Origin of the sequence: Streptomyces sp. CC228A (assembly GCF_021390935.1) — a bacterium.
GTDB lineage: Bacteria > Actinomycetota > Actinomycetes > Streptomycetales > Streptomycetaceae > Streptomyces.
Window position 1 is genome coordinate 56,717 of sequence record NZ_JAJPUI010000008.1, and the last position, 56,802, is coordinate 113,518.

A 56,802-nucleotide genomic window follows, 5' to 3' on the forward strand; every position below is an offset into this window, starting at 1 on the left:
CCGAGCGCTTGCAGGAGCCGGCCGGCCCCGTCGAGGGCACCGTGGACCTGCCGCTTCACATCGTCTGGTCCGGGCGGACGAGCTACAGCCTCGACCGTCCGAAGTCCCGCATGACGCTCTACCGGACCGTCCTCGCCGAAGGACTGAGTGAGGACCTGCTGACCCTCCTGCACCACCGGCTGCTCACCGAGCAGTGGCCCGTACTGCGGCGCTTGATCCGTCCCTCCTCGCCGGTGGCCGGATCAGCAGGATCCCGGACGACTGGGCGGCGGACCCCGGGGCCGAGGTGCGCCCTCTGGTCGACGGCGTGGACGTTCTGAAGGAAGTCCACCCTGAAGGGGTGGCACTCAGTTGCCGGCACTGGAACAGGTCCTGCCGAGAGCTGGCCGCTGGCGGTCACGGAGGAGCCGCGCAGAGTCGCGATCACCGAGCCGACCTGCACCGCCGGCTGCTGCGGCGCTCTGTACGTCACCATGCGCCGCGAGGGCGACCGGGTGATCTGGGAGGCCTGGGAGAACACCGGCAACATCACCGCCGTGCCCGTGGACATCTGCTTCGATGCCGCCCAGTACGAAGCCGAACTCGCACGGGCCGCAGCGGACCGCAGCTGGGAAGAGCCAGTGGACACCGTCGCCCGGCTGCTTCAGCAGACCCTTGCGGCCAGCGGCTGGTTCGAGCGGTGGGGCTGCGCCCTCACGAATGTCTGGCCACGACGCGAGGAGCCCGACGTACCCGAGGAGCTCACCAGCTCCGAGGGGGTCGATGTCGAGTTCCACCAGGTCCAGGCGTCGGGGGCGCGTACATGTTCCTACTGGTACGAGTTGTTCATCACCCGCGACCAGCCCGTGGAGGAGCAAGTACGGCAGCTCGCGGCCCGCATTCTGGAGGACGATCCGCGGAAGACTGCTGAGCTTCGAGAACGCTGAGGACCGGGTGCGGGAACGCGCAAGCTGAGGGAAGCCACGTCCTTGAGCCGGCGTTTCGCAGCAATGGTCCTGGCGCGTTCCGTGGAGGGTGTTCGGGTGGGGGCGTGTTCGACGCGCCACAACAGCCCGGTTCGCACGGAAGCCCACCGCGGGGAGCCGCCGGACCACCGAAGTGAAGCGATGTTCCTCACAGTCTTCGAGTCAGGCGCGTGTCAGTTGTAGAGTAATACCGCCCTTGACCTGCAGAAAGCTGGCAGGGAGCCGTCTTCCAGGAGTCCAAAGTGCTGCGAACTCTGTTCAAGTCCAAGATCCATCGGGCGACCGTGACCCAGGCCGACCTGCACTACGTCGGGTCCGTGACGATCGACGCCGATCTCATGGACGCGGCCGACCTGCTGCCGGGCGAGCTGGTGCACATCGTGGACATCACCAACGGGGCGCGCCTGGAGACCTATGTCATCGAGGGCGAGCGGGGGTCCGGGGTCATCGGGATCAACGGCGCCGCCGCCCACCTCGTGCACCCGGGCGACCTCGTGATCCTGATCAGCTACGCCCAGGTGGACGACGCCGAGGCGCGGGCGTTCGTGCCGCGGGTGGTGCACGTGGACGCGGCGAACCGGATCGTGGAGCTCGGCTCTGACGCGTCGGCCCCCGTCCCCGGCACCGACACCGCGCGCAGCCCGCACGCGGTGCCCGCGGCCCGCGGCTGACGCGCGGCTGCCTGGTCTCCCCTGGAACTGCCTCCCCGGGTCTTCGCCGTCGGCGATCGCGGAATCGGAGGCACCCCGGCCGCCTGCCGCCTGCCATGTCGGCACCTGCCTGTGGGCGCCGTGGGCGAGGCTGCGACCCGGCGACACCGGGCCCTGGTCGCCGGTCGGCCGCACGCCCGAGAACCGATCGGTGCTGCTGCGCGGCGGCCGCGAGCCGGCGCCCGGGCCGCCCGGGGAGGTGCCCGCTCCCGGGCGGGCCGGTGACGCTGTCCGGTGCGCCGGGTGCGCGTGCCGTGCCTGCGGCCGTGACTACGGAGCCGGACCCTCGCTGGTCGCTGGTCGCTGGCCGCCGTCGCCGTACCCGGAGGCGTGCCGGGCCCGGGAGGGGTTGCCGGTGGCCCGCCGTGCTGGGTAGCCGGAGGCGTCGCGGTGGCGGGCCGCCCCCGGAGGATGCGCCGAGGGTGGGTGCTGTGCCTGGAGGCGGCGTCGCCGGAAAGCGTGCCCGGCGCGCACCGCGCCGGTGCCTGCGGCCGGGGCCGGGGGCGTGCCCGGTGCCGGGCCCGGAGGGCACGCCCCCGGGAAGCGAGCGGGCCTCGGCACGCCGCCGCCCCACGGCGTCGCGGGCATGGCTTCGGCGTGCGGGGGAACACGCGGCACAGGACGCGCGACGCGTCCCCGTGGCCGCATCCCGAGGGGGACGTCATGACCGAGCCCCATCCCGACCCCGTGCCGCCCATGCCCGATCCGGCCCCCGTGCCGCCGCCCCCACCGGGGCCCGGCCCGGGACCCGGGCCGGTGCCGGAGCCGCCGCGCCCCGGCCCCGAACCGGTGCCGCCGCCGGATCCGGTGCCCAAGCCGCCCGGACCCGACCCCGTGCCGGAGCCCGAGCCCGCTCCCGGTCCCCTCAGCCGCGGCTGAGCCGACGACCGCGGTGCGCCCCGGGGCGCACGGTGACGGGCCCTGCCCCCGGGGCGGGGGTATCCGGCCCGCCGCCGCTGCGGACACGCGCCGGGTGGGCGGGCCGTGAGGGCCCCCGCGTCCCGCTGGGCGCCGCGCCGTACGGTCCGTCACGTTCACGTGCAGAAGGGCCACTTGAGGGAGGCCCGCGCCCCCTGCGCCCAGTGCGCCCCCTTGTCACGAGCAGTCGGCCGCCCATAGCTTGGCGGCCGCTGACGTGCATAGGGGGGACCACCCATGGCAGTACGGGGACGACACCGCCGCCACCAGCCGAGCCGCCTGCTCGGCCGCCTCAACCGGGCATCGCTGACGGTCACCGTCGGCGGGGCGGGCATCGCGCTGCCCCTCATCGGAGCCGGAACCGCCCAGGCGGCGTCCGTCGACGTCTGGGAGAAGGTGGCGGCCTGCGAGTCCACCAGCCGGTGGAAGATCAACTCCGGGAACGGGTACTACGGCGGACTGCAGTTCAGCCAGTCCACGTGGGAGGCGTACGGAGGGACCCGTTACGCGCCCCGCGCCGACCTCGCGACCAAGGACCAGCAGATCGCGATCGCCGAGAAGGTGCTCAAGGGCCAGGGCCCCCGTGCGTGGCCCACCTGCTCGACGCGGGCCGGACTCACCCGCGGCGGCGAGGCACCCGACATCGCGCCGGGCCGGAAGGGCGACTCCGCACGCACGAAGGGCACCTCGCCCACCCACGTGCCCAACCAGCGACGCGAGAGCTACACGGTGGCCCGCGGGGACTCCCTCTCGGGGATAGCGCAGGCCCGGCGCGTCCCCGGCGGCTGGCAGCGGCTCTACGAGCAGAACCGCGACGTCATCGGCGACGACCCCGACCTCATCCTCCCCGGGCAGAAGCTGACGCTCACCGGCAAGGGCCGGGCGGCCGCCCCGAAGGCGCCGTCCGCGCCCCGGGCCGGGAGCGACGGCGCCAAGGCGAAGGGCAACCCCCAAGGGAAGGCCCGGCCGAAGGCCAAGCCCGACGAGAAGCCCGCGAGTGCGGCCAAGGCCCGCCCGGCGACCCCGCGCACCGCGCCCGTCGCCGCGTCCCGCAAGAGCCCGGTGGCCGCCCCCGTCGAGGCCCCGCCCGGAGCCGCCTACGGCACCCGGGGCTCGGCCTGGTCCGCCGGCTACCACACCGGCGTCGACTTCCCCGTGCCCACGGGCACCTCGGTGAAGGCCGTCGCCTCCGGGCGCGTGGTCTCCGCCGGCTGGGCGGGAGCGTACGGCTACCAGATCGTCATCCGGCACGACGACGGCAAGTACAGCCAGTACGCGCACCTGTCCGCGCTCACGGTCCGCGAGGGCCAGACGGTCGCCGCGGGACAGCGCATCGCCCGCTCCGGTTCCACCGGGAACAGCACCGGTCCGCACCTGCACTTCGAGATCCGCACGGGCCCCGGCTACGGCTCCGACATCGACCCCGTCGCCTACCTGCGGGCCCGCGGCGTCTCCCTCTAGCGGCCGCTCCCTCCACGGGCCCGAGGCCCCTCCCGCTGCCTCCCTCCGGAGACGCCGCCTCCCCGCCCCGCTACCGTGGTCCCGTCGGACGGACGCGGGGCGGGACGGGGAGGAACGCGTGGCGGCAGGGGATGTGACGGAGCGGGAGAGCGGGGGGCTCGGCCGCGCCGAGCTGGAGACCCTGGGTGGTGTCGGCGGCTTCTTCGCGCTGCGCCTCGCCCCGGCGCCCTCCGCCCCGCCCGAGGTGGCCTCCGCGCCCGCGCGGTCCGCCGCCGGCACGTCCCCTGCGGAGGCCGCGCACGCGACGGCGGGCACCCCGGCCGCCCGGTCGGCCACGGCCGATCGGCGCACGGCGACCGCTGAGCGCTACCCCCGCCCCACGTCCGGGCGGGCCTCGGCGGCCCCCTCCGCGCCTGCCCCGCGCCCCGCGTCCGCCGCACCCGGAAGCCCGGTGCCGCCCGGCGCTCCGGGCGCGGTGGCTGCCGTCGGCGCCGCCGATGCGTACGTGCCCCTCGCCCGCGTGTACGCCGGCGACCACGCGCCCCTGGAGGACAGGGTGAGGCGGGTCGCCGAGCGGCTGCGGGCCCCCGAGTACCGCGTCGCCGCCTCCGTCGCCCAGCTGGGGCTCGCCGCCCGCCTCTGGTCGGTCGCGCTCGGCTCGGCGGCGCTGTACGGCGTCGTCCCGGACATCCGCCCGGACACGCTGCACTGGGACCCCGCCCGCACCACGCCCGACGACCTGTGGTGGTCAGGCGACCGCGTCCGGCCCGGAACGCCCGAGCACCTGCGCGACCTCGTCCAGCACGGGCACCTCGCCCCGCTGGCCGCCGCCCTGCGCACGGGCGGCGCGGTCTCCCCGCGGCTGCTGTGGGGCAACGCGGGCTCCGCCCTCGGCGGCGCCGTCCGCGAGCTGACCCGCTGGGCGCACCGCCACGACCGCCCGGAGGCCGCCCGGCGGGCCGCCGCGCTCGCGGCCGCGCTGCTCGACGACCCCGACCTCGCCGGCACCCTGCAGGGCCCGGCGCTCCGCCGCCGCAGCTGCTGCCTGTACTACCGCTGCCCCGGCGGCGGCCTGTGCGGCGACTGCGTCTTCGACCGCCCGCCGCGCCCGCCCGCCGCGTCTCCGCGGTGAGCGGCGGCCCGGGTTTGGCGGGTGGGCCGTCCGCTCCGTAAAGTTCCCCTTTTGAGAACAGGCGGACGAGTGATCGAGGAACGGCAGCGGCGATGACGGTGACAGAAGAGAACCAGGCGTACGGGCCGGGCATCGACCCCGAGCGCCTGGCCGTCTGCCTGGACGTGCTGAAGGAGCTGGACGACCTCGACGTCGACCACCCCGACGCGATCAAGGTGAGGCGCGCCACCTCGCACGTCTACCGCACGGTCAAGCAGCGCCGCCGCCAGGAGCGCCGGGCCGCCAAGACCGCGCACGACCGGGCCGTGACCGAGGCCACCGCCACCGGCTCCGCCGAGCGGATCGACGACGAGACGCAGGGCCTGCTGCCCAGCTCGTCCGCGGCCGGGGAGATCGCGGGCATACTCCAGCGGCCCCGCTCCTGCTACATCTGCAAGAGCCGGTACGTCGAGGTCGACGCCTTCTACCACCAGCTGTGCCCGACATGCGCGAGGGAGAACCGGGCGCGGCGCGACGCGCGCACCGACCTCACCGGCCGCCGGGCGCTGCTCACCGGCGGCCGCGCGAAGATCGGCATGTACATCGCGCTGCGGTTGCTCCGCGACGGCGCGCACACCACGGTCACCACCCGCTTCCCCAACGACGCGATCCGCCGCTTCAAGGCCCAGCCGGACAGCGACCAGTGGATCCACCGGCTCAAGATCGTCGGCATCGACCTGCGCGACCCGGCGCAGGTGGTGGCCCTCGCCGACTCGGTGGCGGCCGCCGGCCCCCTGGACATCCTGATCAACAACGCCGCGCAGACCGTGCGCCGCTCCCCGCAGGCGTACAGCGAGCTGGTGGCCGCCGAGGCCGCGCCGCTGCCCGCGGGCGAGCTGCCGTCCGCCGAGGTCATCGGCACGTTCGGCAGCGGTGCGGTGGAGACCGTGGCCGCGCTGCCGTCGGCCCGCTCCGGGGACGCGCTCACCGCGCAGGACGTCACCGACCTGGCGCTGGTCGGCGGTTCCGCCGCGCCGGCCCGTATCGCGGCGGGCACCGCCATCGACGCGGGCGGCCTGGTGCCGGACCTGGCCCCCGTCAACAGCTGGATCCAGACGGTCGACGAGGTCGACCCGGTGGAGCTGCTGGAGGTCCAGCTGTGCAACTCCACCGCGCCGTTCATCCTGATCAGCCGGCTCCGGCCGGCGATGGCGGCGTCCCCGGCGCGGCGCAAGTACATCGTCAACGTGTCCGCGATGGAAGGCGTCTTCAACCGCGGCTACAAGGGTGCCGGGCACCCGCACACGAACATGGCGAAGGCCGCGCTGAACATGCTGACCCGCACCAGCGCGGAGGAGATGTACGAGAAGGACGGCATCCTGATGACGGCCGTCGACACCGGCTGGATCACCGACGAGCGGCCGCACCCGGACAAGATGCGGCTGGCTGAGGCCGGCTTCCACGCCCCGCTGGACCTCGTGGACGGCGCGGCCCGCGTGTACGACCCGGTCGTCCGCGGCGAGGCGGGCGAGGACCTGTACGGCTGCTTCCTGAAGGACTACGCGCCCGGCAAGTGGTGAACCGCCGCAGGCCGTGATGCCTCTGGTGAGGCCGGGGCGCCGCAGGCCGTGATGCCTCTGGCGAGGGCCGCGGCGCGGAGGCTGCGATGCCCTTGGCGCAGGGCGGGTCGCCGCAGGCTGTGACGTCTGCGGCGAGGGCCGCTGCGCGGCAGGCCGTGATGCCTCTGGGGCAGGCCGTGACGCCGCCGGCGAGGGGCGGGTCGCCGCATGCCGCGGTGCCCTCGGTGAGGGGTGATGGCGACAGGCCGCGAGGCCCGGGGCGGCAGACGCACCGCCGCAGGCCGTGGCGCCTCCTGGCTTCCGAACAGGGCCCGCCGCGGCCTGCCCGGGTTCTCCGGGCGGGGGCGCGGGCCCCCGGGCGGCCGCCGCGGTCGCCGCAGCGGCAGACCGGCCCGGCCGGCCCCTGCCCGCCGAACAGGCCCGCTGTCCTCCCACCGGGCGCCCTGTCCTCCCGCAACGGCGGCACGTGGTGCCGCTGACAGGGCACTCCGGGCCACCTTGGCCGGAACTCGACGATGTGATGCGTTACATCGAGCGGGGGCGCGCTCATTTGGTTACTCTGATGCGAACGGTCGGCCGACAGGGAGCCACGAAACACCCTCGGGCCGACCGCGGGACCGGCCTGCCACCAAGGCCGCGGTCCTGCCCGGTGACCGGCGCCACCGCGACCGACGGCAGACACGTATCCCACAGGTTCGCGACACGACAGGAGTGCGCGGTGACAACAGAATCGACCACGCGGGAACCGGGCGTCCGCCCGGCACAGCCCGCAGAGCGGTCCTTCCGGTCCGCCCGATCGGACGAGCTCGGCAGCCTGGAGGTCTGGGCGCGCTCGGCTCCGATCCGACTGGCCGGCTACGAGGACGACCTCGCCGAGCCGCACATCCTGCCCGGCGTCGACTGAGCCGTACGCGGACGGCCGCGGCCGCGGGGAAGCCGCCGGGTACGCACAGGATGAGAGCAGTGGTCCCGTACCCCCGCCGTGACGGCGGGGGTACGGGCTTTTCCACCCGGTGACGACACGGGAGCAGCACCCCGGGCGGGCCGCGGAAGCGGGAAGGCGGGCAGGCCGAACGTCATCGGCATCCGCTCGGCCCGCCTCACTGCCGCCGCAACCTAGCGGAGTCCCACCGATCACCACCAGCTCTGCCCAGAGCTTCACTCGGCGCGCGGGCCGGCGGAGCCGAGCCGGGTCGGGGGGAGGAACTCCCGTACGAGGGTGCGGTGCCACCAGGCGCCGGTCTCGCGCAGCTCCCGCCACGTCGTGAAGCGGTAGCGGTACACGCGGGCCCGGACCAGCCGCGGCGGACTGTCCGGGAACGGATTGCGGCGCAGCAGCCGCAGCGTGTCCCGGTCGTTCTCCAGCAGCCGCTCCACCAGCGGGCCGAACCACCCCGCCGCATACGCCGGGGACAGCGCCGCGAACCACATCATCCAGTCGAGCCGCAGGTGGTACGGGGCGAACTGGCGCGGCAGCCGGGTCACGTCGCCGGGCTTCCCCCGGAAGCCGTACTCCCGCCAGACCGTGTCCGGGCGGGCGGTCGGCTCGTCGGTGCCCTCGACGACCACCTCGTGGCGCACCCGGCCGACGGTGCCGAACGCGCCGTACGTGTTCACGAGGTGCAGCGGGTCGAAGGAGCGGTTCATCACCTGGCGGCGGGAGAGCAGGTTGCGTGCCGGGCGCACGCTCAGTGCCACCACCAGGGCGGTGACGGCGGCCACGAGGACCGCGTACCACAGCGGCGGGTCGGGGAGCGCGGGCGCGTCCGCCACCAGCGTGCCGTCCACCACTGACAGGGCCAGGACGATCGTCAGCCAGTTCAGCCAGGCGAAGTTGCCGGACACCACCAGCCACAGCTGCGTCACCGCGATGAGGCAGGCCGCGACCGTGGCCACCGGCTGCGGGGCGAACAGCAGCACCGGCACGGCCAGCTGGGCCACGTGGTTCGCGGCCGCCTCCACCCGGTGCAGCGGGCGCGGCAGGTGGTGGAAGAACCAGCTGAGCGGTCCCGGCATCGGCTGGGTCTCGTGGTGGTGGTACAGGCACGTCAGGTCGCGCCAGCACGGGTCGCCGCGCAGCTTGATCAGCCCGGCGCCGAACTCCACGCGGAACAGCAGCCAGCGCAGCAGCCACATCAGCAGCACCGGCGGCGCGGTCTCGTCGTTGCCCAGGAACACCGCCAGGAATCCCGCCTCCAGCAGCAGCGACTCCCAGCCGAAGGCGTACCACGTCTGGCCGACGTTCACGATCGACAGGTACAGCCCCCACAGCACCGCCCACATCAGCATCGCCGCGCCCAGCGGCACCGCGTCGCCCGCACCCGCGACCAGCGCGAGGGCCAGCGCCGCGCCGCCCCAGGCGCACAGCGCGAAGAACCGGTCGGAGTAGTGCAGCCGGAAGAGGCTGGGTGAGCGCCGCCATGAACCCCGGCGCACGTACGCGGGGACCGGCAGCATCCCGCGCTCCCCGATCAGCGCCCGGAACTGCAGGGCCGCACAGAGGAACGCGACCGCGTACAGCCCGGCGAGGCCGCGCTGGAAGACCAGTCGGCCCAGCCAGTAGTCGGATGACGCGAACCAGCCGAACCCGTCCATCCCCCCCAGTATCAGGCGGCGTCCCGGCCCTGTGCGAGCCGCCGCACGGCCCGTCCCAGGCGGCGGGCGTACCAGCGCTGCAGGACGGGCACGGCGGGGCCGGCCAGCCGGGTGTACCAGCGGGCGGGGCGGCTGAACGCGGTCACCGTGAACCACACGGAGCCGTCCGGATCGAGCGTGACGACGAACGACTCCTCGCCGCTTTCGGGGTGGCCCTCCAGCGTGCCGTACGCGAGGCCGGTGCGGTCCTCCCCGTACGCCGCCCACACCACCCGGCAGGGGACGGCGTACTCCAGCCGTCCGAGGCCCGCGGCGACGCGCAGGCGCACGCCGGGGGCGGCCCGGTCGGCCTCGGCGTGCACCCGGGCGCCGGTCGCCCGGTGCATCCCCCACGTGGTCACGGCCGTGCCGGCCGCCCGGAAGACGTCGCCCCCGCGGCCCACGAGCGTGCGGTGCCGCAGGTGGTCGTAGCCGGACGGGAGGGCGCCGGGGAACGCGGTCGCGCCCACGTCGGGATACGAGAAGGAGGGGGAGGCGGGCGGGCGCCCGGTGCCGCGGGGCGTGCGGGGCGGACAGGGCGTCTGATTCCTCCCGGTCGTGTGGGACGGGTGGATCATGCGGGGACCTCCTTGCGGGCCGGGGCGGTGTGAACGGGCCGCTCTTCCAGGGGGTGCGGGGCGGGCCGGGCCGGTGCGGTGGGGCGCGCGGGGGAGCGCAGACGGCGCCAGGCCAGGAGCGAGCAGAGGGTGAAGCCGAGGGCGTTCGCGAGGCCGTGGGTGGCCGCCATCCACTCCAGTGAGGGGTGGGGGAGGCCCGTGGCCTCGCCGAGCGCCCAGCTCAGGGCGAGGAGCATGGTGGCCACCAGGACCGCCGCCGAGACGCCGAGCAGGGTGCCGGTCAGCCGGTCACGGGCCCGGGCCCGTACGTCCCGCCAGGTCAGCAGGGCGACCGCCCACATTCCGGCGGTCAGGACGGCGGCGCCCGCGAGCTCGGTCCAGTCGTTGAGGAAGTAGCCGGTGAGCACCAGGAACGTGCCGGACGGCACGCTCAGCGCGGCGAAGCCGCTCAGGCGCGGGTGCCCGCCGCCGGCGGCGTGCGCGACCAGACCCGCGACCAGGGCGGCGGCGAATCCGGCGAAGTGGAAGTGCGGCACGGTCAGGTCCAGGATCTCCAGGTCGAAGCCGAAGAGCCGGTACCCCCGCCGCTCGGCCACCAGGGCGGTCGCGGCCACCGAAGGGCTCACGAGCGCGGTCAGCAGCGCGACCTCCGCCGGGGCGAGGGAGCGGGTGCGGGCGAGCCGCCGGGGCGCCGTCAGCGCGAGCAGCAGGGCGCCCAGCGCGTACACCGCCGCCAGTGCCGCGGCGAGGGCGCCGCGCGGCAGCCACAGGGAGACCGCGCCCGGGACGGCGAACAGCGGCCACAGCCGGCGCAGCGCCGCCGTTCCCGGGGTGCCTGCGCGGACGGAGCCCCCGGCGCCGTCCGCCAGCGCCAGACCCCACGGCACGACCAGCAGCATCCCGAGCACCACGACCAGATCCACGAGCACCGCCACGGGTCCCCCTCTCGCCGCGCCCGTCCGGCGACACCGGGACTTGAACGCGTTCAGTTCGATGGTCGGGAGCGTAGCCGGTGTAGTTGAACATGTTCAAGTGAGGGGTTCGTGCCTCCTGGGCTGCTCCGACGGGCCGTGCCGGGTTGCGGCGCCCCCGGCCGTCCGGCAGATATGGAGGGACATGTCCTGCCGTGCCCTCAGGAAGACGGAGATCCGACGTGCGCCCACCCACACGCCGCCGCTCGCCGCGGACCGGCCAACGCCCCGGCGCCTACGTCGCGGTGGCGGCCGCCGCCGGGCTGCTCGCCACGGGCTGCGGGGGCGGCGGCGCGCCCGCCCCCAGCGGCTCCCCGGCGCCGCCCGCGGCCCTGCTCCAGCCGGCGGCGGAACCGGGCCCCCACCCCTTCACCGCCTCCACCGTCCTCACCTCCGACACCGCCGCGCGGCACCGGCCCTCGCCCGGGCCGGCGGCCGGCGCCGCGGCCTCGGCCGGCGAGCCGCTGCGCACCGTCGACGGCGCCACCCCCGGGCTGTACGGCGGAACCCAGTCGCTCGCGAGCTGCGACATCGAGCAGCAGGTCCGCTTCCTCACCGCCGACACGGCCAAGGCCGAAGCCTTCGCCCGCGCCGCGGGCGTGAGCCGGACGGGACTCGCCCAGTGGCTGCGCGGCCTCACCCCCGTGATGCTGCGCGCGGACACCCATGTGGCCGGGCACGGCTACCGCAAGGGGAACGCCGTCCCTTACCAGGCGGTGCTGCAGGCCGGCACCGCCGTACTCGTCGACGCCTACGGCGCACCCCGCGTGCGCTGCGCGGACGGCAACCCGCTGCGCAGCCCCGCCGACGGCCGCCTCCCCGCCGCACAGCGGGGCCGCGCCTGGGACGGCTACCGGCCCGAGCGGGTCATCGCCGTCCATCCCACCGTGCGCACCCTGGAGACCCTCGTCCTCGTCAACGTCGTCAACGACACCTGGCTGGAGCGCAAGGTCGGCACCGGCGGGGAGCAGGACCGCAAGCCGCCGTGCCCCCCGCGTACGACCCGGAGGAGCGCCACGTCGCCGACGGGCCGGTCCCGGACGGCGGCCGCGCCGCCGCGCAGCCGCCGGCCGCGCCGCCGCCCCCGCGGCACCGCCGCCGGCGGCTCCCCCTGCCCCCGTGGTGCCTCCGGTCGCGCCGCGCCCGGCGGTGCCCGATGCGCCGGCGGGGCCGGGTGCCGCCGTGCCCGACGGCCCCGGGCCGGCCGGCGTGCCGGAGACGACCGTGCCGGACGCGCCTGCGCCCGGCGGGACGGAGCCCGACGGGCTGCTGGTCGGTCCGATGGGAGCGGGCGGGTGACCGGGCGGCGGGCCGACGCTCGCTGCCACCCGCAAAAGGTCGATAAAACAGACAAATGATGGCAGAGTGGCTCCATGGTTGATCCGGCAGCGGATGCCCTGTCGCTCCCCGAGGACTGGCCCGCCCATCCGGATCAGAGCCTGTCCCTCAACCGCATGGGCAGCTTCGACTGGGACCTCGACGCCGGGCTGATGCACATGGACGAGGTCGCCCTCGACGTGTTCCAGTTGGATCCGGACGAGTACGACGGCAGGCCGTCGAGCCTGTCGCGGCGCGTGCCGCCCAGCGAGGCCGTCCGGCTCGACGGGATGGTCACCCAGGCCCTCAAGAGCGGCCGCTCCCACTACGGCGCGTACTTCCGCATCCGCACCCGCGACGGCAGCCTGCGCTGGACCCACACGCAGGGTTTCATCCGGCGCGACGCGAGCGGGCGCCCCCACCGGATCATCGGCATCGTCCGCGACGCCACGCAGGAGCTCGCCGAGGCCACCGCGCGCCTGGAGGTGGACGTCGAGCGCCGCCGGCTGACCAGCGTCGTCGAATCGACCACGGCCGCCCTCGCCCACGCCCGTACCGTCCAGGACGTCATCGACGTGCTGAAGGACTCCCACGGACTGGAGCACCTGGGCGCCACCAGCGTCGTCATGGGTCTGCTCGAAGCCGGCCGCATCCACCTCGTGGCCGACGGCCCCGACGGCTCGTTCGTGCCCGGCACCCGCTACACCCGGGTGGAGGAGCCGTACCCGATGAGCGAGGTCATCCGCACGCTCGCCCCCCGCTTCATCGAGTCGCCCGAGGACTTCGCCGCCTCGTACCCGCTGCTCTGGCCGCACATCACCGACCTCGGCATCACCGCGGCCGCCTACCTCCCGCTCATCGCGCAGGCCCGCCCCATCGGCGCGATCGGCCTGCTCTACAGCGACAAGTCCGGTTTCACCGCCGACGACCGGAACATCCTCGTGGCGCTCGGCAGCAGCATCGCGCAGAGCATCCAGCGGGCCATCCTCTTCGAGCAGGAGCACGACCTCGCCGAGGGGCTCCAGCAGGCCATGCTGCCGCGCCGCATCCCCGACGTGCCGGGCGCCCACATCGCCGTCCGCTACCGGTCGGGCCGCCTCGGCCGCGACATCGGCGGCGACTGGTACGACATCATCCCGCTGCCCGGAGGCCGGGTCGGCGCGGTCATCGGCGACGTCCAGGGGCACGACACCCACGCCGCCGCCGTCATGGGCCAGCTGCGCATCGTGCTGCGCGCCTACGCCGCCGAGGGCCACACCCCGGCCACCGCCATGGCCCGCGCCTCCGTGTTCCTGCAGGAACTCGACACCGACCGCTTCGCCACCTGCACCTACATGGAGGTGGACCTCGCCTCAGGCGTCGTGCAGGTGGTGCGCGCCGGCCACGTGGACCCGCTGCTGCGGGAGGCCGACGGCAACTGCCGCCGCGTCCCCGTCCAGGGCGGCCTGCCGCTCGGCCTGTCCGCCGAGTTCGGCGCACTCGACTACCCCGTGACCGTCCTCGAACTGGACCCGGGCCAGACCCTGGTGCTCTACACCGACGGCCTCGTCGAGCAGCCGGGCGCCGACCTCGACGAGGGCATGCAGTGGCTCACCGCCCGCGTCCGCGGCGGCCCGCAGGACCTCCAGGCGCTCGCGGACGACCTGTGCGACGTCGTCGACGAGCGCGGCGGCGACGACGACGTGGCGATCCTGCTGCTGCGCCGCCGGGGCGGCTACACCCCGCAGGCCGGCGGCAGACTCCAGCAGCACGTCGCGCAGAGCGATCCGGAGGCGCTGCGCTCCGCCCGCCACATGATCCGCGCGGCCGTACGGGCCTGGGGATGGCGCGAGCAGTCCGACGAGATCGAACTGGCCGCCGACGAGCTGATCACCAACGCGCTCCTGCACACCGACGGCGGGGCCGTGGTCACCCTGCGCATGCTGACCGGCCCCGAGCGGCGCCTCCGGGTCGAGGTCGAGGACCGCTCCAGCGTCCTGCCCCGGCGGCGGGAGACGGGCGAGGACGGCATCAACGGCCGCGGGCTGCTGCTGGTCGACCGGCTCGCCGAAGCCTGGGGCGTGGAGTCGCGCGGCAGCGGCAAGTGCGTCTGGTGCGAGTTCGTCCTGCCCGAGCGCACGGCGGCCGCACCGGGCAGGGCCGCGGGGGCGGCGAGGACCCCGCAGACGGCGGGGACGGCGGGTACGCCCGACACGCCGCAGGCGCGCAGGACGGCGGCCGCGGGCGGCTGAGGGGACCCTGCAAAGCCCTCCCGGAGGGGCACCCCTGGCGCGCACGGCCGCCCTGGGACCGCCGCCGCGCCGTCGGCTTCCGCCGCCACCCGGCCGTACCGGCCGTGAGGCGCGCGGCCGCGGACTGCGGCAGGCTGGTGGCATGCCCGAGCTGCCCGAGGTCGAAGCGCTGCGAGAGTTCCTCGACGTCCATCTCGCGGGCAAGGAGATCGCCCGGGCCCTGCCGGTCGCGATCAGTGTCCTCAAGACGTACGACCCGCCGCTCAGCGCCCTCGACGGGGCCGCCGTCACGGCCGTCGACCGGCACGGGAAGTTCCTCGACGTCACCGCGGGCGGCCTGCATCTCGTGGTGCACCTGGCCCGCGCCGGCTGGCTCCAGTGGCGGGACGTCCTGCCCTCCGGACCACCCCGCCCGGGGAAGGGACCGCTCGCGCTGCGGGTCGCCCTGACCGGTGGCGACGGCTTCGACCTCACCGAGGCGGGCACCACCAAGCGGCTCGCCGTGTACCTGGTGCGCGACCCCGCCGAGGTGCCCGGGGTGGCGCGGCTCGGGCCCGACCCGCTCGCCGAGGGCTTCGACCGCGCCGCCTTCGCCGCCGTCCTCGCGGGGGAGCGGCGGCAGATCAAGGGCGCCCTGCGCGACCAGAGCCTCATCGCGGGCATCGGCAACGCCTACAGCGACGAGATCCTGCACGCCGCCCGCATGTCGCCGTTCAAGCCGGTCCGGAACCTGACGGACGACGACGTCACCGCCCTCTACGAGGCGCTCCGCACGACCCTCGGCGGTGCCGTCGCCCGCGCGCACGGCATGGAGGCCGGACGGCTCAAGGCGGAGAAGAAGAGCGGGCTGCGCGTGCACGGCCGGACGGGCGAGCCGTGCCCGGTGTGCGGCGACACGATCAGGGAGGTGTCCTTCAGCGACTCCTCCCTCCAGTACTGCCCGCACTGCCAGACCGGCGGCAGACCACTGGCGGACCGCCGCATGTCCCGCCTCCTGAAGTAGGCCGGGCCCTCCACACCGGGGCAGTGCCGGGCCGGGCCGCCGGCGCACTCCAACCTGGGTGCGGGCGCCGCGCCGCGGACCTGCCGTGGGCACCGCGCCTCCCGGACGCGCCCGGCCTTCGCGTGTGGTCATGCGCCCGCCTGTGGCGCCGCGCCAGCCGGGTGCGCGCGGTCCTCGCGCGTGGTGGTGCGCCTGCTTGCGGGTGTGGTGCCGGCCGGTTGCGTGTGCGTGCCGTGCGGGGCGTCGCGCCTGCGAGGGTGTGCCCGGTATCGGCCCGTGGCTGTGCGCCTGCCTGCGGGTGTCGTGCCCGCCGGTCGCGCGTGTGCCGCCTCCCTGCGTGTGCCGCCTCCGCGCGTGTCCTGCCCGTCGGGGCGCCGTGCCCGCTGCCCGCGCGTGTCCTGCCGTCGGGTGCCGTGCCCGCTGCCCGCTGCTCGCGCGCGCCCGCCTTGCGGGGCGTACGCCCCTGCGGGCGGTCCAGCGGGCCGCAACCCGCGCCCTCGCCTCTGCACCCGGGCGGCGCCCCGGCCGCCCTGCCGCCAGGGCTTCCGCCCCGCCACGCACCGCGGCGTCACCCGCGGGTGCGGCGGCCGCAGCGGTGCAGCCAGCGGCGTACCCGCACTGCGCGCCGCCGCCCGCCCCCGCCGCGGCGGCCCCGCTCCGCGGGAGCCGGGCGGGCGCGGTGCGACGCGGGCGGGTCCAGCGGGGCCCGCCCCGTCAGCTGGGCGAGCGCCGACGCCACCTCGCCCAGCTCCACCAGGCGCAGCGCGCACGGATCGCACCGGGCGACGTGCTCCGCGCAGCACAGGGCGTCGTACGGCTCCAGGACGCCGAGGGCGTAGGCGCCCACTGCCGTGTGCTGGTCCATGGCACCCCCCGCTCCGTCCCGCTCCCGCACCGACCCGTACGTACGGCGGACGCTTCTCGCTCAACGGGCCCCCGCCTACACTCCGCACCATGCTGCGCGTACTGGCCGTCGACGACGAGGCACCCGCCCTGGAGGAGCTGCTCTACCTGCTCCGCTCCGACCCCCGGGTACGCAGCGCGGAAGGCGCCACCGGCGCCACCGAGGCCCTGCGCCGCATCGGCCTGGCCCTGGAGGCGGGGCCCGACGGGGAGGACGCCGTCGACGTGGTCTTCCTCGACATCCACATGGCGGGGCTGACCGGACTGGACGTGGCCCGGCTGCTCGCCGGGTTCGCGAAGCCGCCGCTGGTCGTGTTCGTCACCGCCCACGAGGGCTTCGCCGTGCAGGCCTTCGACCTGAAGGTCGTCGACTACGTCCTCAAGCCGGTCCGCAGGGAGCGCCTGGCGGAGGCCGTGCGGCGGGTCAGCGACCTGGCACGGCCCCCGGCGCCGGCGGGAGGCTCCGCCACCGAGCAGATCCCGGTCGAACTGGGCGGCGTCACCCGGTTCGTCCCGATCGACGACATCGCCTACGTCGAGGCGCACGGCGACTACGCGCGGCTGCACACCGACGGCGGGAGCCACCTCGTCCGCATCCCGCTGTCCACCCTGGAGGAGCGGTGGGCGCCGCACGGCTTCGTCCGCATCCACCGGCGCCACCTCGTCGCCCTCGGCCGTATCGACGAACTGCGGCTCGACGGCGGCGCCACCACCGTGCGCGTCGGCAGCGCCGAGCTGTCCGTCAGCCGGCGCCACGCACGCCAGCTCCGGGACCTGCTGATACGGCGGGTACACGGCTGACCGGTGAGCCCACGGCCGCGCGGACCGGCCGGGGCCTTGCCCCTACCTTCCGGTGAGGGCGGCTGCGTAGACTCCACGCTGATGTCCCCAGAGCGCCCCCGACCGCCCGCGGCCCCGCCGCGCCGCGAGACCGTCACCGGGGTGCCGCGTGCCAGGCGGCGCCCGCCGCGCCACGCGCCCGCCCGGTCCGAGATCAGCGAGCAGACGACGCTGGGCCACACCTACGTCCGCTCCCTGATACGCAGCCAGCTGCGGGCCGCACTGACCGCGCTGGCCGTCCTCGCCCTCGCCGCCGGGACGCTGCCGCTGCTGCTCGTCCTCCCCAAGGCCCTGTCCGGCCGCGGCCCCGCCCCCGCCGCCGAACTCGTCGTCTGGGCCGTCCTCGGTGTCGCCGTCCACCCCGCCATGTGGCTCGTCGCCCGCTGGTACGTGCGCCGCGCCGAGCGCAACGAGCGCGACTTCACCCGCCTCGTCGAAGGCAGGTGACCCGCCCCGGTGAACCAGGCCTACGCCGTCGTCGCCGTCGCCGGGGTCGTCCTCGCCACCGTCCTCATCGGCGCGCTGGGGCTGCGGATCTCCCGCACCACCTCCGACTTCTACGTCGCCTCCCGCACGGTCGGCCCGCGCCTCAACGCCGCCGCGATCAGCGGCGAGTACCTGTCCGCCGCGTCCTTCCTCGGCATCGCCGGGCTCGTCCTGATCCAGGGACCCGACCTGCTGTGGTACCCGGTCGGCTACACCGCCGGGTACCTCGTGCTGCTCGTCCTCGTCGCCGCCCCGCTGCGCCGCTCCGGCGCCTACACCCTGTCCGACTTCGCGGAGGCCCGCCTGGAGTCGCCGTACGTCCGGCGCCTCTCCGGGCTCCTCGTCGTCGGGGTCGGCTGGCTCTACCTGCTGCCGCAGCTCCAGGGCGCGGGGCTGACGCTGGGGACGGTGACCGGCGCTCCCGAATGGCTCGGCGGGCTGCTCGTCGCGGTCGTCGTCACGGGCGCGGTCGCCGCGGGCGGCATGCGCAGCATCACGTTCGTCCAGGCGTTCCAGTACTGGCTGAAACTCACGGCGCTCCTCGTGCCCGCGCTGTTCCTCGTCGCCGCCTGGTGCGCGGACGACGCCCCGCGCGCCCGGTTCGACGCGCCCGCCGTGCTGCGCGAGCACACCACCGTGCGGCTCGACGACACCGTACGGGTCTCGCTCGACGCCCCGCTGACGGTGACCGTGACCGGCAGCGTCGACACCGCCGCATACCACGGTGAACGCGTCACCCTCGCCGAGGGCCTCCACCGCGTGGAGGCCGGCACCACCCTCGGCTTCGCCCCCGGGACCCCCGTACCCGAGCGCGCCCCCGGCGACGGCGACCCCCTCGGCTGGTCCAGCGCGCTGACCGGCGACCACGACGGGCGCAGGCTGTACGCCACGTACGGACTGATCCTCGCCACCTTCCTCGGCACCATGGGGCTGCCGCACGTCGCCGTCCGCTTCTACACCAGCCCCGACGGGCGCACCGCGCGCCGCACCACCCTCGTCGTCCTCGGCCTCGTCGGCGTCTTCTACCTGCTGCCGCCGGTGTACGGCGCCCTCGGCCGCATCTACGCCCCCGAACTCGCCCTGACCGGCGCCGCCGACGCCGCCGTCCTCGTCCTGCCCGACCGCGTGGTCGGCGGACTCGCCGGGGACCTCCTCGGCGCGCTGCTCGCCGGCGGCGCCTTCGCCGCGTTCCTGTCGACGGCGTCCGGCCTCACCATGTCGGTCGCCGGGGTGCTCAGCCAGGACGTCCTGCCGTCCCGCGGGGTGCGCCACTTCCGGCTCGCCACACCGCTGGCGATGGCCGTGCCGCTGGGGCTCGGCGCCTCCGCCGCGCACGTGCCGGTGGCCGACGCGGTCGGGCTGGCGTTCGCCGTGTCGGCGTCGTCGTTCTGCCCGCTGCTCGTCCTCGGCATCTGGTGGCGCCGGCTCACCCCGCCCGGCGCGGTCGCGGGCCTCCTCACCGGCGGCGGCGCCGCCCTCGCCGCCGTGCTGGCCACCCGCGCCGGACTCGCCCCCGGCGGCTGGCCGCACACCCTCATGGCGTGGCCCGCCGTGTGGTCCGTGCCGCTCGGCTTCGCCACCATGGTCGCCGTGTCCCTCGCCACGCCCCGGCACATCCCGCCCGGCACCCCGGCGATCCTCGCCCGGCTGCACCTGCCGGAAGGGCTGGTGGGCCGCACGTGACCGGCATGCTCGCCGCCGCGCTCGCCGCGTCCTGCACCCTGCTGCTCGCCGCCGGGTACGCCCTCGGGCGGCTCACCGCGCGGCGCGGCGGGGCCGACGGGCGCGACCTCGGCACGCCCGTGGAGCGCGCCACCTTCCACACCCTGCACACCGCCTCCCTGGCCGCGCCGCCGCTGCGGGCCGGGCTCACCGAGGACACCGCCCGCAAGGCGGCCAGGCGGCTGCGCACGCTCCTCGGCACGGAGGCGCTCGCCCTCACCGACCGCACCGCCGTCCTCGGCTGGGACGGACCGGGGCGCGCCCACCACGCGGAGCAGGTCATGGAAGGCGTCGCGGAGGTGCTGGAGTCGGGCCGCGGCCGCAGTGTGCGGGCCGCCTGCGACGATCCCGGCTGTCCTTTGCGCTGGGCTGTCATCGCCCCCCTCACCGCCGACGACGGCGTCCTCGGCGCGCTCGTGGCCTACGGTTCCCGGGAGTCCGCCGTGCTCGCCCGGGCCGCGACCGAGCTGGCCCGCTGGGTGTCCGTGCAACTGGAGCTGGCCGAGCTGGACCGGTCCCGCACCCGGCTGATGGAGGCCGAGATCCGCGCACTGCGCGCCCAGATCTCCCCGCACTTCGTGTACAACTCGCTGGCCGCCATCGCCTCGTTCGTGCGCACCGACCCGGAGCGGGCCCGGGAACTGCTGCTGGAGTTCGCCGACTTCACGCGCTACTCCTTCCGCAGGCACGGCGAGTTCGCCCAGCTCGCCGACGAGCTGCGGGCCGTCGAGCAGTACCTCGCCCTGGCCGGGGCCCGCTTCGGGGACCGGCTCCAGGTCACCCTGCAGGTCGCGCCGGAGGTGCTGCCGGTCAGCCTGCCCTTCCTGTGCCTCCAGCCGCTCGTGGAGAACGCCGTCAAGCACGGTCTGGAGGACTCCCGCACCACCTGCAGGATCACCATCGCCGCGCGGGACGCGGGCGCCGAGGCGGTCGTCACCATCGAGGACGACGGCGTCGGCATGGACCCCGGCGACCTGCGGGCCGTCCTCGCGGGCGAGCGCCCCCGGTCCTCGGGGATCGGCCTGCCCAACGTCGACGAGCGGCTGCGCCAGGTGTACGGCGACGACTACGGCCTCGTGGCCGAGACGGGCGTCGGCGCCGGCATGAAGCTCACCGTGCGCCTGCCGAAGTACCACGCGGGCGTGCACCCCGGGGCGCCTCGGGACACCGGCCCCTGTGCCTGAGAAGGGGACGACCGGGACCCGGCGGCGTGCTCCGCTGGGACCCGCCACCGCGTACGCGGAGGCGCTCGCCGGGCCGCGCCCGGCCTCCGACGAGGCCCTGCGGGCCGCCGCCTTCGCCCTGACCGCCACCGCCTGCGGCGACGACGGCAGCGGCGCCCCGGCGCTGCCGGACCGCGCGGTGGGGCCCGGTGTCCGCCCGGCCCTCGGGTCACACGATGGGCAGGGGCGTCCACGGGCCGGAGCCCAGCTGCCGCCGCTGCCGGTCGGCGCCCGTGCCGTGGGCGAGGACGCCCGCGGTGAGGGCCCGCAGCTCCTCCTCGTCCCCGGTGGCGCGCAATGCCGGGCGCACCCAGTCGAGCAGCGCCCGCACCGCCTCGGCCGCCGGGACGCGCCGCCCCGACAGCGGGTGCACGGCGGGCCCCGCACCCCGTGGCGGGCGGCCGTCCACAGGGCGGCGCCCACCGCGTGCTCGGGCAGCCGCGGCGCCCGCCGCCCGCGGACACCGCGTCGAGGGCGGTCGCGACGAGGGCCCGGGTGAGCCCCGCCTGCAGCACGGCCTCGTCCACGCTGGGCGTGACGTCGGCGATGCGCACCTCGACCGTGGGCAGGTGCGCCGAGGGCCGGGCGAACCAGTACGCGTTGGCGGCCCGCACCGGCAGCACCCCGGCGTACCGCAGCTCGGTCACCGTCCGGTCGTAGTGCTCCGCCGACTCGAAGTAGGGCGGGACCTGGTGGGTGGGCCAGCGGGACAGCACCAGCGTGCGCCAGCTCGCGTGCCCCGTGTCCGCGCCCTGGTGGAACGGCGAGTTCGCGGACAGCGCCAGCAGGACGGGCAGCCACGGCCGCAGGTGGTTCAGCACCGCCACCGCCGCCTCCCGGTCCGGCACGCCCACGTGCACATGGCAGCCGCAGGTCTCCGTCTCGTCCGTGAGCCGCCCGTACAGCCGGGCCATCTGCCGGTAGTGCGGGGTGGGGCTCACCGCCCGCGGCGGCGCCGCCATCGGGGCCGTCCCGCAGGCCACCGGCCGTGCCCCGGCCTTGCGCGCCGCGGCCGCCAGCCGCGACCGGGACGCCGTCAGCTCGCCCCGCAGCCGCGCGAGGTCGGTGCACACCCCGCTCGCTGTCTCCACCATCGTCGACAGCAGCTCCCGCTGGAACTCCCGTCCGGCGCCGGGCGCCTGCCCGCCGGGGCGGTGCCGCCGCCGGTCCGCGTCCAGGACGGTGTCGGAGCGCCCCACAGGGCGGCCGTCGGCCGCGTCCACCAGGAGGAACTCCTCCTCGACGCCCACGGTGGGCCCCACGCCCCCGGCCACGCCACCACCCCCGCTCGGCGCGCCGCCGACCCGCGCCGGCGACCCCCTCAGGATGGCCGCGCCCCCAGGCCGCGGCAACGGCGCGATTCGGCCCCGCGCCCGCCCCGCCGCCGCTCAGTACAGGTGCAGCGCCAGGTGGCCCAGCGGCAGCCCGAGCCGCCACGACGGCAGCCACACCTGGGCCGACTCGTCCACCACCACGCCCAGGGCGGGGGGCGCGGGCAGCGCATCCAGGTCCGCGGCCAGCAGCTGCGTCTCCTCCAGCAGCCGCCAGGTCTCCAGGGCCAGGGCCGCCCCCGGCTCGCCGTCTCCCTCGCGCAGCCGCCGCTCCGTCAGCCGCTCCCGCACCCAGTCCTGCCAGGGGTGGTCGTACGAGGTGCGGTCGAGCCACTCGTCGAGCTGCTCGTCCGGTGCTGCGCCGTCGCTCAGATAGATCGTCAGGGCGAGCGTCCTGCGCCCCGCCACGTACTCGAGGGAGCCGGTCTCGACGAGACCGCCCGCCTTCAGCAGCTCATCGGCCAGGTACTCGGCACACAGCCAGTCCATCGGGACGGCGAGCCCGCCCCCGCCGGTGCCGTTCGTGCTCTCGGGCCGCAACGTTCCCACCTTCTCCCGGACGTACTCTTCCGCGCGTAACTCCGCCACGCACCCCTAGAGGACGAGCCTCCACCGAACCGCGGTCCCTGAGCCCGCTCTTTGCACAACTTGACGGTGTGGTTTCGCATACGTTCCCCTCCGCGGTGCTACGGGAGGGAAAGGGAGTATGCGCAGGGGCATCAGGGGCGGGCGGTGCGTGGCGCCCTGCCCGTGCCGCCGCGCCCGCCCCGCGCGGGGCCGCCCGCCGCGCGGCTGTAGCCGGGAAGGCCCCGGCCGAGGGCCCGCAGCGCGTAGTACGAGCGCGACTTGACCGTGCCGGCGGGTATACCCAGCTCCGCCGCGGCCTCCTTCACGCTGAGGCCGTCGAAGTAGATCCGCTCCAGCACCGCGCGGTGCTCGGGGCTCAGCTCCCGCACCGCCGCCCGCACGTCCAGCGCGGCCACCGCGGACTCGGTGGCGTCCGCGGGGTCGGGGGTGGCGGCCAGGGCGCCGTCGCCGATCTCCGCCGGGCGCGCCAGCCGCGACCTGCGGGCGTCGATGGCCAGTCGCCGGCCGACCGTGAACAGCCAGGGCCGCATCGACTCGTACGGGGCCTCGAACGCCTCCGGGTGCTGCCAGGCCCGCACCAGCGTCTCCTGGAGCAGGTCCTCCGCCCGCTGCCGGTCGCCGTAGGTGAGGCTCAGCAGATAGGTCAGCAGGGCCGGCCCGTGCTCCCGCTGGAGCTGCGCGAGAGCCCGTTCGTCGGTGGTCGCCGTCGTCATCGTCCACGCCCTTTCCCGCCGCTCAACGAACCACGAGCGGTATACGAGCGCATTCGGGGCCCGAGGGACAGGCAACGCACCGTGGTGTGCGACGAGCGGTCGCACGGAGCGGCGAGTGGTGCGGTGAGCGGTCGGCGGAAAGCGGGTGACACCGTTCCAGCCAATTAGTCATATTTTCGGGTTTTCGGGATTGGTGTCCCCCTTCATCTCCTATGGATCCAGGGAGCCCCGCGTCTCCTCCGCGGACCCGCACGCACCACCGCAAGGGAGCCCCGATGACCCCCGGACGCCTCCGCGCCCGCCCCGCCGCCCGCTCGCGGCCGCCGCCCCCTCCGCCCTCCTGCTGCTCCTGCTCGCCGCGGCGGCCGCCTGCACCGGCCCGCCCCCGCCGCCCCGGCCGCCCCGGGCGCCACACCCACCTCCGCCGCCGGCGCCGCGGGACGGGTCCCGCGCCCCTTCACCCTCGCGGCCACCGGGGACGTCCTCCCGCACGACTCGGTCATCCGCCAGGCGCACGCGGACGCGGGCGGCGACGGCTACGACTTCCGCCCCATGCTCGCCGGGGTCAAACCCGTCATCTCCGCCGCGGACCTGGCCATCTGCCACATGGAGACGGTGTACGGCCCGGACGGCGGCCCCTTCGCCGGCTACCCGTCCTTCGCGTCCCCGCCCCAGGTCGCCGCCGCGCTCGCCGACGCCGGCTACGACTCCTGCTCCACCGCCTCCAACCACACCCTGGACGCCGGCACCGAGGGCATCCGCCGCACCCTCGACCACCTCGACAAGGCGGGCGTGCGGCACGCGGGGTCCGCCCGTACGGCCGAGGAGGCGACCACTCCCACCCTCCTGGAGGCGGGCGGCGCGCGTGTCGCCCACCTCGCGTACACCTACGGCACCAACGGCATCCCCGTCCCCGCGGACCGCCCCTGGTCCGTGAACCTCATCGACGAGAGCCGCATCCTGAGCGACGCCCGGGCGGCCCGGGAGGCCGGCGCGGACGTCGTGGTGGTCAGCGTCCACTGGGGCACGGAGTGGCAGACCGCCCCCGACGCGCGCCAGCTCCGGCTGGGCCGCGCCCTGGCCGCGTCGGCGACGGACGGCCGCCCCGACGTCGACCTCGTGCTCGGCACCCACGCGCACGTCCCGCAGGCCTACGAGAAGGTCGGCGGCACGTGGATCGTCTACGGCATGGGGGACCAGATCGCCGGGCGGATGGTCAACCACTCCGGCACCTACGACCCGCGCGGCAACGAGGGCACCATCAGCCGCTTCACCTTCACCCCGCCGTCCTCCCCGGGCGGGCGCTGGCAGGTGACCCGCGCGGAGTTCCTGCCCCAGTGGTTCGACACCGCCGCGAACCGGGTGGTGGACCTGAGCGCCGCGATCGCCTCGGGCGACACCTCGCTCATCCCGGTACGCGACCGCATCACCACCACCGCCCTGAGCCGCGGTGCCGCCGCCGCGGGCCTCACCCTGGGCCGCTGAACCCGCCCCCGCCGCTTGGAGGTACGGGAGGTCTGCGGCGCGGCTGGGGCTCGCGGTGCGGGCGGTGCGGGGAGGTGCGGGGCGGCCGCGGCCCGCGGTGCGGACCTCCGGCGGGCCCGCCCGGTCCGCCCGTCCTGGCCGCCCCGTCCGTCCCGGCCGGTCGGCCGCCTGGCGGTCAGCGGTCCTGCGGCCCGTGGGCGGGCCGTCCGCAGGGGCGGGCGGCACCGGGAGGGAGCCGCCTCCCGCAGCGGGCGGGGCGGTCCGGGAGGCTCCGCTGCGCGTCGCGCCGGGTCGCCGCCGCTCCTCCCATCGGGTGCATTCGGCCCGGCCACCGGTGTCGTACGAGCCCCGCGGGCTTCGCCCGTGCGGAGCATCAGTCATGAAAAAGGATCAGATGCCCTCCGGGCGCCGCGTCGTGCTCCGCATCGCCGCGGTGCTCGGCGCCACCACCGCCGTGGGACTCTTCGGCTCCGACCGGGCCTCCGCCCCCGGAGGCACCGCTGCCGCACGCCCCTCACCGCCGGCCGCAAGGCCTCCTCGCCGCCGTCCGGGCGGCCCGCCGCTCCCGCAGGCGGCCCTCAGGCGGGCGGGCCGGTGGCCCCGGCGGCCGCGGCCCGGCCGCGCCTCGCGTCGACCCCGTACCGCCTCCAGCCGATGACCTCGAACGCGCCGCCCCGGCTGCGGCGGGCCCTGCCCCCGGTGCGGCAGCGGCCGTTCCTGCGTGTCTCCGGCGCGGGCAACTCGATGGTGCTCACCTTCGACGACGGGCCCGACCCCCGCTACACCCCCGAGGTGCTGCGCACCCTGCGCCGGTACGGGGTGCGGGCCATGTTCTTCGTCTGCGGCGAGATGGCTGCCCAGCACCCCGACCTGGTCCGCCGGATGGCCGCCGAGGGCCACGTCGTCGGCAACCACTCGTGGTCCCACCCGCTCATCCCGAAGCTGCCGCCCTCCCGCATCCGGGAGGAGCTGAGCGCCACCAGCGAGGTCGTCGAACAGGCCACCGGCTCGCCGCCCCTGTGGTACCGGGCCCCCTACGGGGCCTGGAACCGGCACTCGTTCGAGATCGGCGCCGAGCTGGGCATGGAGCCGCTCGCCTGGACCGTGGACACCCTGGACTGGAAGGAGCCCGGTTCCCGCACCATCGTGCGCCGCGTCCTGGACGGGGCCGCGCCCGGCGTCATCGTGCTCAGCCACGACGCGGGCGGCAACCGCTCGCAGACCGTGACGGCGCTGCGCACCTACCTCCCCCGGCTGCTGGACGAGGGCTACCACCTCACCGTGCCCCGCCGGTGACCCGGTCCGGGGGCGCGGCCCCCGGACCGCCGCGTGCGGCGACCCGTGTCAGCGGGTCGCCACCATACGGGCGAAGACCACCACGTTCCCGTCGTAGCCGCCGGCCCGCGAGTAGCCGCCGCCGCAGGTGATCACCCGCAGCTCCGGATGCCCGGTGTCCCCGTACACCCGCACCCCCGGGAAGTCGTCCTTCGAGAAGACCTCGACGCCGTACACCTGGAAGACCGCGACCCGGCCGTCGTACCGGGTCACCTCCACCCGCTGCCCCGGCCTGAGCGACCCGAGGCCGTAGAAGACGGCCGGGCCCTCCTCGTTGTCCACGTGGCCGACGATCACCGAGGTGCCCCGCTGCCCGGGCGAGATGCCGTTCTGGTACCAGCCGGCGAGATTCCTGTCCTGGGGCGGCGGCGCGCTGATCCAGCCCTCCGCGTCGAGTCCCACGTCCATGACGGGCGCGTCCACCTTCAGCGCCTCGATCCGCACCCGGGACGCCGGCGCGTACTCCAGGGGCCGCAGGCCCGCCTCCGGCACGGGCGCCGCGACGACCCGGCCCGCCTGCGGCGAGGCGGCCGCGGCGGGCTGCGGCGGGCCCTCCGGGGCGTCCACGCCGTTGCGCATCATCGCCAGACCGGTCAGCAGGACCAGGGACAGGGCCCCCCAGGGCTGGCGTCGTCTGATCACATCCCGGCCACTGCGGTACAGGCGGCCCATGCTTCTCCCTTCGTGGCCTCTCCCGGCACGGTAAGCGTCCGCCGCGCACCCGGCGATCAGAGGGGAGGCGAACGGGTGGCGGCGCGGCGGACGGGTGATGACCCATCCGAGTCATCGCGCGGCGGGCGACACGCCGAGGTGACGGGGTGTGACCTGCGGCGCCGTCAGGCGCCTGCCCGGATGGCCGGGCGCGCCGCCTCACCGGGGTGGCGGAGCGTCGGAATGCGATGATCGCACTCTTTGGTGAGGGTTCGTCATGGAAGGCGCACTCGTCGACTACCCGGAGCACCGCTTTGGGGCGTCTTCCGCTGGAGGTTCAACGATGCGTGCTTCACGCGCCCTCGCGGTGGCCGCCACCGCCTGCGCGGCGGTCGGGCTCACCGCCCCGATCGCCGCCGCGAACAACGGTCCGACCAACGTCACGGTCTCCCCGACCCAGGTCCACCAGGGCGGCAGCCTGGCGGTCAGCGCCATGGGGTGCGGCCACGGCGGCACCGTGACGTCCAACGCGTTCCCCAAGACCGCCCTCACGGTCAACTCCTCGGGCCACTCCGCGGCCACCCCCCGGATCTACGACCACGCCACCCCCGGCCGCTACAACCTCGCGGTCAGGTGCAGCGACAGCTCCCGCGTCGCGACGGCGACCTTCACGGTCATCCGCGGCCGGGGCGCCCAGGGCGGGCTGGGCGGATCCGTGGCGCCCAGCTCCACCGAGATGGCCGTGGGCGGCTCGCTCGTCGCCGGCGCGGCCCTCGGCGGCGCCGTGTTCCTCACCAGGCGCCGCCGTCTGAACGGCGGAAAGGCCTGACCGGCCGAACCTCCCGGCCAGGCCGGACGCGCCGGTCGCCCCGAGTCCGGGCCAGGACTCGGGGCGACCGGCGTGCACCGCGGGTGCGCCTCCTGGTGCGCGCCGCCTGGTGTGCGGCGACCGCGGGTGTGTGCGGCGGGTGTGGCGATCGGGTCCGGCGGTGCCTGCCTCGTGTGCCGGGGCCGGGGTTCCGCCGGCGCGGCCCCACTCGTGTGCGGGGATCGGGTCTCGCCGGCGGGGCCGACTCGCGGCGGCGTGCGTGCGGGACCGGCTCCGCGCGGGCGCGTGGCGCTTTCCGGGCGGCGGCTCGGCATCGGCACGGGGCTGAGGGGCCCGGGCGGCGGCCCGTCAGCCCCGGGCGGGCCTGACTCCGGCACGCCGGAGGAACGGCGTGCCGGAGCGGCCGGGCGCCGCCGCGGCGGTGCCCGGCGGATCAGTGGCGGCGGTTCTCGGCCCGGCGGCGGATCACGTAGACCGCTCCGGTGGCGGCGGCCACCACCAGCGCCGTACCGGCGACCAGCTCGCCGGTGTGCCAGCCGCCGACGCTGCCGCCGAGTCCGCCCCGCACGCCCGACGGCGTCGCGGCCACGGTGCGGGTCACGGTCGGCACGGCGGTCGAACTGGTCGTCGGGGCCCGCGCGATGGTGAGCTGCGCCGTGCCCGGCGCGCCCCCGGCGCAGGTGAAGGACACGGTGTAGACCGCACCCCGGCGGGCGTCCCAGTCGACGGTGGCCGCGGCCGAGCCGCCGGCCGGGATGGTGGCGGTGTCGAAGACGGCCGACGAGGCCATCGCGGTCCCCGCGCAGCCCGGCGCGGAGAGAGTGACCCGCCCACCGGGGGCGACGGTCGACGGGGTGACGACAAACGAATCCACCGCTGTGGCGGTGGGAGCGGTGAGAGCGAGAGCCGCCGCTCCGAGCAGGGCGGCGGAAGCGGCACCTATCGCGCGCATGGTCGTGAGCCTCCGGTCCGTAGGGACGACCGCGGAAAGGGCTTCCGCGGAGCGCTGGGAATGACCCTCTTCGTCCGGAACGCTAGGAGCGCCCCACCGGCCCCGCGAGCCCGGTCGGGCGAACGGGGCACGCCGTCACCCGCACGGCTCACCCCGGTGGCGCGCCCCGGCTCACCCCCTCAGCTCCGGGAACACGTTCAGGAAGGGCTGCGCGGTCGCGGTCACGCCCCGCCCGAACGGGGCGTCGATGGCCCAGATCAGGAACAGCAGGAACGCGATCAGCGAGCTGTACAACCCGGCGAGCAGCAGTTCGCGGGGCGTGCGGCGGATCTGCAGCGTGAAGATGAGGCCCACCGCGATCAGCGCGCCCGTGACGAGCCCGAACCAGACCAGCCCCGGCATGGTCTCGCCCGCAGCGTCGGCGCGGGAGCTGCGGGCGTCGTCCGCCATCGCCACCTGGTCGACCAGCGGCTGGTACGCCTCCGCCTCGTAGTCGTCGGCCGGACGGTAGTCGGTGACCGAGCGCCGCACCTGGAGGAGCAGTTCGGTGCCCCTGTCGGTGAGCTCGCCCTCCTCGGCCATCGTCCGCCACTCGGTGCCGACGACGTGCCGTACGTACGCTTCGACGCCGTCGGTGATCTCCTCGTGCACCTCCCGCGGCCACACCTCGGAGCGGAGCTGCACCTCGTGCAGCGCCTGCGCCTCCTGGCGGACGCTCTCCTGCGCTGCGCCGCGCCCCTCCCAGACGCCGGCGATGGCCAGGCCGAGGACGATCGCGTACACGACGCCGATCATCATCGTCATGTACTCGATGACGTCGGGCGTCTCGGAGGGGTCGTCGTCCTCGCCGACCCTGCGGTGGTTGATGACGACGATCGTGAGGACCACCGCGCAGGCGGCGGCCATCGCGAGGGTGAGAACAAGCCATTGGGACAAGGAGATCCCTCTCTCGGTCGGTCAGCGGGAACGGGGGCGGAGGATGGCGGCGGCGAAGATCGCCGGCGCGGCGACGAGCAGCACCACGGACACCAGCGAGGGCCCGCTCTCCGGCTTGGCCCGCCGCGCGCCCCGGTAGGAGGGGAGCGGCACGGACGCGCGCGCGGGCGTCGCCACGGCGGACGGGGAAGGCGTCGGGGGCGCCGGTGCCGGGCGCGGCGGCGGTGGCGGAGGCGGTGGGGGAGGGGCCGGCGCAGGCGGCGCCGGCCGGGGCGGGGGTGGCGGCGGGGGCGGTACGGGCGGCGGCGGAGCGGGCACCGCGCTCACGGGCGGCACGGACGGCGCCGGAGGTTCCGGCGGCGGCGGCGGCGGGGGCGGTGGCGGGGGCGGCGGTGGCGGCGGTGGGGTCAGGGTCGGCGTCGGCACCGGAGAAGGCGGCGGCGGTACGGGCACGGGAGCCGGCGTGCAGGTGACGCCGCTGCCGGCCGCGGAGGTGGCGGTGGCCCCGCCCGGCCCGACGGAGGCGTGGGCGCAGGCGTCCGCCGCGGCAGGCGGGAGGAGGGCGGGGGTGAGGAGGAGGAGCGGCCAGGCGAGCGCCGCTCCTGCGAGCACCCGCGCTACGTGGGATCCGTTCACGCCGAAGAGCATGATCGGCTCAACGAGCACGCACGCCCGGAAGAGCGGTCATTCGCCTGATGGTGCGGCACGCTCGAACGCCCGTCTCCGTCCGGCCGCGCCGGGAGCCCTCCCGCCGCCGGTCGACCCCGCGCGCCCGCAGGCGGTTTGCGGTGGAGGACGGCCGGATTCGCCGCGGGGGCGGGCGGCCTCGTACGGCCGCCGCCCGCGCCCGCCGCCCGCCGCCCGCGCCCGCCGCCCGCCGCCCGCCGTCCGCCGTCCGGGCCCACGCCGGCCCCCGCCGTCCGTGCCCGCGCTTGCCGTCCGGGCCTGCGCCCCCGCCGTCCGGGGCGTCGCCATTCGCTGTCCGTGCCGCCGCCATTCGCTGTCGGTGCCGTCCGCTGTCGGTGCCGCCCTGCCGCCCGTACCGCCCGCCTTCCGTTGTCGGTGCCGCCTGCCGCCTGCCGCCTGCCGCCTGCCGCCCGCCGCCCGCCGTCCGGGCCCGCGCCCCCGCCGTCCGGGGCGTCGCCCGGGAGGGTGAGGCGCCAGGTGCCCGCTCGGGTGCCGTGCGACCTGCCGCGGCCCGACCGTGCCGCGCGGTGCCGGGCGGTGGCGCGCCCTGCGGACAGCACCGGCGGCGCCCAGGATCGACGGCGCGGCGCGGGAGCCCGCGCCTTGATGGTGAGGGAACAGGGACGGGGCGGCCGCCCTGCCGGGGCTGCCTGCGGCAGGGTCGGCCGCGGGGCGCCGGCAGAGGGCCGCGGCCCGCGGGCCGCGGGGCGGAGGCGGCCGTCCTCGGGCTGCGGGTCCCGTGTGCCGACGGGGGCCGCCGTTCGCGGGGCCGTCCGCGGAGTTTCGCGGAATCTCCGGCCCCGTTGAACGCACCCCGGCCCGCCCCCCGTACATAGGGCCATGGAACGGCGCACCGCGGACGCCGCTGAAGAGCTTGACAGCGACGGGAGTTGAGGATGAGGACCTGGCGTAACGCCGCACTCGTGGCGGCTGCGGCGGCGATGATGACGCTGACGGCCTGCGGGCAGGAGAAGGGCCTGGAGGGCCAGTCGGTGGGCGCTGCCGCCCCCGCCGGCAGCGGCGCCGGCTACGGCGAGGGGTACGGCGCCGGATACGGGAAGGGCGGGGCCGCCGAGGCCGCGGCGACCTCCGAGGCCGGGCAGCTCGGGCTGCAGGAGACCGCGAAGGCGGGCACGGTCCTCACCGACAGCGAGGGCCGGACCCTCTACCGCTTCGACAAGGACTCGGCCAACCCGCCGAAGTCCGCCTGCGAGGGCGACTGCGCCAAGGCGTGGCCCGTGGTGACGGCGGAGGGCGCCAAGCCGCCGACCGGCGTCGACCCCGCGCTGCTCGGCGTGCTCACCCGACCCGACGGCACCAAGCAGCTCACCGTGGACGGCTGGCCCATGTACCGGTACGCCAAGGACGCCGAGCCCGGCGATGTGGAGGGCCAGGGCGTGGGCGGCACCTGGTACGCGGCGGCACCCGACGGCGGCAAGGCCGAGCCCGGCAAGAAGGCCGGCGGCAAGGAAGCCGGCGGCACGGAGGAGGACGCCGGCGGCGAGGGCGGGGAAGCCGCCGGGGAGGAGGCCGGCGGCGGCTACGGGGGCGGCGCTGCGGAGGGCGAAGGCCAGGGCAAGGGGGAAGGCGAGCAGGCGGAGCAGGCGGACCGCCCCGGGCTGTCCGTACGGAAGGACCCCAAGCTGGGCGAGATCATCGTCGACCGCAACGGCATGACGGTGTACCGGTTCACGAAGGACTCCGCCTGGCCGATGAAGACGGCCTGCACCGGCGCGTGCCTGGAGAAGTGGCCCGCGGTCGCACCCGTCGACAAGAACGACACCGAGGGCGTCGAGTTGAAGGGGTCCGGTCCGAACCGGGGCTTCGTCACCTTCGACCGTCCCGACGGGATCAAGCAGCAGACCATCGACTGCTGGCCGCTGTACACCTTCGCCGGCGACAAGAAGCCCGGCGACACCAACGGGCAGGGCGTGGGCGGCAGCTGGTACGCCGTCTCGCCCGACGGAAAGCTGGTCGGAGCGCCCGAGTAGAGTCCCCCACACGCGACTCCGGCCTGGCCGGCCCGCCGCCTCCCACCCCTCGCGGGAGCGGCGGGCCGGCCGCCTGCGTGCCCGCGCGGCGCCCGCCCGGACACGTGCACGTGCCACCGGTCTGTGACCAAGAACGGATCGCTTTTTTCCGTTTCCCCTCGCCCTCCCGCCGGGCGATCAGTAGCCTCGGCTCGAACACCGGCCATGAACATGGCCAGGGCCGAACAACCGTGGCGACAGTGGGAGTCAAACGATGGAGCGTCCCGCCTGGGCTCCGCCCGGCATCGACATCTCGGTGCCGAGCGTGTCCCGAATCTACGACTACTACCTGGGCGGGTCCCACAACTTCGAGGTCGACCGGGAAGCCGCCCGCAAGGCCATGGAGTTCATTCCGGGCCTGCCCAAGATCATGCAGGCGAACCGCGCCGTGATGCGCCGCGCCGTGCGGTACGCGCTCGCCGAGGGCGTGACCCAGTTCCTGGACATAGGCTCCGGCATACCGACGTTCGGCAACGTCCACGAGGTCGCCCAGCAGACCGACCCCGAGGCCCGCGTCGTGTACGTCGACCACGACCCGGTCGCCGTCGCCCACAGCCGCGCCGTGCTGCAGGGCAACGACCGCACCCGGATCGTCGCCGCGGACCTGCGCAAGCCGCAGGAGATCCTCGACAGCCCCGAGGTCGCCGAACTCCTCGACATGGACCGGCCCGTGGCCCTCCTCCTGGTCGCCGTGCTGCACTTCCTGGAGGACGCCGACGAGCCGTACGAGGCCGTGGCCCGGCTCCGGGACGCCCTGGCGCCCGGAAGCCTGCTGGTCCTCACCCACGCCTCGTACGAGGGCGTCCCCGTCCCGCAGGAGCAGGCGGGCGGCACGGTCGGCGTGTACCGGGAGATCCGCAACCCGCTCGTGATGCGCTCCCGCGAGGAGATCGCCCGGTTCTTCGACGGCTTCGAGATGGTGGAGCCGGGCCTGGTGGCGCCGCCGCGGTGGCGCCCGGAGAACTCCCCCGAGCAGGAGGATCCTTACGCCTTCTCGGGCTTCGCCGGGGTGGGGCGCAAGGGGTGAGCACAGGCGCGCAGGCAGCCGGGTCCGACGCGGACCCGGACGGCCTGGAGGACAGACTGCGGCGGTTCGCGACGATCTGGAGCCGGGCCATCTTCCCGGTGACGGCCACCTCGATGACGCGCACCGAGTTCGAACAGCACCTGCTGCCGCTCGCCCGGCAGCTCGGCACCGCCCTGCACGCCGTGCCCTTCGACCCCGCGCTCGCCCAGGGCGTGGGGGCCGCCCTCGTGGCCGCCCACTGCACCGAGCCCGACGCGCTCAGCCGCAGCCTCGGCGTCGTCGACTCGTACCTGGTGCTGTACTGCGGCGGCGGACCCAGCGGGGTGCGCCCCGACGACCTGCGGGCCCGCTGCGCCCGGCTCCAGCACGCGCTGGCCGCCGGGTTCGCCCGGGCGCTGCGCGAGCGCACCCTCAGCGAGCAGGAGGCCATCGCCCGCTCGGCGCTCACCGCGCGCACCTTCGCGGAGCAGGCGCTGCACGCCAGCCAGGCGCGGTTCCGCGCGGTGTTCGAGGACGCGGCGATCGGCATCGGCATCGCCGACCTCGAAGGCAACGTCATCGACGTCAACGAGGCCCTCACCCGGATGTTCGGCGGGCTGGACTCCGTCGTGCGGGCCCGCAACGTCACCGAGTGGGTGCACCCCGAGGACGCCCCGCACGTGTGGCAGCTCTACGGCGAACTGGTCCGCGGCGAACGCGACCACTTCCAGGTGGAGAAGCCCTTCTACCGCTCCGACGGCACCGTCCTGTGGACGAACCTGACGGTGTCGCTGCTCCGCGACCCGGAGGGCCGCCCCCAGTACCAGCTGGCGCTCATGGAGGACACCACGGAGCGCCGGCTGCTCAACCTCCGCCTCCGGTACGAGGCCACGCACGACGCCCTGACCGGCCTGCCCAACCGCACCCTGTTCTTCGAGCGGCTGGAGAAGGCCCTGACCGGCGACAGCACCCGCTTCGGGCTGTGCTACCTAGACCTGGACGGTTTCAAGGCGATCAACGACAGCCTCGGCCACGCCGCCGGCGACCGGCTCCTCGTGGAGGTCGCCGACCGGCTGGAGCGGTGCGCGACCGCGCCCGGCGAGATGGTCGCCCGCCTCGGCGGCGACGAGTTCGTGGCCCTCACCACCGGGCCGTCCGTCACCGCCCGGGACGCCGAGGAGCTCGCGGTGCGGATCCTCACCGCCCTGGCCGCGCCCATCAGCCTGGACGGGCGGGACATCACCGTACGGGGCAGCATCGGCATCGTGGAGGGCAGCGCGGGGGAGCGGGGCCCCGCCGAGGTGCTGCGCAGCGCCGACATCACCATGTACCGCGCCAAGTCGGCGGGCGGCAACCGCTTCGAGTGCGCCGACCCCGAGGCCGACGCCCGCGCCATCACCCGGCACGGCCTCACCACGGCGCTGCCCGCTGCGCTGGACCGCGGCGAGTTCTTCATCGAGTACCAGCCGCTCGTCCACCTCGGCGACGGCAGCGTGCACGGCGCCGAGGCCCTGGTCCGCTGGTGCCACCCCCAGCACGGCACGCTGGGCCCCGACCGGTTCATCCCGCTCGCCGAGCACACCGGCCTCATCGTGCCGCTCGGCCGCTGGGTCCTGGAGGAAGCCGTACGGCAGGCCCGGTTCTGGAAGCGCCGCCACACCGACGGCGGGCCGCTGCGCATCAACGTCAACCTGTCGCCCACCCAGCTCCACCACCCCGGACTCGTCCAGGACATCACCGACATCCTGGACCGCTCCGGCCTGGCCCCCGGCGCGCTGTGCCTGGAGGTCACCGAGTCGGCCCTGATCGGCGCCGACGAGGACCTCCTCAAGCCGCTGCGGCACCTCGCCGACATGGGCGTCGACATCGCCCTGGACGACTTCGGCACCGGCTACTCGAACCTCGCCAACCTGCGCCGCCTGCCGGTGAGCGTCCTCAAGCTGGACCGCTCCTTCACCCGCGGCATGCAGCAGCACCCGGCCGACCCCGTCGACCTGAAGATCGTCGAGGGGATCGTCTCGCTGGCGCACAGCCTCGACCTGGCCGTCACCGTGGAGGGCGTCGAGACCGCCGCCCAGGCGGAGCAGCTGCGCGCCCTGGGCTGCGACACCGCCCAGGGCTGGTACTACGCCCGCCCCGGCACCCCGGACCGCATCCACACGCTGGCCCTGGCGGACGCCGTGTAGCGGCCCTCCGCCCCGTTCCGGCCCCCTCCGCGGACCCAGCGCCCGCGACGCGGGCCTCCGCGGGGTGCCCGTCCGCCGCGCCGGCCGCCCGCGGGCTCAGCCGCCGCCCACCGCGGACCGCAGCAGCACCCGCTGTAGCTCCCGCGCCGCGCGGGGCGGCGCCACGTCGCTGCGGTGCGCCAGCGCGATGGTCCGCCGCAGGCCCGGCGGGGCCAGCGCCGTCACCCGTACGTCCCGGCCGGCACGGGCCGCGACCATGCTCGGCACCACCGCCAGCCCCAGCCCGGCCCGCACGAAGCCGAGCACCGCGTCCATCTCGCCGCCCTCCACCGTGAAGGACGGCTCGAAGCCGGCCGCCCGGCACGCCGCGACGGTCAGCTCCCGCAGGTCGTAGCCGTGCCGGAACATCACCATCGGCCGCCCCTCCAGGTCCGCGATCCGCATCGGGCGCGGCGGCGCGGGGGCCGCGGCCGACGACACCACCACCAGGTCCTCCTGGAGCAGCTCCAGGGTCGTCAGCGCCGGCGCCGGGCTCGGCAGCGGCAGCACCACCAGGGCCAGGTCGAGCGCCCCGCGCGCCAGCTCCCGCACGAGGTCGCGGGAGCCGCCCTCCTCGACCAGCAGCCTGATCCCCGGGTACAGGTCGTGGAAGGCCCGCAGCACGTCGGGCAGCAGCCCCGTGCACAGGCTCGGGGTCGCCCCCAGCCGCACCCGCCCCCGCCGCAGCTGCGCCAGCTCCTGCACCTCGTGCCGGGCCGTGTCCGCGTCCGCCAGGATGCGCCGCGCCAGCGGCAGCAGCGCCTCACCCGCGTCCGTCAGCGCGATGTTGCCCCGGGCCCGGCTGAAAAGCTCCGCGCCCAGCTCCTTCTCCAGGGCCCGGATCTGCTGCGACAGCGACGGCTGCGACACATGGGTCCGCTCGGCGGCGCGGGTGAAGTGCCGGGTCTCGGCGACCGCCACGAAGTACACCAGCTGCTGGAACTGCATACCGCCACCCTAAGCCGTGATAGCCCGCACCTATCGAGATCAGCCGCACCATGACTTGGACCTTTCGGGACGTGCGGCCCTAGCGTCGGCTGCATGGCTCTGGCATCGCGGACGCAACCTCCGGGGACGGGCCGGAAACCGTCCCCCGCGCGCCCTCCCCGGCGCACCTTCCTCGGCTCCACCCTCGGCAAGAAGACCGTCATGGCCGTCAGCGGCCTGCTCCTCCTCGCCTACCTCGTCGCGCACGTCATGGGCAATCTGAAGGTCTTCTTCGGCCCCGACGAGTTCAACGCGTACGGCCGCTGGCTGCGCACCATGGGCGACCCGGTCCTCCACCACGAGTGGGGGCTGTGGATCGCCCGCGCCGTGCTGCTCGCCGCCGTCGTCGCCCACGGCGTGTCGGCGTACCAGCTGAGCCGGCTCGACCGGCGGGCCCGCCCGACCGCCTACGTCCACAAGCGGCGCCGCGCGAGCTACGCGACCCGCACGATGCGGTGGGGCGGCGTCATCATCGCGCTCTTCGTCGTCTGGCACGTGCTGGACCTGACGACCCTCACCGTCAACCCGAACGCCCAGCACGGCCACCCGTACGAGAACGTCGTGGCGACCTTCTCCACCTGGTACGGCAACGTCATCTACCTCGTCGCGATGCTCGCCGTCGGCCTGCACATCCGGCACGGCTTCTGGGCCGCCGCCCAGACCCTCGGCGCCGGCGGCGTCCGCCGCGACCGCGCCCTCAAGGCCACCGCGAACGCCCTGGCCCTGCTGCTCACGGCGGGTTTCGTCGCCGTGCCCGTCGCCGTCATGACCGGAGTGGTGAGCTGACATGAGCCGTCCCTACGCGCAGTACACGACCGGCGAGCCCCTCGCCGACACCAAGGCCCCCGGCGGGCCGATCGCCGACCGCTGGGACCGGCGCCGCTTCGAGGCGAAGCTCGTCAACCCGGCCAACCGCCGCAAGCACACCGTCATCGTCGTCGGCACCGGACTCGCCGGCGGCTCCGCCGGCGCGACCCTGGCCGAACAGGGCTACCGCGTCGTCCAGTTCTGCTACCAGGACTCCCCGCGCCGCGCCCACTCCATCGCCGCGCAGGGCGGCATCAACGCGGCCAAGAACTACCGCAACGACGGCGACTCGGTCCACCGCCTCTTCTACGACACCGTCAAGGGCGGCGACTTCCGCGCCCGCGAGTCCAACGTGCACCGGCTCGCCCAGATCTCCGTCGAGATCATCGACCAGTGCGTCGCCCAGGGCGTGCCCTTCGCCCGGGAGTACGGCGGGCTGCTCGACACCCGCTCCTTCGGCGGCGTCCAGGTGTCCCGCACCTTCTACGCCCGCGGCCAGACGGGCCAGCAGCTGCTGCTCGGCGCCTACCAGGCGCTGTCCCGGCAGATCGCCGCCGGCACCGTCGAACTGCACGCCCGCACCGAGATGCTCGACCTGATCGTCGTCGACGGGCGGGCCCGCGGCATCGTCGCCCGCGACCTCGTGACCGGCCGCGTCGACACCTACCTGGCGGACGCGGTCGTGCTCGCCACGGGCGGGTACGGCAACGTCTTCTACCTCTCCACCAACGCGATGAACTCCAACGCCACCGCCGTGTGGCGGGCGCACCGGCGCGGCGCCCACTTCGCCAACCCCTGCTTCACGCAGATCCACCCCACCTGCATCCCGCGCACCGGCGACCACCAGTCGAAGCTGACCCTGATGAGCGAGTCCCTGCGCAACGACGGCCGCATCTGGGTGCCCAGGGCCCAGGGCGACACCCGGCCGCCGCACGAGATCCCGGAGGACGAGCGCGACTACTACCTGGAGCGGATCTACCCGTCCTTCGGCAACCTCGTGCCGCGCGACATCGCGTCGCGGGCCGCGAAGAACGTCTGCGACGAGGGCAGGGGAGTGGGGCCCGGAGGGCAGGGCGTCTACCTCGACTTCGCCGACGCCATCCGCCGCATGGGGCGCGAGGCCGTCGAGGCGAAGTACGGCAACCTCTTCGACATGTACCAGCGGATCACCGACGAGGATCCGTACGAGGTGCCGATGCGGATCTACCCCGCGGTGCACTACACCATGGGCGGCCTGTGGGTCGACTACGACCTCCAGACCACCGTCCCCGGGCTCTTCGCCATCGGCGAGGCGAACTTCTCCGACCACGGCGCCAACCGGCTCGGTGCCTCCGCCCTGATGCAGGGGCTCGCCGACGGCTACTTCGTGCTGCCCGCCACGATCAACGACTACCTCGCCCGCACCGGCGGGCCGGCCCCGGTGCCGCAGGACCACCCCGCGGTCACCGGGGCCGTCGCGGAGACCCGGGACCGGCTGGCGCGGCTGCTCGCCGTCGGCGGGGACCGCACGCCCGACTCCTTCCACCGCGAGCTGGGCGAGCTGATGTGGGACCACTGCGGCATGGCCCGCACCGACGCCGGGCTGCGCAAGGCCCTGGACCGGATCCCGCAGATCCGCGACGAGTTCTGGCGCCGGATCAAGGTCCCGGGCACCGGTGAGGAGTTCAACCAGTCCCTGGAGAAGGCCAACCGCATCGTCGACTACCTGGAGCTCGCCGAGCTGATGTGCCTCGATGCGCTGCACCGCACCGAGTCCTGCGGCGGCCACTTCCGCGAGGAATCCCAGACCCCGGAGGGCGAGGCGGCCCGTAAGGACGAGGAGTTCGCGTACGCCGCCGCGTGGGAGTACCGGGGCGCCGGCGCTCCTCCCGTCCTGCACCGGGAAGACCTGGTCTTCGAGTACGTCCACCCCACCCAGCGGAGCTACGCATGAGGCTCACCCTGCGCGTCTGGCGCCAGAAGAACGGCGACGCACCCGGCGCCATGGCCACGTACGAGGTCGACGGGATCTCGCCGGACATGTCCTTCCTGGAGATGCTCGACACGCTCAACGAGGAGCTGATCCTGCGCGGCGAGGACCCGGTGGCCTTCGACCACGACTGCCGCGAGGGCATCTGCGGGGCCTGCTCCCTCGTCATCAACGGCGACGCGCACGGCCCCGAGCGCACCACCTCCTGCCAACTCCACATGCGCTCCTTCCGGGACGGCGACACCATCGACGTCGAACCGTGGCGGGCCGCCGCGTTCCCCGTGGTGAAGGACCTGGTCGTGGACCGGTCGGCGTTCGACCGGGTCATCCAGGCCGGCGGGTACATCACGGCGCCCACCGGCTCCGCGCCGGAGGCCCACGCCACCCCCGTGCCGAAGGCCGACGCGGACTCCGCCTTCGAGCACGCCGAGTGCATCGGCTGCGGCGCCTGCGTGGCGGCCTGCCCCAACGGCTCGGCGATGCTCTTCACCTCGGCGAAGGTCAACCACCTCAACGTGCTGCCGCAGGGCGCGCCGGAGCGCGAGAGCCGGGTGCTGGACATGGTGGCGCAGATGGACGCGGAGGGCTTCGGCGGGTGCACCCTGACCGGGGAGTGCGCCCGCGTGTGCCCCAAGGGGATCCCGCTGCCGTCCATCACCGCCATGAACCGGGAGTGGCTCCGGGCGAACCGGCGGAGGGCGGTTTAAGGACAGCTTGCCGATGTGACCCGGGACACGTTCGCGGCCGCCGCGCGAAAGAATCTTCACGCGGCGGCCACACGGGCGCCTGGGGTGGCGTCGCGGGGGAGGGGTGGAGCGCTCTCCGCAGCAAGATCAACTTCGTTGAACTCTGGATAGTTGAGGGGCAGTTGTCCGCATTCGGGTCAACTGCATTCCGGAAATTTCCCCCTGACGGGGTCGGTCGGTAGGCATATGCCCACCGCGGTCGCTGCATCCGGCCGCGGGTGCATCCGACCACTGCACTCGTCCCTGGGGGTCCCTCAGCATGTCCGGAATCACACGCCGCCGCGCCCTCGGCACGGTCGCCGCCGCAGCGGAACCGCGGCCGCCGCGCCCGCCCTCGCCGCGGCCGCGCCCGCCTTCGCCGCCGCGCCCGCCGCCGCTCCGTCCCGGTCCGCCGGGCACGGTCCCGCGGCCTTCGACGAGGTCTACCGAGGCCGGCGCATCCAGGGCCACCCGTCCGGCGGCGGCCACCACGGAGGCCACCACGGCGGGCACACGGGCCACGGCGGCTACACCGTGCTCATAGACGGCGAGGAACTGCACGTCATGCAGAACGCCGACGGCACCTGGATCAGCGTCATCACCCACTACGACCCGGTCCCCTCGCCCCGCGCGGCGGCCCGCGCCGCCGTCGTGGAGCTCCAGGGCTCCCCGCTCGTCCCCCTCGCCACCGCCTGACCCGGGAGCCCGCACCCCCATGACCGTACGCAAGAACCAGGCGGCCCTCACCCCCGCCGAGAAGCGCCGCTTCGTCTCCGCCCTGCACGAGCTCAAGCGCAGCGGACGCTACGACACCTTCGTCACCACCCACAACGCGTTCATCATGAGCGACCGCGACGACGCCGAACGCGTCGGGCACCGCTCCCCGTCCTTCCTGCCCTGGCACCGTAGGTTCCTGCTCGACTTCGAGCGCGCGCTGCAGTCCGTGGACGCCGACGTCACCCTGCCCTACTGGGACTGGACCGCCGACCGCACCCCCCGCTCGTCCCTGTGGGCCCCCGACTTCCTCGGCGGCACCGGCCGCAGCCGCGACGGGCGGGTCATGGACGGCCCGTTCGCCCGCTCCGGCGACCGCTGGACCATCACCGTCCGCGTCGACGGCCGCGACTTCCTGCGCCGCAACCTCGGCGCCGGCGGCCTCCCCCTGCCCACCCGAGCCGAGGTCGACTCGGTGCTCGCCATGGACACGTACGACATGCCGCCCTGGAACAGCGGCTCCGACGGGTTCCGCAACCACCTCGAAGGGTGGCGCGGCGTGAACCTCCACAACCGCGTCCACGTGTGGGTGGGCGGCCAGATGGCCACCGGCGTCTCCCCGAACGACCCGGTGTTCTGGCTGCACCACGCCTTCATCGACAAGCTGTGGGCCGACTGGCAGGCCCGCCACCCCGACTCCCCGTACCTCCCGGGCGGCGGCACCCGCGACGTCGTGGACCTCGACGAGACCATGCGCCCGTGGAACGACGTGACGCCCGCCGACCTGCTGGACCACACCCGCTACTACACCTACGACACCGACACCGACACCGACACCGGCACCGACACCGCCTCGTCGTAGTCCCGCAGGGCCCGGCGCGGAGGCGGGTCGCCGCCCTGACCGCGGGCCGCCCTTCAGCGCCCGCCGGCGGCGAGGGCCACGAGGCCCTTCGTCCCCATGACGTACACCTGCCCGCCGCCGGCCCAGAACGCGCGGGGCGGGCCGGCGGCCAGGACCGTGGAGAACTCGTACGTCCAACGGACCTTCCCGTCCGCCGCGTCCAAGGCGTGCAGCCGTCCGCCGGAGGCGAGGTACACGGTGTCGTCCGCGGCCTGCAGCACAGGCAGGCCGCCCGTCGTCTCGGGGATCGAACCGGCCCAGCGCACCGCGCCCGTGCGGGCGTCGAGTGCGTACACGACGACGGCCAGGCCCTGCGACCCGGCGGCGAAGACCGTCCTGCCGTCCGGACTCGCCACCACGCCCTTCAGCGGGGCCTTGGGGGAGGTCCACACGACGTGCCCGTCCGCCGGGTCGACGCCGTAGAGCCGGTCGGTCACGTGCAGGAACATGCCGCCGGCGGAGGAGTGCGGGCCGTCCCGCCAGTGGCCGTGGCGGCCGCCTTGCACCAGCAGGTCCGTGGTGCTGGTCGTGGCTCCGGGGGAGGGCCGCTCCCAGGCCGTCTTCCGGGTGCGGACGTCGAGGGCTGCGATCTTCTGCGCGCTGCCGTCGGTGTTCCTGCTCGACCAGAAGAGGCGGGTGCCGGAGGACGGCACGAACAGGTCGCCCTGCGGGTAGCGGGTGTCGGGGTCCGCGAGGACGACGTGCCAGCCCTTCCTCGTGGCCGGGTCCACGGCCCACACGAACGGGCCTGCCGTGCCCACCCACCCCTTCTTCGGATCGATGGACGTGGACACCGCGGTCCCGGTGACGTACACCCGGCCGTCGAGCATGCCCGACACCGCGACCTGGCTGCCCACCTCGTACGGCAGCGGAAGCGTCCAGGCGGTGGCGCCGGTGCCGAGGCGGACGGCGCGCAGGGCCCGTCCGAGTTCGTTCGCCCCCGTGCGCATCACGGCGTACGCCATGCCGTCACCGAGGGCCGCGATGAGGCCCTCGACCGCTCCGGCGGCCGGCTCCGGCAGGTGGGCGACCGGGCCCCAGCGGCGGCGGCCCGCCGGGTCGAACGCCCAGAGGTTCTTGGCGCTGAGCGCGAGAACGGTACCGCCCTCGCCCAGGATCTGCACCACGGGTTCGGAGACGGCGGCCGTCCACCGGGGCTTGGCAGCGGTCCCGGTGCCCAGCGGCCGCGTCGGGTCGGTCGGCCCGGTGGGCGTCGCCGCCGTCGCCTTCGCCGCCGGTGCCTTCGGCTGCGACGGCCCGTCCGGTCGCCCGAGCCACAGGCCGAGCGCGGTGCCGCCGCCCGCGAGCGCCGCGGCCCCGCCGGCGAGACCGAGCACCATCAGCGTGCGCCGGCCGGGATCCGTGCGGTGCGGAGCGGGGTCCTGCGGAGGCACGGGCGGCGGCGGGGCGGCCGGGGCCGTCGAGGGCGCCATGACGGCCGCCGCCTCCTCGATGGCCGCGACCAGCGAGGGCGGTAACCAGGCGCCCGCCGCGGGGACGGCGCCCCGCCCCACATGCTCCACCACCTGACGGGGAGTGGGCCGGTCCTGCGGCCGCTTGGCCAGGCACGCGGCGACCAGGAGCCGCAGCCCCTCGGGGACCGCCGACAGGTCCGGCTCCTCACGCACCACCCGGCGCAGGATGTCCGCCGGCTGTCCGCCCCCGCCGTCGAACGGGCCCTCGCCCCGCGCGGCGAACACCAGAGTGGCGCCGAGCGAGAAGATGTCGCTCGGCGGGCCGACCGGTCCCGCCACGGCCTGCTCCGGAGACATGTACGCGGGTGTGCCGAGGATCATCCCGGTGGCGGTGAGCGCGGTGCCGTCGGCGGCGCGGGCGATACCGAAGTCGATGATGTGCGGCCCGTCCAGGGCGAGGAGCACGTTGCCGGGCTTGAGGTCGCGGTGGACCAGGCCGGCCGCGTGGACCGCCGTCAACGACTCGGCGAGGCCCGCCGCGAGCGAACGCAGCGCGGGCTCCGGCAGCGGGCCGCCCAGCGCCACGGCCCGGCCGAGCGACACGCCGGGCACGTAGACGGTCGCCATCCAGGGCACCGGACCGTCGGGGTCCGCGTCGACCACGGGGGCGGTGAACGCGCCGGAGGCGGCGCGGGCCGCCGTCACCTCGGCGCGGAACCGGGCGCGGAAGCCCGCGTCGGCGGCCAGCTCCGGGCGTACCAGCTTCACCGCGACCGTCCGGCCACCGGACGAGCGCCCCAGGTACACGGCGCCCATACCGCCCGCGCCCAGCCTCCCCAGCAGGGCGTACGGGCCGATCCCGGTCGGGTCGGTCGACTCCAGCGCCGCCAAGTGGCCCATCGTCAGGCTCCGTTCGCGTCGAGTGAGGCGACGGTCGTCGCCCCCGTGTCGCAGATGCACAGCCGCCGGTCGCCGGCGGCCCAGGCCAGGCTCATGGGACTGCTGCCCCTGAACCCGCCGTACTTCCAGCGGGGATCACCGGTCGACGCGTCGAAGGCCCAGATCATCCCGTCGGCGCCCATGCGGTACACGTGTCCGTCGCCGTACAGCAGCCGCGCGCCGAAGGAGCCCGAGCCCCCGGCGTCGGCCGGGATCGACCTGCGCCACCGGGGCTTGCCGCCGGCCGCGTCCAGCGCGGCCAGGGCGAACCCGCCGTCCTCCTCCAGCAGGACGAACACGACGCTGCCCCGGGGGTCGGTCGCGACGCCGTCACCGCGCACGGACGCGCCGACGACCCCGGGTGCCCGCCACGCCTGCCTGCCCGTCGCCGGGTCCAGCGCGGACAGGGTGCCGGTGGCGTCGGCCACGAGGAAGTGGCGCCCCGCGGCACCGACCAGTACGGGTTTCAGCTTCTTCGACCAGGTCGTCCTGCCCTTCCCGTCCACGGCCACGATCCGGTCGGCGTCGGCGTAGAGCAGCCCGCCGCCGGACCGGGGCAGGCCCCAGAAGGCAGGTATCGCCTCGGCCGGGTGCACCCAGGCGGTGCGGCGGGTGGCGAGTTCGAGCGCCCACACGGCCACCCCCGAGGTGCTGCTCCCGTCGCCGGTCAGCGGCAAGAGGTAGGCGCGGCCGTCGCGGACACCGGGAACACCGAGCACCCCCGTGGCCCGCCGGTCGGTCAGGGTGGCGGTCCACGGCTCCTTGCCGTCGGCCATACGGATCGCGAGGACCGCCGCGTGCCGGGCGTCCGTGGTCGCGCCGGACACGTAGAGCCGGTCGCCGGCCGTGGCGGCGATCGTCCGGGCGGTGGGGCCGGTCACCGAGAAGACGATCTCGTGGTCCGCCCCCTTCACCGTCCACGCCGTGTCACCTTTCCGGTCGAGGCCCACGACCGCTTCCAGCGTCACGCAGGCGACGGTCCCGTTCCCCGGCAGGACCTGGGCGACCGAGGCCGGCAGCCGGGTCTGCCAGGCGAGCCTCGCGTCGGGGACGCTCTCGGCCGGCGGCCGCGGCGCGGTGGTGGGCGTGTCCTTCCCGCCGCCGGTGCCGGCACCGCCGTCCCGGCTGAGCGCCGCCACGGCGCCGGCGCCCGCCGCGACGGCGAGCGCGCCGCCGGCCAGGCCGAGGAGGAGCTTCCGGCGGCCGGGCGCGGAACCGGGCCGCTGCGCTTCGACCGCCTCGGCGAGGCCGGTGAGCAGGGCGGTCGGCTCGGGGTCGGGCGGGGCGGCGAGCGCGGCCCGCAGGGCGAGGACGTCGGCGGCGACGGGGTCGGGGAGCCAACCGGCCGACGGGCGCGGCCGGGAGCCGCCGGCGAAGGCCAGTCGGGGGTCGGGGCGTTCGATGGCCGCGATCACGGCCCGCGGGGTGGGCCGCTGCCCGGGGTCCTTGGCCAGGCAGCGGTCGATGAGCGGCCGTAAGCTCCCCGGGACCGCCGACACGTCCGGCTCGGTGTGCACGACCCGGAAGAGCACCGCCGCAACCGCGCCGTCCCCGAACGGGCTGTGCCCGGACGCGGCGAACGCGACCGTCGTCGCCAGCGAGAACACGTCGCTCGCCGGGGTGAGGTGCCGCCCGAGCGCCTGCTCGGGGGACATGTACGGCGCCGAGCCGATCACGGAACCGGTGGACGTCAGCGCCGTGCTGTCGACGGCGCGCGCGATGCCGAAGTCGATGACGTGCGGACCGTCCAGAGCGAGCAGCACATTGGCCGGCTTCAGGTCCCGGTGGATGACCTTCGCCGCGTGGATGCCCACCAGTGCCTCGGCGAGCCCGGCCGTCAGCATCCTCAGCGCGGCCTCCGGCAGGGGGCCGTGCGCGGCGACCGCCTGGTGCAGGGAGACCCCGACCACGAACGCCGTGGCCATCCACGGCACTTCGGCGTCGGGGTCCGCGTCGACCACGGGGGCGGTGAACGCTCCGGACACCAGCCGCGCCGCCGCGACCTCCCTGCGGAACCTGTCCCGGAAGGGGCCGTCCAGCGCGAGGTCCGGCCGGACGGCCTTCACGGCCACCGTCCGCCCCCCGGACGATCGGCCCAGGTACACCGTGCCCATCCCGCCCGCACCCAGCCGGGCGAGGAGTCTGTACGGCCCGATCTCCCGCGGATCCCCCGCGCCGAGTCGCTTCATGCGGGCCCCCTCCCTCGCAGCGCTCATAGGATAGTGGCGGTATCCATCAATGCGCCGCGTTTCGGCAAGCACCAGGGCGGCCGGCCCCCGGCACGGGCCGGGCCGGAGGGAGCCCGACGGGACTCGCCTCCCCAGCAACGCCGTTCGGGAGGTGTGATTCCCTACCCTGGGCCCCGTGACGCCCGTGAATCCCGCCAGCAGACCCCTGGCCGTGTTCGATCTGGACAACACGCTCTCCGACGCCCGCCACCGGCAGCACTACCTGGAGCGCACCCCGCGCGACTGGGAGGGCTTCTTCGCCGCGGCCCCGCAGGACCCGCCGCTGCCGCCGGGTGTCGCCCTGTGCCTGGAGGCCGCCAGGACGTGCGAGATCCGCTACCTGACCGGCAGGCCCGAGCGCTGCCGCCGGGACAGCCTCGACTGGCTGGCTGCCCACGGGCTGCCCGAAGGCCGCCTCCACATGCGCCGGGACGCGGACCGCCGTCCGGCGCGGGTGACGAAGATGGAGGTGCTGCGCCGGATCGGCCGCAGCCGCCGGGTGAGCATGCTGGTCGACGACGACGAGTTGGTCTGCGACGCGGCCGAGAAGGCCGGCTTCCGCGTCGTACGGGCCCGCTGGGCGCTCAGCGCCGAGGCGCTGAAGGAGGCCCAGGAGAAGGAAGGCCGCACCTGAGCCCGGCTTTCCGGATGGGCGCCCGGTGGCCCCTGAGGGGCGTGGCGGGGCTCCGGCGGGCGCGGCTGCCCGGCCTGCGGCGGGGCATCCCGCAGTGGATCCTGGCGCGTGCGGGCTTCCGGGCACCCGGTCGCCCGGCCGGGACGGCGGTACCGCCGCCTGCCTGCCGGCTCCCCGCACAGGTGGGGGTGGCGGCGCGGCCGAGCCTCTCGGTGGAGCGCGCCACCGTGACGAACGCCCTGGGCGCCTGGGCGCCGCGCCGGCCCCACTGGTGGGCCGTCGCCTCAGGGCGGGTGCTGCCCGCGCCCGCGGGACCCGGCCGTTCGCGGTGTGACCGGAGGGGAAGGGCCGGAGCCGCTCGCCGGCGGGCGGGCTGCGGTGGGCGTACGGGCCTGAGTGCGCCGGCCGGGCGGCCGCGGGGACCCGCCGGCGCGGCCGCCGGGTCCGGTTACTCGCCGGACGGGTCGGGCCCGTCGAGGCGGAAGCCCACCTTCATCCCGACCTGGTAGTGCGCCACCTGCCCGTCCTCCAGATGGCCGCGGATCTCCGTCACCTCGAACCAGTCGAGGTTGTGCAGGGTCTGCGCGGCCCGGGTGATGCCGTTGCGGATCGCCTCGTCCAGCCCGTTGTGCGAGGTCCCCACGATCTCGGTGACGCGGTACGTGTGGTGGGACATGGCGGCCTCCTCGTCGGCTCCGTCGCGACGCGCCCCGCGACGCGTCCCCTCCACGGTGCCCCAGCCCGCCCGGCTCCGCGAGGCGAGGCCGACCACTGGCAGTGAGGATCCGCCATGGCATCGGCTGAGGGCCTGACTCGTCCACCGAATGACGCTGCCCCGCCCCTGAGGCGTCGGTGGCGCAGGGAGACGCGGCGCGGGCGGGGCGTGGGCGGGGCGCGGGCGGGGCGCCGCAGGTGCGGCACGGGCGAGGCGCCGGCGGGGCGGCAGCGGGATGGCGGCGGCCGCCGGGGAGGCGGAGCGCAGGCCCGGGACTTGACCCGGCCATTGGTCCATACCAAAATCCAGCCATCGCCCGTGCGAACGTGTTCGCTCCCCCACGTCGGGTCCGTCCACCCCTCCCTGCCCCGCCCAAGGTGACCCACGTGAAGAAGCGTCTGCTCGTCCGCCCCGCCGCACTCCTGCCCGCGCTCGCGCTCACAGGCTGCGGCCTGCTGCCCGGACAGGCGGGGGACACCCGCACCGTCACCGTGTGGCTCATGAAGGGCAGCGCCTCGGACGCCTTCCTGGAACGCTTCACCGGCACGTACGAGAGGGAGAACCCCGGCGTCCGGCTGGAGATCGTCATCCAGGAGTGGACCGGCATCGGCAAGAAGATCTCCACGGCCCTCGCCGGGGAGACCCCTCCGGACGTCATCGAGGTCGGCAACACGCAGGTCGCCCAGTACGCCGAGACGGACCGGCTGTTCGACCTCACCCTGGAGTCGGTGCGCGACCTCGGCCACGAGGAGTGGCTGCCCGGCCTCGCCGAGCCCGGCAGCATCGACGGAAGCCAGTACGGCATCCCCTGGTACGCCGCCAACCGGGTCGTCGTCTACCGCAAGGACCTCTTCGCCCGCGCCGGCATCGAGGAGCCGCCCAAGACCCGCGAGCAGTGGCTCAAGGACACCGAGCGGATCAACCGCACCGGCGCCGAGGGCATCTACCTCGCGGGGCAGGACTGGTACACCCTCGCCGGGTTCGTCTGGGACGAGGGGGGCGAGCTCGCCGAGGAGAAGAACGGCCGGTGGGCCGGCACCCTGCACACCCCGGCGGCGCTGCGCGGCATGGAGTTCTACAAGGACCTCCAGAGCCTCGGGTCCGGCCCGAAGGACGCCGACGAGGAGAACCCGCCGCAGACCGAGGTGTTCGCGAAGGGGGAGGTCGCCCAGATCATCGCGACCCCCGGCGCCGCCACCGCCATCGAGGGGCTGAACCCCGACCTCGCCGACGAGCTCGGCTTCTTCCCGATCCCCGGCAGGACCGCCGACCAGCCGTGCGCGGTGTTCACCGGCGGCTCCGACCTCGTCATCCCCGTCCAGGCGCCGGAGCGGGGCGCCGCCATCGAGGTCGTCAAGGCCCTGGCGGGGGAGAAGTGGCAGACCGACCTGGCCCGCACGATGAACTACGTGCCGAACAAGACCACGCTCGCCGCCGCCGTCGAGGGCCAGGAGGGCACCGCCGCGATGGCCGCCGGCGCCGCCCGCGGCCGCGCCACCCCCAACTCGCCGCGCTGGGCCGACGTGGAGGCCGACAACCCCATCAAGCCGTACATGACCGCCGTCCTCCAGGGCCGCGACCCCGAGGCCGCCGCCCTCGCCGCGTCCAAGAGCATCACGGAGGCGCTGGGCGGCTGAGCCCCGACCGGAGCGCTCCGGCGCCCGCCCCGGCCTCGGCCGCGGCGGGACGCCTGCGCGCCTCCGCGCTTCCGCGCCTCCGCGTCTGCGGGCCTTCGCGCCTTCGCGCCTTCGCGCCTTCGCGCCTTCGGGCCTGCGCTTCCGCGCTTCCGCGCTTCCGCGCCTCCGCGCTTCCGCGTCTGCGGGCCTTCGCGCCTTCGCGCCTTCGCGCCTTCGGGCCTGCGCGTCTGCGGGCCTCCGCGCTTCCGCGCTTCCGCGCTTCCGCGTCTGCGGGCCTTCGTGTCTGCGGGCCTGCGCGCCTTCGCGCCACCCCACACCGTCGCCCGGCACCCCGCCCCGCACCCCGCCCCGCGCCGGGTCCCGCCGCAGGTGGGCGCTCCGGAAACCGGTTCGCCCGGGTGGGGGAACCGGTCATTCAGCTACCGCACACCCAGCCTCCGCCACACGGTCACGCCGAATCCAGCCGGCCACGGGAGAAGTAGGAGCGGGCCGCCGCAGCCGCGGCGCGTCCCCGCCGTACGGCCTCAGGAGACGCCATGCCCGTGCCCCCTGCCCCCGCCGCCCCGGCCCCCGCGCCCGCCCCGGTCACCCGCCTGGTTCCCGCGCCGGCCCCCGCCACCGTACCCGCCCTCACCATCCCGGCCCGCGGCCCCGCGGCCGGCGCCGCGCAGGGCACGGACGCGTCCCCCCGCTACCGGCTCTCCCTCGCCCGCGAACAGGAGGACGTACGGGCCGCCCAGAGACTGCGGCACCAGGTGTTCGCCGCGGAGTTCGGCGCCTGCCTCGACGGTCCGGAACCCGGCCTCGAAGGCGACGCCTTCGACGCGTACTGCGACCACGTCCTCGTCCACGACGACAGCACCGGCGAGGTCGTCGGCACCTATCGGCTGCTGCCGCCCGACCGCGCCCGCATAGCCGGCCGCCTCTACGCCGAGAGCGAGTTCGACCTCAGCCGGCTCGCCCCGCTGCGCGACGACCTCGTCGAGGTGGGCCGCTCCTGCGTCCACCCCGCGCACCGCAACGGCGCCGTCATCTCCCTCATCTGGGCCGGCATCGCCCGCTACATGACCCGCACCGGCCACACCTGGCTGGCCGGCTGCTGCTCCCTCCCGCTCGGCGACGGCGGCGCCCTCGCCGCCGCCACCTGGGACACCGTCAAGGCCAAGCACCTGGCACCCCAGGAGTACTGGGTCACCCCGCACCGGCTCTGGACCCCCGGCGGAGCCCCCGCCCCCGAAGGCCCCACCCCGCTCCCGCCCCTGCTCCGCGGCTACCTGCGGCTCGGCGCCCAGGTGTGCGGCGCGCCCGCCCACGACCCGGACTTCCGCGTCGCCGACCTGTACGTCCTGCTGTCCATGCGCCGCATCCACCCCCGCTACCTGCGGCACTTCCTCTCCCTCGCGTGACCGGCACCGCCGGCCCCGGCCCCTGGCTGCCCACCGCGCCCTGCACCCCCGAGGACTGCGCCGACCCCCGGAGCGGCCCCGGCACCCGCACGCCCGTGCGCGCCGCGCTGCGGCTCGCCGCAGGGACCGCCGCCGTCCTCGCGGGCGTGCTCCTCGCGCCGCTCGCCGCGGCCGCCGGGCGCGCGGGCCGCCGGGCCCTCACCCGGCTGTGGTGCCGCGCCGTGCTGTACGCGTTCGGCGTCCGCGTCCGCGTCACCGGCGCGCCCCCGCCGCCCGGACCCCGGCTGGTCGTCGCCAACCACGTCTCCTGGCTCGACGTGCCGCTCGTCGCGGCCGTCCTGCCCGGCCGGATGGTCGCCAAGCAGGAGGTCAGGCGCTGGCCCCTGCTCGGCCCGCTCGCCGCGCGCGGCGGCACCCTCTTCCTGGACCGGGAGCGGCTGCGGGCCCTGCCCGGATTCGTCCGCACCGCGGCGGGCGCCCTCGACGCCGGCTTCCGCGTCGTCGTCTTCCCCGAGGGCTCCACGTGGTGCGGCCGCGCCCAGGGCCGCTTCCGCCCGGCCGCCTTCCAGGCGGCACTGGACGCGGCGGTCCCCGTGCAGCCCGTACGGATCACGTACCGGCCGCTGGGGCCCGCCGCGTTCGTCGGCGACGACACCCTGGCCGCCTCCCTGCGGCGGATCGCGGCGGCCCGGGGCCTCACGGCCGAGCTGCGGCTGCTCCCGCCGATACCGCCCGGCCGGCACCCCGACCGCCGCGCCCTGGCAGGCGCGGCCCAGGACGCCGTCCGCGGGCCGCGCGCGCCCGCTCAGACCGCTGTGGCCAGCGACAGCCCGAACCACCCCTTCTCGTCCGTCCACCACCGGGACAGCGCGAGGCCCGCCGCGGCCAGCTCCGCCTCCACGCGCTCCTGACGGAACTTCGCCGACACCTCCGTCCTCAGGTCCTCACCCGCCGCGAAGGGCACCGCCAGACCCAGCTCGGGGATCTTCACCGTCAGCGCGTGCCGCGCCCGCAGCCGCATCTCGATCCACTCGTTGTCCGGGTCCCACAGGGCGACGTGGTCGAAGTCGTCCGGGTCGGCGTCCGCGCCCAGCTCGCGCTCCAGGACCGCCAGCACGTTCTTGTTGAAGGCCGCCGTCACCCCGGCCGCGTCGTCGTACGCCGCGACGAGGGTCGCCTCGTCCTTCACCAGGTCGGTGCCCAGCAGCAGCGCGTCCCCCGGCTCCATCAGCGCCCGCACCGACCGCAGGAACGCGGCGCGCTGCGCGGGCAGCAGATTGCCGAGCGTCCCGCCCAGGAACGCCACGAGGCGCGGCCCCGGCGTCCCCGGCAGGGCGAGGCCCCGGGTGAAGTCCGCGACCAGCGCGTGCACCCGCAGGCCGGGCAGCTCGGCGGTGAGCTCCTCGGCCGCCCCGGTCAGCGCGGACTCGCTCACGTCCACGGGCACGTAGCCGTCGAGGCCCGGCCGCAGCGCACGCAGCAGCAGCCGCGCCTTCTCCGACGAGCCCGAGCCCAGCTCCACCAGGGTGCGGGCGCCCGTCGCCGCCGCGATCTCCGCCGCGCGGGCGGTCAGGATGGCCCGCTCCGTGCGCGTCGGGTAGTACTCCGGAAGCCGCGTTATCTCCTCGAACAGCTCACTGCCCCGAGCGTCGTAGAACCACTTGGGCGGCAGCTCCTTCGGCGTGCGGGTCAGGCCGTTGAGCACGTCGGCGCGCAGGTCGGCGCCGGCGGTGCCCTCGGGCAGGGTGCGGGTCAGCAGGAAACGGCTCACGCGGGGGACTCCTCGAACGGTTCGTTCCGGTCGTTCGGTTCACTCGGGACGGTCGCCCGGCCCGGCCCTCCCGCCGCGCAGTGCGCGTGCGGAGCAGGCGCCCCGCCGGGCACGTGCGGGCCGTCCGGCTCCAGGGTGGTGAGGGCGACGCCGCGGGCGGTGGCCGCGACCAGCGTCCGGTCCGGCACCCGGCACCAGCGGGGATCGTCGTCGTACGGCTCCGAGGCCACGACCGCCCGGTCGGCGCCGGCCGGCGCCAGATACCACAACGTGTCGCCCCAGGCCGTCGCGGCGATCGACGTGCCGTCCGTCAGCAGCAGGTTCAGCCGGGACCCCGGCGCCGCCGCGGCCACGTCGGCCACCACCCCGGCCAGCGCGCCCGCCAGGGGCTCACCGGACCGCAGCCGGTCCAGGACCAGGGCCCACACCAGGGCCGAGTCGTTGCGGGCCTCCAGGGACAGCAGCGCCGCCGGGGGCAGCACGGCCGACAGCTTCCCGAGGGAGTCGGGCCAGCCCGCCACGGCCCCGTTGTGGCTGAACAGCCACGGGCCGCTCGCCGCGCCGCCGGCGCCGAACGCCCCCGCGGCCCCGGCCGTGAACGGGGCGGCCGCGGCCTCGCCGTCCGCGCCCGGCACGGTGGCGTCCCGCACCGCCGCCAAGGCGGCGCGCGCCCGCACCACCCGGGCCAGGTCCGCGAACGACGGGTCGCCCCAGATCGGCCCCGCTCTCCGGTAGCGGGCCGGCACCGGGTCGCCGGGCGCGTACCAGCCGACGCCGAACCCGTCGGCGTTGACCGTCCCGTACTGCTGCATGCGCGGCGCCCACGACTGCCGGTACAGCCCGTGCGGCGGCGCCAGCAGCAGCGCACCGAGGGGGACCGGCGCACCGGACACCCAGGCGATGTGACGGCACATCAGGCGGCCACCTCCGCGTCCCGCGCGGTGCGGAAGCCGGCGAAGATCTGCCGCCGGATCGGGTAGTCCCAGTTCCGGAACGTCCCGCGGCAGGCCACCGCGTCCACCGCGAACGCCCCGCCCCGCAGGACCTTGTACTCCGGCCCGAAGAACACCTCCGAGTACTCCCGGTAGGGGAAGGCCACGAATCCCGGGTACGGCAGGAAGTCGCTGGACGTCCACTCCCACACGTCCCCGATCAGCTGCCGCACGCCCAGCGGCGACGCACCCGCCGGGTACGCGCCGGCCGGCGCGGGCCGCAGGTGCCGCTGCCCCAGGTTCGCGTGCTCGGGGCCCGGCGCGGTGTCGCCCCACGGGTAGCGCCGGGACCGCCCGGTGGCCGGGTCGTGGCGGGCGGCCTTCTCCCACTCGGCCTCCGTCGGCAGCCGCCGCCCGGCCCAGCGCGCGTAGGCGTCGGCCTCGTACCAGCTCACGTGCAGCACCGGTTCGTCGTCCGGGACCGGTTCGACGACGCCGAACCGGCGGCGCAGCCACCGGTCGCCCTCCCGCCGCCAGAACAGCGGGGCATGCAGGCCGTGCTCCCGCACGTGCGCCCACCCGGCGGGTGCCCACCAGCGCGGGTCGCGGTAGCCGCCGTCCTCGATGAAGCGGCGGTACGCCCCGCAGGTGACGGGCACCGTGTCGATGAAGAAGTCCGGTACGAGGCGGACGTGCGCGGGCCGCTCGTTGTCCAGCGCCCACGGCTCGTCGCCGTGGGAGACACCCATGGTGAACGGCCCGCCCGGCACCAGCACCTCGGCGGGCAGCCGGGCGGCGTCCTCCGGGGCGGGCGGCGGGGCCGGCGCGGTGAGCGCGGCGGCCCCCGCCGCAGCTGGTGGGTGACCAGCATCGTCTCGTCGTGCTGCTGCTCGTGCTGGGCGACCATGCCGAACGCGAACCCCGCGGACAGCAGCGGGTCGCCCTCCAGCCGGGCGCCGTCGAGGACGTCCAGGACGCGGCCGCGGACCTCCGCCGCGTACGTCCGCGCCTCCCGCGGCGCCAGCAGCGGCAGCGACGGCCGGGCGGCCCGCGGGTGCTCGAACGCGTCGTACAGCGGGTCGATGTCGGGCCGCAGCGCCTCCCGGCCGCCGACGGCCCGCAGCAGCCACTGCTCCTCCTGGTTCGCGATGTGCGCCAGGTCCCACACCAGCGGCGACATCAGCGGCGAGTGCTGCGCGGTGAGCTCACCGTCGTCGACGCAGTCGGTGAGCAGCGCGGTACGGGCCCGGGCGGCCGTCAGCACGTCGTACGCCTGCCGCCTGAGGGCCTCGGGGGATGCGGGGGTTCGGTCACGGACGGGGCTCCTTCCCGGAGACGGCGGAGACGGTGGGGGCGGCGGGGACGGAGGGCGGCGGCGCGGGCGCCGGGTCGTCCGCCGGGCAGCGGCGGCGCAGCACGTACCGGTCCTGGAACGCGGCCACCGCGTCCCGTACCGCGGCGGGGGCGCCCGAGCGGTCCAGTGCCTCCAGGGCCAGCCCGAAGCAGGCCGCCGCGGCCCGGTGCAGCACGGGCGCGGCGAGCCCGTCGCGGACGGCGGCCCGCCAGTGCGCGTCGCGCGGCGCGGGCAGCGGCCCGGCCGTCTCGGCGAGCGGCACCAGCAGCCGGAACGCCGCGTCGGCGGCCTGCGGGTCGTCGAGGAGCGCGCTGACCACGGCGAGCGGCACGATCCAGCCGTCGTCCCCCGACTGGGCGTCCAGCATGCGCAGTTCGAGGTGGCTCCCGCGGGGCCGGACCGGCGGGAACAGCGTCGTCAGGTGGTAGTCGAGGTCCTCGCGGACCGGTGCGCGCAGCCCGGCGGGAGCCCGCCGCAGCCACTGGCGGAACGTCAGGCCCTCCGGCGCCGTCCACGGCCCGTCGGCGCTGCGCACGCACATGACGGGGGTGTCCAGCACATGTGCCGCCCAGGCGCCCCGCGGTTCGCGCCCCGCGGGCGGCGCGAGCCCCCGCAGCGGGTCGACGGCCATCCACAGGGACTGCCGGCTGGACCGCAGCCCCGTCGGACGGCCGTGCAGCACGGGGGAGTTGGCGAACGACGCGACGAGGACCGGGCCCAGCATGTGGGCCAGCCGCCAGCGCCGTTCCATGCTCAGCGGGCCGGGCTCCGCGTGCCCCGTGTCCAGGCACACCTGGACGGACGCCGAGTCCCGCATCATGGAGCGCCCCGCCGTGCCCCAGCGGTCGAGGTACGCCTCCATGGCGTCGTAGCGGGGTTCGCGCAGGATCCGCTCGCGCTGCGGGAGCCACGGGTCCGTGCCGGAGCCGGTGAGGGCGAGCCCGCGTGCGGCGAGCGCGGTGCGCACGGCGGCCAGGTCCGCGGAGACGGCCGCGACGCACTCGGCGAGGGAGGCTGCGGGCGGCGAGCTGAGCTCCAGCTGCCCGCCGGGTTCGAGGGTGAGCGAGGACCGCACGCCCAGGGCGTGCAGTGCGGAGAACGCGGTCTGTAAGCGGTCGCGGGACACGGGAACCGACGGCCGGTGCAGGTCGTGCACGAACCACTCCAGTTCGACGCCGACGGAGCGCGGCGGGCCGGTCTTGAAGCAGATGCAGCGCAGCAGGTCCTCTGCCTCGTCCTCGGCGAGCGGCGGCCCGCCGTCCCAGGGATGGCTCGGTGCCATGGCGGCTTCCTCCTGTCGAAGGGGTGCGCCCGTCCGAGGCGCACCGTCCCACCTAAGCCACCACCGCGCATCGGCACAAGAGCACCCGCGTGAACGGTCCGTGCCGCAAAATCCGTTGCCGCCACGCCGCATGACCATGGACCATCCGGGTATGAGTGCCAGATTGCGCGCGATCGCACGGGAGACGGAGCAGATCGTCGAGGCGGGCCGCTACCGCGCCCCGGGCGGCCGCGAGGTCGTCCTCGCCGGTGCGATCGCTCGCGCCCGCGCCGCCACCACCCTGCACGGCCCGGAGCCCGTCCCCGTGCCGCCCGCCGCCGGCGGGCCCTGCCGCGTCGAGGTGACCGGCGAGTCCAGCCTGGAGGCGGCGGGCCGCCTGGTCGCCGCGGACCCGGACGCGCCCGTCGCCGTCCTGAACTTCGCCTCGGCGCGCAACCCCGGCGGCGGCTACCTGAACGGCGCCCAGGCCCAGGAGGAGGCGCTGTGCAGGGCCTCCGCCCTCCACACCACGCTGCTGCGCGCTCCGGGCTACTACGCGCACCACCGAGCGGACCGCGACCCGTTCTACACCGACCGGGTGATCCACTCGCCGGGCGTACCGGTCTTCCGCGACGACCGGGGCGGGCTGCTGGAGAGCCCGTTCGAGGTCGGCTTCCTGACGTCCCCCGCGCCGAACGCGGGCGTCATCCTGCGCCGCACCCCGGACGCGGCGCCGCGCATCCCGGGCGCGCTGGCGTCGCGCGCCGAGCGGGTGCTGGAGACCGCCGCCGCGCACGGCTACCGCCGCCTGGTCCTCGGTGCCTGGGGCTGCGGCGTGTTCATGAACGACCCGTCCCACGTGGCGGGGGCCTTCCGGGCGCTGCTCACCGGCGGCGGCCGGTTCGCCCGCCACTTCGACGGGGCCGTCTTCGCGGTCCTGGACCGCACGCGCGGGCAGCGCACCCTCGGCGCCTTCCGCGCGGCCT

At 75.6% G+C, this 56,802-nt stretch carries 46 protein-coding genes and 6 pseudogenes (2 of these 52 only partly in view); 30 read left to right on the forward strand and 22 right to left on the reverse strand.

Translation table 11 applies throughout. The features are described from left to right. The 7 genes and pseudogenes from L6E17_RS22285 to L6E17_RS22315 all read left to right on the forward strand — a co-directional run. A protein-coding gene (locus tag L6E17_RS22285; RefSeq protein ID WP_236242730.1) for a hypothetical protein crosses the window boundary here: on the forward strand, window positions 1-320 show its 3' portion. It extends 64 nt beyond the left edge of the window; the window shows 320 of its 384 coding nt (coding positions 65-384); its start codon lies beyond the left edge, outside the window; it ends in the stop codon at window positions 318-320. Next, a pseudogene (locus L6E17_RS22290) lies at window positions 242-926 on the forward strand (hypothetical protein). The gene L6E17_RS22285 and the pseudogene L6E17_RS22290 overlap by 79 nt, the downstream one beginning before the upstream one ends. A gap of 281 nt (window positions 927-1,207) precedes the next feature. After that, window positions 1,208-1,636, forward strand: coding sequence for an aspartate 1-decarboxylase (gene panD, locus L6E17_RS22295; protein ID WP_236242534.1), 429 nt, complete (start codon window positions 1,208-1,210; stop codon window positions 1,634-1,636). 1,194 nt (window positions 1,637-2,830) lie between these two features. Next, window positions 2,831-4,054, forward strand: a complete 1,224-nt coding sequence (locus tag L6E17_RS22300; protein WP_236242535.1) for a peptidoglycan DD-metalloendopeptidase family protein — start codon at window positions 2,831-2,833, stop codon at window positions 4,052-4,054. A gap of 451 nt (window positions 4,055-4,505) precedes the next feature. Then, window positions 4,506-5,186 (forward strand): (2Fe-2S)-binding protein, encoded by a 681-nt coding sequence (locus L6E17_RS22305; protein ID WP_236242731.1) that lies wholly within the window; start codon window positions 4,506-4,508, stop codon window positions 5,184-5,186. Between the two features lie 92 nt (window positions 5,187-5,278). Further along, window positions 5,279-6,745: an SDR family oxidoreductase gene (locus L6E17_RS22310; RefSeq protein ID WP_236242536.1), complete on the forward strand. Its 1,467-nt coding sequence runs from the start codon at window positions 5,279-5,281 to the stop codon at window positions 6,743-6,745. Between the two features lie 718 nt (window positions 6,746-7,463). Next, complete coding sequence (locus tag L6E17_RS22315; RefSeq protein ID WP_236242537.1) at window positions 7,464-7,649, forward strand: hypothetical protein; 186 nt, start codon at window positions 7,464-7,466, stop codon at window positions 7,647-7,649. A 254-nt stretch (window positions 7,650-7,903) separates the two neighbouring features. On the opposite strand, the gene L6E17_RS22320 is transcribed toward L6E17_RS22315, so the two are convergent. Genes L6E17_RS22320 through L6E17_RS22330 form a run of 3 tightly spaced genes read right to left on the reverse strand, consistent with a single transcriptional unit; the run spans window position 7,904 to window position 10,892 of the window. Beyond that, complete coding sequence (locus L6E17_RS22320) at window positions 7,904-9,340, reverse strand: lipase maturation factor family protein (protein WP_236242538.1); 1,437 nt, start codon at window positions 9,338-9,340, stop codon at window positions 7,904-7,906. Window positions 9,341-9,351: 11 nt separating this feature from the next. Further along, entirely contained in the window at window positions 9,352-9,957 is a 606-nt protein-coding gene (locus tag L6E17_RS22325) for a DUF1990 family protein (RefSeq protein WP_236242539.1), read from the reverse strand. After that, window positions 9,954-10,892, reverse strand: a complete 939-nt coding sequence (locus tag L6E17_RS22330) for a YndJ family protein (protein ID WP_236242540.1) — start codon at window positions 10,890-10,892, stop codon at window positions 9,954-9,956. The genes L6E17_RS22325 and L6E17_RS22330 overlap by 4 nt, the downstream gene beginning before the upstream one ends. Window positions 10,893-11,110: 218 nt before the next feature. Here L6E17_RS22330 and L6E17_RS22335 point away from each other — a divergent pair, with 218 nt between their 5' ends. The 3 genes from L6E17_RS22335 (at window position 11,111) to L6E17_RS22345 (ending at window position 15,479) form a co-directional block, all read left to right on the forward strand. Then, the gene (locus L6E17_RS22335) at window positions 11,111-12,286 is read left to right on the forward strand and encodes a DUF6777 domain-containing protein (RefSeq protein ID WP_236242541.1); all 1,176 of its coding nucleotides are present in this window, start codon (window positions 11,111-11,113) and stop codon (window positions 12,284-12,286) included. A 15-nt stretch (window positions 12,287-12,301) separates the two neighbouring features. Further along, window positions 12,302-14,476, forward strand: a complete 2,175-nt coding sequence (locus L6E17_RS22340) for a SpoIIE family protein phosphatase (RefSeq protein WP_236242542.1) — start codon at window positions 12,302-12,304, stop codon at window positions 14,474-14,476. A 142-nt stretch (window positions 14,477-14,618) separates the two neighbouring features. Then, window positions 14,619-15,479: an Fpg/Nei family DNA glycosylase gene (locus L6E17_RS22345; RefSeq protein ID WP_236242543.1), complete on the forward strand. Its 861-nt coding sequence runs from the start codon at window positions 14,619-14,621 to the stop codon at window positions 15,477-15,479. 568 nt (window positions 15,480-16,047) lie between these two features. On the opposite strand, the gene L6E17_RS22350 is transcribed toward L6E17_RS22345, so the two are convergent. Next, window positions 16,048-16,344 carry a hypothetical protein gene (locus L6E17_RS22350; RefSeq protein ID WP_236242544.1) on the reverse strand — a complete coding sequence of 99 codons (297 nt, stop codon included), beginning with the start codon at window positions 16,342-16,344 and terminating at the stop codon, window positions 16,048-16,050. Window positions 16,345-16,433: 89 nt separating this feature from the next. Between L6E17_RS22350 and L6E17_RS22355 the strand changes: the two genes are divergently transcribed. The 4 genes from L6E17_RS22355 to L6E17_RS22370 all read left to right on the forward strand — a co-directional run bounded on the left by L6E17_RS22355 (window position 16,434) and on the right by L6E17_RS22370 (window position 20,614). Continuing rightward, window positions 16,434-17,183 carry a LytTR family DNA-binding domain-containing protein gene (locus L6E17_RS22355; RefSeq protein WP_236242545.1) on the forward strand — a complete coding sequence of 250 codons (750 nt, stop codon included), beginning with the start codon at window positions 16,434-16,436 and terminating at the stop codon, window positions 17,181-17,183. Window positions 17,184-17,264: 81 nt separating this feature from the next. Then, a complete protein-coding gene (locus L6E17_RS22360; protein ID WP_236242546.1) occupies window positions 17,265-17,669 on the forward strand; it encodes a hypothetical protein in 405 nt (134 codons plus the stop codon). A 9-nt stretch (window positions 17,670-17,678) separates the two neighbouring features. Then, window positions 17,679-19,391 carry a cation acetate symporter gene (locus L6E17_RS22365; RefSeq protein ID WP_236242547.1) on the forward strand — a complete coding sequence of 571 codons (1,713 nt, stop codon included), beginning with the start codon at window positions 17,679-17,681 and terminating at the stop codon, window positions 19,389-19,391. A gap of 5 nt (window positions 19,392-19,396) precedes the next feature. Continuing rightward, window positions 19,397-20,614: a histidine kinase gene (locus L6E17_RS22370; protein ID WP_268985542.1), complete on the forward strand. Its 1,218-nt coding sequence runs from the start codon at window positions 19,397-19,399 to the stop codon at window positions 20,612-20,614. A gap of 208 nt (window positions 20,615-20,822) precedes the next feature. Here L6E17_RS22370 and L6E17_RS22375 read toward each other — a convergent pair whose 3' ends face one another. The 4 genes and pseudogenes from L6E17_RS22375 to L6E17_RS22390 form a co-directional block, all read right to left on the reverse strand. Further along, window positions 20,823-21,026, reverse strand: a complete 204-nt coding sequence (locus L6E17_RS22375; protein WP_236242747.1) for a hypothetical protein — start codon at window positions 21,024-21,026, stop codon at window positions 20,823-20,825. Window positions 21,027-21,168: 142 nt separating this feature from the next. Next, window positions 21,169-21,927, reverse strand: a pseudogene (locus tag L6E17_RS22380) (YbdK family carboxylate-amine ligase); the annotation flags it as partial. Window positions 21,928-22,041: 114 nt separating this feature from the next. Then, window positions 22,042-22,524 (reverse strand): hypothetical protein, encoded by a 483-nt coding sequence (locus L6E17_RS22385; RefSeq protein WP_236242549.1) that lies wholly within the window; start codon window positions 22,522-22,524, stop codon window positions 22,042-22,044. A gap of 179 nt (window positions 22,525-22,703) precedes the next feature. After that, window positions 22,704-23,285, reverse strand: coding sequence for a sigma-70 family RNA polymerase sigma factor (locus L6E17_RS22390; RefSeq protein ID WP_236242550.1), 582 nt, complete (start codon window positions 23,283-23,285; stop codon window positions 22,704-22,706). Between the two features lie 501 nt (window positions 23,286-23,786). Here L6E17_RS22390 and L6E17_RS22395 point away from each other — a divergent pair. Both L6E17_RS22395 and L6E17_RS22400 read left to right on the forward strand, forming a co-directional pair. Beyond that, window positions 23,787-24,770 (forward strand): CapA family protein, encoded by a 984-nt coding sequence (locus tag L6E17_RS22395; RefSeq protein ID WP_236242732.1) that lies wholly within the window; start codon window positions 23,787-23,789, stop codon window positions 24,768-24,770. Window positions 24,771-25,149: 379 nt separating this feature from the next. After that, window positions 25,150-26,066, forward strand: a pseudogene (locus L6E17_RS22400) (polysaccharide deacetylase family protein). Window positions 26,067-26,114: 48 nt separating this feature from the next. On the opposite strand, the gene L6E17_RS22405 reads toward L6E17_RS22400, so the two are convergent. Beyond that, on the reverse strand, window positions 26,115-26,777 hold the full coding sequence (locus L6E17_RS22405) for a class F sortase (RefSeq protein WP_236242551.1): 663 nt from the start codon (window positions 26,775-26,777) through the stop codon (window positions 26,115-26,117). Window positions 26,778-27,099: 322 nt separating this feature from the next. Between L6E17_RS22405 and L6E17_RS22410 the strand changes: the two genes are divergently transcribed. Next, window positions 27,100-27,585 carry a hypothetical protein gene (locus tag L6E17_RS22410; RefSeq protein WP_236242552.1) on the forward strand — a complete coding sequence of 162 codons (486 nt, stop codon included), beginning with the start codon at window positions 27,100-27,102 and terminating at the stop codon, window positions 27,583-27,585. 433 nt (window positions 27,586-28,018) lie between these two features. On the opposite strand, the gene L6E17_RS22415 is transcribed toward L6E17_RS22410, so the two are convergent. From L6E17_RS22415 to L6E17_RS22425, 3 genes are all read right to left on the reverse strand, one after another. Then, a complete protein-coding gene (locus L6E17_RS22415) occupies window positions 28,019-28,537 on the reverse strand; it encodes a hypothetical protein (RefSeq protein ID WP_236242553.1) in 519 nt (172 codons plus the stop codon). 171 nt (window positions 28,538-28,708) lie between these two features. Beyond that, window positions 28,709-29,473, reverse strand: coding sequence for a DUF4239 domain-containing protein (locus tag L6E17_RS22420; protein WP_236242554.1), 765 nt, complete (start codon window positions 29,471-29,473; stop codon window positions 28,709-28,711). Between the two features lie 21 nt (window positions 29,474-29,494). After that, window positions 29,495-29,650, reverse strand: coding sequence for a hypothetical protein (locus L6E17_RS22425; RefSeq protein WP_236242733.1), 156 nt, complete (start codon window positions 29,648-29,650; stop codon window positions 29,495-29,497). A 1,406-nt stretch (window positions 29,651-31,056) separates the two neighbouring features. Here L6E17_RS22425 and L6E17_RS22430 point away from each other — a divergent pair. The 3 genes from L6E17_RS22430 to L6E17_RS22440 all read left to right on the forward strand — a co-directional run bounded on the left by L6E17_RS22430 (window position 31,057) and on the right by L6E17_RS22440 (window position 35,382). Next, window positions 31,057-32,151, forward strand: coding sequence for a hypothetical protein (locus L6E17_RS22430; protein WP_236242555.1), 1,095 nt, complete (start codon window positions 31,057-31,059; stop codon window positions 32,149-32,151). Between the two features lie 253 nt (window positions 32,152-32,404). Further along, the gene (locus L6E17_RS22435; protein WP_236242556.1) at window positions 32,405-33,217 is read left to right on the forward strand and encodes an SAM-dependent methyltransferase; all 813 of its coding nucleotides are present in this window, start codon (window positions 32,405-32,407) and stop codon (window positions 33,215-33,217) included. Beyond that, on the forward strand, window positions 33,214-35,382 hold the full coding sequence (locus tag L6E17_RS22440; RefSeq protein ID WP_236242557.1) for an EAL domain-containing protein: 2,169 nt from the start codon (window positions 33,214-33,216) through the stop codon (window positions 35,380-35,382). The genes L6E17_RS22435 and L6E17_RS22440 overlap by 4 nt, the downstream gene beginning before the upstream one ends. A 96-nt stretch (window positions 35,383-35,478) precedes the next feature. Here L6E17_RS22440 and L6E17_RS22445 read toward each other — a convergent pair whose 3' ends face one another. Continuing rightward, window positions 35,479-36,369: a LysR family transcriptional regulator gene (locus L6E17_RS22445; protein WP_236242558.1), complete on the reverse strand. Its 891-nt coding sequence runs from the start codon at window positions 36,367-36,369 to the stop codon at window positions 35,479-35,481. 93 nt (window positions 36,370-36,462) lie between these two features. On the opposite strand from L6E17_RS22445, the gene L6E17_RS22450 reads away from it, so the two are divergent. From L6E17_RS22450 to L6E17_RS22470, 5 genes are all read left to right on the forward strand, one after another. Beyond that, a complete protein-coding gene (locus L6E17_RS22450; RefSeq protein ID WP_236242559.1) occupies window positions 36,463-37,194 on the forward strand; it encodes a succinate dehydrogenase cytochrome b subunit in 732 nt (243 codons plus the stop codon). 1 nt (window position 37,195) lies between these two features. After that, window positions 37,196-39,148, forward strand: a complete 1,953-nt coding sequence (locus L6E17_RS22455) for a fumarate reductase/succinate dehydrogenase flavoprotein subunit (protein ID WP_236242560.1) — start codon at window positions 37,196-37,198, stop codon at window positions 39,146-39,148. After that, complete coding sequence (locus L6E17_RS22460) at window positions 39,145-39,891, forward strand: succinate dehydrogenase/fumarate reductase iron-sulfur subunit (RefSeq protein WP_236242561.1); 747 nt, start codon at window positions 39,145-39,147, stop codon at window positions 39,889-39,891. The genes L6E17_RS22455 and L6E17_RS22460 overlap by 4 nt, the downstream gene beginning before the upstream one ends. Before the next feature lie 225 nt (window positions 39,892-40,116). Further along, window positions 40,117-40,605 (forward strand): tyrosinase family oxidase copper chaperone, encoded by a 489-nt coding sequence (locus L6E17_RS22465; RefSeq protein WP_268985528.1) that lies wholly within the window; start codon window positions 40,117-40,119, stop codon window positions 40,603-40,605. A 19-nt stretch (window positions 40,606-40,624) separates the two neighbouring features. Beyond that, window positions 40,625-41,485 (forward strand): tyrosinase family protein, encoded by an 861-nt coding sequence (locus tag L6E17_RS22470; protein ID WP_236242562.1) that lies wholly within the window; start codon window positions 40,625-40,627, stop codon window positions 41,483-41,485. A gap of 53 nt (window positions 41,486-41,538) precedes the next feature. On the opposite strand, the gene L6E17_RS31585 is transcribed toward L6E17_RS22470, so the two are convergent. The 4 genes and pseudogenes from L6E17_RS31585 to L6E17_RS22480 all read right to left on the reverse strand — a co-directional run bounded on the left by L6E17_RS31585 (window position 41,539) and on the right by L6E17_RS22480 (window position 46,067). Next, the gene (locus L6E17_RS31585) at window positions 41,539-42,354 is read right to left on the reverse strand and encodes a PQQ-binding-like beta-propeller repeat protein (protein ID WP_374109124.1); all 816 of its coding nucleotides are present in this window, start codon (window positions 42,352-42,354) and stop codon (window positions 41,539-41,541) included. After that, window positions 42,340-42,957 (reverse strand): annotated as a pseudogene (locus L6E17_RS31590) (hypothetical protein); the annotation flags it as partial. The gene L6E17_RS31585 and the pseudogene L6E17_RS31590, both read right to left, overlap by 15 nt. Before the next feature lie 93 nt (window positions 42,958-43,050). Further along, a pseudogene (locus tag L6E17_RS31595) lies at window positions 43,051-43,839 on the reverse strand (serine/threonine-protein kinase); the annotation flags it as partial. Window positions 43,840-43,841: 2 nt separating this feature from the next. Then, window positions 43,842-46,067 (reverse strand): PQQ-binding-like beta-propeller repeat protein, encoded by a 2,226-nt coding sequence (locus L6E17_RS22480; protein ID WP_236242564.1) that lies wholly within the window; start codon window positions 46,065-46,067, stop codon window positions 43,842-43,844. Between the two features lie 175 nt (window positions 46,068-46,242). Here L6E17_RS22480 and L6E17_RS22485 point away from each other — a divergent pair, with 175 nt between their 5' ends. Beyond that, window positions 46,243-46,740 (forward strand): hypothetical protein, encoded by a 498-nt coding sequence (locus L6E17_RS22485; protein WP_374109116.1) that lies wholly within the window; start codon window positions 46,243-46,245, stop codon window positions 46,738-46,740. A gap of 448 nt (window positions 46,741-47,188) precedes the next feature. On the opposite strand, the gene L6E17_RS22490 is transcribed toward L6E17_RS22485, so the two are convergent. Further along, window positions 47,189-47,416 carry a dodecin gene (locus tag L6E17_RS22490; RefSeq protein WP_236242565.1) on the reverse strand — a complete coding sequence of 76 codons (228 nt, stop codon included), beginning with the start codon at window positions 47,414-47,416 and terminating at the stop codon, window positions 47,189-47,191. A gap of 425 nt (window positions 47,417-47,841) precedes the next feature. Between L6E17_RS22490 and L6E17_RS22495 the strand changes: the two genes are divergently transcribed. The 3 genes from L6E17_RS22495 (at window position 47,842) to L6E17_RS22505 (ending at window position 51,409) form a co-directional block, all read left to right on the forward strand. Continuing rightward, window positions 47,842-49,092 carry an extracellular solute-binding protein gene (locus tag L6E17_RS22495; protein ID WP_236242566.1) on the forward strand — a complete coding sequence of 417 codons (1,251 nt, stop codon included), beginning with the start codon at window positions 47,842-47,844 and terminating at the stop codon, window positions 49,090-49,092. A 536-nt stretch (window positions 49,093-49,628) separates the two neighbouring features. Continuing rightward, window positions 49,629-50,498, forward strand: a complete 870-nt coding sequence (locus L6E17_RS22500) for a GNAT family N-acetyltransferase (RefSeq protein ID WP_236242567.1) — start codon at window positions 49,629-49,631, stop codon at window positions 50,496-50,498. Then, window positions 50,495-51,409: a 1-acyl-sn-glycerol-3-phosphate acyltransferase gene (locus L6E17_RS22505; protein ID WP_236242568.1), complete on the forward strand. Its 915-nt coding sequence runs from the start codon at window positions 50,495-50,497 to the stop codon at window positions 51,407-51,409. The genes L6E17_RS22500 and L6E17_RS22505 overlap by 4 nt, the downstream gene beginning before the upstream one ends. Here the strand turns inward: L6E17_RS22505 and egtD are convergent. The 4 genes and pseudogenes from egtD to egtA form a co-directional block, all read right to left on the reverse strand. Further along, on the reverse strand, window positions 51,304-52,269 hold the full coding sequence (gene egtD, locus L6E17_RS22510; RefSeq protein ID WP_236242569.1) for an L-histidine N(alpha)-methyltransferase: 966 nt from the start codon (window positions 52,267-52,269) through the stop codon (window positions 51,304-51,306). The two genes, L6E17_RS22505 and egtD, sit on opposite strands and share 106 nt — an antisense overlap. Beyond that, window positions 52,266-53,183, reverse strand: coding sequence for an ergothioneine biosynthesis protein EgtC (egtC, locus tag L6E17_RS22515; protein WP_236242570.1), 918 nt, complete (start codon window positions 53,181-53,183; stop codon window positions 52,266-52,268). Before egtC ends, egtD begins: the two co-directional genes overlap by 4 nt. After that, window positions 53,183-54,465, reverse strand: a pseudogene (gene egtB, locus L6E17_RS22520) (ergothioneine biosynthesis protein EgtB). Before egtB ends, egtC begins: the two are co-directional and overlap by 1 nt. A gap of 46 nt (window positions 54,466-54,511) precedes the next feature. Then, window positions 54,512-55,837, reverse strand: a complete 1,326-nt coding sequence (egtA, locus tag L6E17_RS22525) for an ergothioneine biosynthesis glutamate--cysteine ligase EgtA (protein WP_236242571.1) — start codon at window positions 55,835-55,837, stop codon at window positions 54,512-54,514. Between the two features lie 151 nt (window positions 55,838-55,988). Between egtA and L6E17_RS22530 the strand changes: the two genes are divergently transcribed. Beyond that, a protein-coding gene (locus L6E17_RS22530) for a TIGR02452 family protein (protein ID WP_236242572.1) crosses the window boundary here: on the forward strand, window positions 55,989-56,802 show its 5' portion. The gene runs 29 nt beyond the window's last position; the window shows 814 of its 843 coding nt (coding positions 1-814); its start codon is at window positions 55,989-55,991; the stop codon falls past the right edge of the window.

Coding starts and splice junctions, on each gene's coding strand:
- L6E17_RS22300 (WP_236242535.1), top strand. CDS start 2,831: ATGGCAGTACGGGGACGACACCGCCGCCACCAGCCGAGCCGCCTGCTC.
- L6E17_RS22310 (WP_236242536.1), top strand. CDS start 5,279: ATGACGGTGACAGAAGAGAACCAGGCGTACGGGCCGGGCATCGACCCC.
- L6E17_RS22320 (WP_236242538.1), bottom strand. CDS start 9,340: ATGGACGGGTTCGGCTGGTTCGCGTCATCCGACTACTGGCTGGGCCGA.
- L6E17_RS22325 (WP_236242539.1), bottom strand. CDS start 9,957: ATGATCCACCCGTCCCACACGACCGGGAGGAATCAGACGCCCTGTCCG.
- L6E17_RS22340 (WP_236242542.1), top strand. CDS start 12,302: ATGGTTGATCCGGCAGCGGATGCCCTGTCGCTCCCCGAGGACTGGCCC.
- L6E17_RS22345 (WP_236242543.1), top strand. CDS start 14,619: ATGCCCGAGCTGCCCGAGGTCGAAGCGCTGCGAGAGTTCCTCGACGTC.
- L6E17_RS22350 (WP_236242544.1), bottom strand. CDS start 16,344: ATGGACCAGCACACGGCAGTGGGCGCCTACGCCCTCGGCGTCCTGGAG.
- L6E17_RS22355 (WP_236242545.1), top strand. CDS start 16,434: ATGCTGCGCGTACTGGCCGTCGACGACGAGGCACCCGCCCTGGAGGAG.
- L6E17_RS22360 (WP_236242546.1), top strand. CDS start 17,265: ATGTCCCCAGAGCGCCCCCGACCGCCCGCGGCCCCGCCGCGCCGCGAG.
- L6E17_RS22370 (WP_268985542.1), top strand. CDS start 19,397: ATGCTCGCCGCCGCGCTCGCCGCGTCCTGCACCCTGCTGCTCGCCGCC.
- L6E17_RS22390 (WP_236242550.1), bottom strand. CDS start 23,285: ATGACGACGGCGACCACCGACGAACGGGCTCTCGCGCAGCTCCAGCGG.
- L6E17_RS22405 (WP_236242551.1), bottom strand. CDS start 26,777: ATGGGCCGCCTGTACCGCAGTGGCCGGGATGTGATCAGACGACGCCAG.
- L6E17_RS22410 (WP_236242552.1), top strand. CDS start 27,100: ATGCGTGCTTCACGCGCCCTCGCGGTGGCCGCCACCGCCTGCGCGGCG.
- L6E17_RS22415 (WP_236242553.1), bottom strand. CDS start 28,537: ATGCGCGCGATAGGTGCCGCTTCCGCCGCCCTGCTCGGAGCGGCGGCT.
- L6E17_RS22430 (WP_236242555.1), top strand. CDS start 31,057: ATGAGGACCTGGCGTAACGCCGCACTCGTGGCGGCTGCGGCGGCGATG.
- L6E17_RS22435 (WP_236242556.1), top strand. CDS start 32,405: ATGGAGCGTCCCGCCTGGGCTCCGCCCGGCATCGACATCTCGGTGCCG.
- L6E17_RS22445 (WP_236242558.1), bottom strand. CDS start 36,369: ATGCAGTTCCAGCAGCTGGTGTACTTCGTGGCGGTCGCCGAGACCCGG.
- L6E17_RS22450 (WP_236242559.1), top strand. CDS start 36,463: ATGGCTCTGGCATCGCGGACGCAACCTCCGGGGACGGGCCGGAAACCG.
- L6E17_RS22455 (WP_236242560.1), top strand. CDS start 37,196: ATGAGCCGTCCCTACGCGCAGTACACGACCGGCGAGCCCCTCGCCGAC.
- L6E17_RS22460 (WP_236242561.1), top strand. CDS start 39,145: ATGAGGCTCACCCTGCGCGTCTGGCGCCAGAAGAACGGCGACGCACCC.
- L6E17_RS22465 (WP_268985528.1), top strand. CDS start 40,117: ATGCCCACCGCGGTCGCTGCATCCGGCCGCGGGTGCATCCGACCACTG.
- L6E17_RS22470 (WP_236242562.1), top strand. CDS start 40,625: ATGACCGTACGCAAGAACCAGGCGGCCCTCACCCCCGCCGAGAAGCGC.
- L6E17_RS31585 (WP_374109124.1), bottom strand. CDS start 42,354: ATGCTCGACGGCCGGGTGTACGTCACCGGGACCGCGGTGTCCACGTCC.
- L6E17_RS22480 (WP_236242564.1), bottom strand. CDS start 46,067: ATGAAGCGACTCGGCGCGGGGGATCCGCGGGAGATCGGGCCGTACAGA.
- L6E17_RS22490 (WP_236242565.1), bottom strand. CDS start 47,416: ATGTCCCACCACACGTACCGCGTCACCGAGATCGTGGGGACCTCGCAC.
- L6E17_RS22500 (WP_236242567.1), top strand. CDS start 49,629: ATGCCCGTGCCCCCTGCCCCCGCCGCCCCGGCCCCCGCGCCCGCCCCG.
- egtC (WP_236242570.1), bottom strand. CDS start 53,183: ATGTGCCGTCACATCGCCTGGGTGTCCGGTGCGCCGGTCCCCCTCGGT.
- egtA (WP_236242571.1), bottom strand. CDS start 55,837: ATGGCACCGAGCCATCCCTGGGACGGCGGGCCGCCGCTCGCCGAGGAC.